Genomic DNA, 57543 nt, shown 5'->3' with positions numbered 1-57543 from the left:
AGAGGTTAAGCAGCCATTAGAGGTGGCTTTCCTTTGTTAGCTTGATGTGGTCTTTCATGGTTGTAATGCCACAACCAGTTTGTTGCATAATCTTGTACTTCATCCAAAGTATCAAATAAATGCTTGCTCAGCCAACTATAACGTATGGTCCGATTATAGCGTTCAATATACGCATTCTGCTGTGGCTTACCCGGTTGAATATATTCAATACGAATACCATGCTCAGTAGCCCAGCGCACAAATTCGTGACTGATAAATTCGGGACCATTATCGCATCGGATCACTAACGGTTTTTCTCTCCACTCCAGCAATTGATTCAACGTACGAATAACCCTGATTGTGGGCAATGAGAACCCTGCTTCAATGGCTAGGCCTTCGCGGCGGTAATCATCAATCACATTCAATAATCGAAACTTGCGACCATCGGAAAGCTGATCATGCATAAAATCTAATGACCAAACCTGATTTTCTCGGATTGGTTCTTTCAATGGTTCAGGCGCATGCCGTTTTAGTCTTCTTCTCGGTTTAATACGCAGATTCAGTGCCAACTCACAGTAAATGCGGTAAACCCGCTTGTGATTCCAGCAGCAACTCTCAACATGCCGTAAATACGAGAAGCACAAACCAAAGCCCCAATCGGAATTTTCCTCAGTGAGTTCAATGAGCTGTTCAGCAATGAGTGCATTGTCATCGCTGAGTTTGGCTTGATAGCGGTAGCAGGTTTCACTAATGCCAAATGCTTTACAAGCCAAACGAATACTAATGGCATGCTGGGCAACTGCCTGTTGTGCCATCTTACGCTGGCAAGATGGCTTTACCACTTTTTTGCCATCGCTTCCTGGATGATTTCGGCCTTTAATCGCTCTTCCGCATACATCTTTTTAAGTCTGGTATTTTCGGCTTCTAGCTCTTTCAGTCGAGCCATTAATGATGTATCCATACCACCATATTTGGCACGCCATTTATAAAAGGTAGCATTACTCATGCCGTGTACACGGCAAAGGGTCGCTACAGGTGTGCCAGATTCTGCCTGTTTCAAGATGGACATGATCTGACTATCAGTAAATTTAGATGTTTTCATGCAGAATCTCCTGCTCGTATCTTAAGAGAAAATTCTACTTTTAGATCCTATTATTTTTAGGGGGGATTACCGTATCTTTCACATTCGTCACAGTACCTTGACCTAAGGTTGCCTTGGTCAGTTGTTCTGTTTCTTGCCCGCTGCTATTGATACCAATGGTCGTTGAACCTTTTGGAGCTGTAGAAGCTTCTTTAGTTCCCTTTTGTGGAATACCAATACTGGTCGATACATTAATTTCAAAAATTAAAATCCTTTAACGTCTTTCCTTTTTCATCCAATAATTTATATACAAAATCAGGTTCAATTTTTAAAAATAACTCAATAACATCATGAATTTTCCAACCATGTATTTCTGGATGATCAATGATTGAAATTAAATGTTCTTTTAAAAATGGAATATATTCTTTGAAGTCCTCATCGATTATTAAACCAAATAAAGAATCTATTCCAAAAGGTTGAGTATTAGCAAGCTCTATTATTTTGACAATATATGGAAACAATTTTTTTCTTGTTAAGGTACCTAGACCATGGTCAGATTTATCAGCCCAATAACGAATAAATGCTCTAAGAACATGTTGCAATGTATCATCATAACCATTTAGCCTATGATCAATAAAACCATTTAATTTATTGTTTTCAAATAATGCAGTTAAAGCATTAAAACCATAATCATCTCCCCAAAATGTCAACAATTTAGCAGCTTGGAATACAATATAGTCATCCGAATTTGTTAATAATTCTCTTAACTGTTCTATACGGCTAACTGAAATATCTTCAGCATCTAAGTCCTCTGCTATATCTGTATAATTGACACTATCAGGAATCTCATTTAATAAGTCTATAATCTTCTGTTCCAACTCTATACTCCTTACAAACTATTTCTTTATGTATTCTGATGGAACACAACCTTTGATTAAGCATTCCCCATCTCTAATAGCATGATTCAAATCTTTATTTGCATCTCTTAATTTATCTCGATTTTTTTTACTAGGATTACGATCATATTTCGCCTGAGCTGCATCGACTTTAGATTGTAATTCCTTTCTAACTTCGGTATGTGTCACAATCTGACTACCAGAAATCTTACCTGCATCAATATCTTCCTGCAATCGCTTCGTATCAATCTTAATTTGCTCACCACCATAATTTTTAGAATCAATAGCTATTGCTGGATCACTTGTTGAAATGTATGGTGTATTCTCAGAATTACCACCTCTAATATGAGATTGAACAGATCCTGTTCCTTCAGGGTTTGCAGCAACCAAATCACCTTTGTCATTTATGTAAGCTTTTGGTTTACCTTTATAATTTTCTGTAGCAGAAAAATCATGATCATTACGAGTAACATAATCAGGAACAGTAGGTTTTACTGATATTTCATCACTATTTTTAGCTTTTCCTTTCCCTGAAATTAGTGTCTCAGCAGCTATACCAACAATAAAAGTAGCACCTAGCTTTGCATTTTGCAGTGATTCCGCATAATTAAGACTTCGTTGAAAATCATCATCGCTTAGTCCAAGCTGTTTCAACTCACTAATTTTTTCAGACCGACTCCAATCATCATATAGACCATCTGAAAGTCCGTAGAGTGATTTTACTAAATGATCTGATACCGCATTTGTAGCATAATCAATATATTCTCCACTAAATTGATTAACTATATATCCTGCTGTTGCTTTTACAGGCCCTCCTAACAACACGCTAGCAGCAAGTTGTATTTTTTCAATGTCAACACCACTATCTACAGAAATTTTTTCTATATTTTTACTAATTTCTGCTGCCGCATGTAAAAATTTAAAACCTAGTAAATCCGTTTCTTTTACAGCAAGAGAACTATCTGTATTTTCAGCTAATATACTAATTAAGGAGTTTGAGTTGACTATTGGTTGCTCTTTAGAGAGCTCAGAATTAAGAATCTGTTCAATGCCACTACCATTCTGACTCAAAATATCTAATTGTTCTTGGACAGCAGATAATTTTTGAATTGCATACCAATAATTATCTGTATCTATAATCTTTTCGACCTCTTTAATTTCAAGACCATTTTTCAATAGCTCCCCTGCAACTTGCTGCCCATATTCCTCTAAACCCTCAAAATCTGCTGGTAAACTATAAAGTTTTGCTTGTATATTATTTAAACTTTGTAAAGCCTTCTCTTTATATTCTCCCTCAGGCATTTGCTTCACAATATTTTCAGCACTTTGACGGAAATTTTCAGGTAATTCCTTCTGCTCTTGAATAATCTCCGCCCGTCCACTCTTACTCAGTAAACGCTGATCAACCGTCACAGAACCATCCAGCATGCCCGTCACTTGGTCACGAGTAATTTCTTGCGTATTATTAATGTCCCGATTGGTGCTGTCTGAGGCATTTGCAACAGTCCCTTGACCCATCGTTGCCTTAGTCAATTGTTCTGTTTCTTGTCCACTGCTGTTAAGGCCAATGGTGGTTGAACCGTTTGGATATTTGGATTTTTCTCCATCTTTGTTGTTCGTGGTTTTGCCTATCGTCGTTGATACATTAAAACCACTGCTACTGTTGTAGTTATGATCTTCTATGTCTTTCAGCGCAAGTTCGCCTGAATAGTTCAGCTTACCGTGATCCGTTAATGTGCCGTCTTCATTCTTCGTCGCATTGGCAATCACACCACCAATACTGGTAATATTTTTAACACCCATCGCATCTAGATCAGCATCGTTCTGCGCATTGCCAATCAGCAGCTTACTAGTGTCATTTACCCATGCACTGTCAATGCTGCCCTTACTTTGGTTATAGCCAGCGCTGATATTGCTGGCTTTACCGTTAGAACCAAAACCTAAGCCAATATTTCCGCCTTTGCTGCTATTACTGCTAGTCTCTGTATCCTGCAAGCTTTCTACATGGATCTGATTTACTTGTAGATTACCTCGGTCAGCGATAGAAACCTCACCGCCCTGAATATTCAGTTTGTCTATTGCACCTTCAGTACGATTCAGCACAACTTCACTATTTACGTGGGTGAGGCTTTCGTTTTGTGATTGGCTGGTTTGCTTGCCTATTGAAGCACTGCCGCCACCGCCATAGGTATAGCTCACACTTTGGCTATTGGTTTTACTATTGCTGTCCTGTTTACTATGCTCGACGCCTGCAGTCACATTGAGGTCTTTGCTGCCATCAAAGGTCGTGGTGCCTGTTGCATTCACTCGGCTGCCTTGGATATTGATGTCTTGGCCTTCTGATTTAAGCTGAAGGTTATTTAAATCTAAGTTGCTACCTTGCCATTGGCTTTGTTCTGTATTCGTGGTCGTCGTAGTTTCAATCCTTTCACCATTGGCACCAATAGTAAAGCCATAGGTTGCACTGCTTGCAGCCGCAGATGCGGCTGCTGCCCCTACAGCAATCTGTGCACTTGCCACATTGGCCGTTGCCATTGCGACATTGGCTTTGCTGTCATCTAAGGCTCCTTTGGTAATTCGACCCGCTGCATAGTCACGTTGTGCTTGGCTATAATCATCTTTAGCTTTAGATAAGGCTTTAGTTGCATCTGCAACAGCTTCTACCGCTAAGATTGCATCTAAATAGGCATTGCGAATGCCGACTTCTGTACTGATGGTTTCAGTATGAGTCTTTTCTTCTGTGGTGGTTTTATTTTCATAACCGCCTATGTTAAGATTTCCTCGACCATGATCAATGATCGTATCACCTGTCGCTGTGATATTTTGGCCGAGGATATCTACACCTTCTGCACCTTGAATTGTTAAATTTTCAGTATTGATATTGCCTGACTTATGCGTTGTGGCTGTAGTTTTAACGGTATTCTCTGCGTCTTCAAGTACAAAGCCGCCCACTCGAATGCTGTCTTTATTCAGCTTAACCCCAAGACCTTGTACCGTTTCTTTGCTGTTTGACGTAACAGTTTTGTGTTGTTCTTCTGCTGCATCGAGCGTGACTTTTTTGCCCGCTAAGACCGTGTTCTGTGCATCAATGTTGCTACTGGTCAGTGTCGTTTGACCTGCTGAACCCACATAGACATTATTGGCACCAAGATCGGTCCCTGTTTGTGTTCTTTGCTCAGTCCGTGTGCTCGATGATTCTCCGATCGTGATCTTCGGTGCTTTTAATCCCGGAGCTAAAGCCTCAATACCCGCTAAGCCAACAGCAGTCACTTTCATTAAGTCTTTGGCAATGCCACGATAACCTTTTTGGGTTTCATCCCATTGCTGATCATTGGTTTCTAATGTCGTCAGACTGACATTTTCGGGCAGGGCATTACCATCTTTGGATTTTAAACTGCCATCCGCTTGGCGTTCGAATTGTTTATTGCCAATATAAATATTGTCTTGAGCTTGTATATCATTGGCTTGCAGCTCGATATTTTTACCGGCATTGATATCAACATTTTTGCCAGCTTTGAGCTGTGTTTGTGCAACATCTTCGTCGATATATCCTGATTGACGGTTTTTAAATTGAATTGTATTTTTCTTGGCTGTTTCCGTGCTCTTTATATCAGTATCAATATCTGACAAAAGTTTTACATTGCCTTGGTTTGCCGTAATTTGAATGCTGTCTTTCGCACCAGCTTGCAGGTGCGTGGCTTGAATATCTCCTGTTTGGCTATTGATCAGGATATTGCCACCCGATTGGATGTCGGTTGCAATCGATTGACTGGTCGAAGATTGGATTTTTTTATCTGTTGTAGAGAAGCCACCTTTTTCTTGGGCTGCAAGCTGAGAACTGCGTTCATCTCGTCCATTTTCGATCAAGACATTTTGTCCAGCATCAATCACTACATTGCCCGACGTACTGTTCAAGGTGCTGGCTTTAATCTGAGTATTGGCACCACTTTGCAGGGAAATATTTCCTTTCGCCTGAATCTGCGTCCCTACATCTCGACTCGAAGCATTCAGAATCTGATCCTTGTCACCTGCTGAGCTTAAATCACTGCGACTGACATTCACCGTAGAAAGATTCAGGTCTTGTCCCGCTTGGATCGCAATGCTACCTTGGCTTTGTAGATCTGATGCAGTCAGATTGATATTATTCTTGGCATTGGCAACCAGCTGACCATCCGCATCTTGTACATACAGCCCAGCAACACGGCCAATGTTTTCAGCGCTAAATTCACTTAAACCGTGCTTATTTTCAGTTTTAATCGTCGTGGTGATGTTGTTAATGTCTCGGCCCGCATCAAGGGCAAGGATTTGATTGGCGGTCATTGTCCCACCAATATTATTGATATCGGTGTGTGCTGTCGCAAAGACATCTCGACCTTGTATTAAGCCACCCACGTTATTAATGTTATTGGCTTCAAGACTCACCAATTGGCGTCCAGCAATACTGCCTTGGTTGTTTAAATCCCCACTCAGTTTTAAATTGACCGTCTCGCCTGCAATCAAGGCACCTTTGTTGTTTAAGTCCCCCGACTGTACCGCAACATACACTTTCGGTACCAAGACTTGGATTTTTTCGCCATCAACGGTAATGGTTTCTGTCACCAGCCACACCATATCACTGGTCAATCGAGCAATCTGTGCTTCTGAGAGCTTCACTCCAACACTTAAATTAAGATCTTTGGCAGCACTTACCCCAGAATCCATCAAGGCTTTGAATTGATCCTCGAAGTTCGTATAACCATCTAAATAAACTTGACCCGTCAGTTGTGCAATTTGGTCATTGACCAGTTTTTGCTCGTAATAACCATCCCCTAAACGTTTTTGCATATTTTGTGGGTTGGTCGCGAACATTTGCAGCATGTAATCACTGCCTAACCAATTTTTATAATTGGTAAAGGCATCGCTGCTTTCAATCAAAGGGCGGTTATTATTTTCTTTATTAACGCTGTATAAGGATTGCAGCGGTAAGCTGAGTTCTGAGGTATCACCATTTAATGTGCCTTGGTGAGCACCATCATATTTCACCACATCAAGTTTTATTGGCGTTACGATATCAGCTGGATTATAGGGTTTAACACTGTTCCACTTACTTCGTTTACTTGTACCTAATGTATTCCAACCTACATAGTGATACTGTGATGTCCCCGTTTTAATCACACGATGCTCACCCTCAGCATCAATATTATTCACTTCATTTTGTTCAATATTAATGCCTTTCGTCGCTAGAATTTGGCTCTTGTCATTGGTCAGGCTTTGGCCTTTTAGCGTCAGTGTGCCACCTGAAATAATCTCCGCTGGTGCACTGGAATCCACATAGTGTTGGGTTTCGTACTGGTTGTAGATATATCGGGTATAGTCTTCATATTTTTGACCATCCAGATAAATGCTGTCATAACTGCCACGACCTGTAATATGCGATGAATCAAGAATTTCAGCGCTTCCAGCACCTTGATAAGCGGTCACATCTTTGCGGGTTTCTGGTATTTCTTTGACACTTGAACTGAAATGCAAATTTCGGTTGGTCAAAATATCCACGCCTAAGTACATATCACCCACGGATTGAATACGTGCACTGGCATTGTCTAATAATGCGGCAGAGCCTTCTGCCATATGGTTTGCATTGAGTTGTCCACCAACAGTCAGCGCACCTTCGCTGGCAATTAAGGCTTGTTCTCGGTTTTCAATTTTTCCGCCTGCAATATCTAAGCGTTGACGTGCCGCAATCGTGCCTGCTTTGACATCGCCATTGGTTTGCTGTTCTGCATTGAGAAGATGCGCGGCTTGCAGGGCAATATGGTCACCATAGATTTGACCTGTACCCACGTTTTGGATGCCTTGACTGGCATCAATACGAGTTAAACCTTGGCTATTAATGAGGCCGGTATTGTTGACGTTTTCAGCCTGAATGCGTTGATCGCCTAGACTTAATATCTTGCCATTATTGTTTAAATCTTTTGCTTGAAGATTTAAACTCGCTGGGGTGCTATCGACTTTATTTTCTGCAACTACTGCACCGCTATTTTGCAGCTCGCCATTGGCACTGATTTTAATATGCCCGGCTGAAGCAAACACTTGCCCTGCATTGTTAATCCCAACCCCTTGTTCGGTACTGATTAAACTGATTTTGCCCGCATACATTCCGCCTAAGTGACTGGTATCAATGGCAAACTGTGGCACAGTGCCTGCCAACCCCGAAGCCGCCTGTATCGCACCAGCCTGCGGATTAACTTCAATATCATTTTGTCCAGCAACCACCGTCAATTCTTTAGCCCAAATCCCCGCATTGATCTGTGCAGCACGGCTGAGTAACTGGGTATAGTCGGCTTTACTGGCATCCAAGCCCTGACCTGTGATGTTAATCACCCCGTCACGGACTTGATAACCTGTCACTTGTCCATTTTGAATATTCGGATTGGCGGTACTTAAAGTCACCCCACCTGCATTGATAAAACCGCCACCATCGACATTAATCCCAGCTTGGTTGGCAATGATCACATCTGCTTTACGTCCACCGACCTCTACATAGCCATTTAAGTGACTTGGATTGCTGCCGTTCACCTGATTAACAATGACTTTGGCTTCACCGCCTGCAAGCCACGGATTGGCTTGGATATAACCCCCAAGCTGCGTTTGAGTATTTTGGCGGCTGTTATTTAAAATGACACCGTTCTGATTCACATCAAATTGCTGGTAGTGATTCACCGATACCCCAGCTTTGCTTGGGGTTTGAATATTCACCTGCGTTGTGCCATTGGCACTGTTCAATATCGTTGGACGCTGATTGCCTGCCGCATTCGAGTCTGCAACAACATTGCTGTGCGATACACCAATAGATGCATTGATCAGGGCAGTGCCTGTAATCAGCATCAATGAAAATGAAAGAACTTTTAAAGCTAAACTTTTTTCAGAAGCAACGACTGGTGTTTCAAGATCAACCGCTTTATTATTCTGTGTTGAGGCTTGTCCTGCAGCTGCGACATTTTCTGCAACAGCAATCATTTCACCACGGGTTTGACTAAAAATCGTTTTATAGCAGTTCTTATTCATTTTTCAATTACCAATGTGTCTTTATTTGGGAGATTTTTTCGCTTTAATACTACGAGCTCATTTTTTAGTTTGTACTTTTCTTTAGATCAGAATGAATAACTGGCACTAAAACCATAATTCAAATCATAATTTTGGAAATATTCAGGCTTCTTGATTGGTTTACCGATAAATATATCGTAGTAAAAAGTGCCACCCACCTTAAATTGACCACGTAGCCCCATCGCACCACCCACAAGGGTTTTACCTAAAAGCCATTGGGCAGATTGACCATCAACATGCCCAGCATCCAAGGCCATATAGAATTGATGTGCGGGAAAAATAGACATGGCTAAATCATTGCGCCAGTAGAAGCCACGGTCTGCTGCTAGGGTTAGGTCACCATCAAAACCGCGTACTGTATACCTTCCACCAATGGAAAGCCGGTCTTGGATGGTCAGCGGGGTGTCATTGTATTGCGCTCTAAAGGCACTTGAGTAGCTATATTGCTGGTTCTCAAATTGGAACGGAACATTCAGATTGGCATCTAGCGTCCAGATCTTCATCCGTGATGTACCTTCGTTCAGCGCTTCCTCAACTGCTGGTAATGAATCGAATGCACCTGTGCCTCGCTTATACCCTAGACTCAAATCCAGCACTGCAAATTGAATATATTCACGATGATCAAGGTTTAACTGCCAACCCGCAACATCTCTGCGCTGTATGGTCAGTTCGGCATCATCAATATAGCTTTTAGATTCTCGATGCCAGCCTTTCAAGGTCGCTGAGGTTTTACGCTTGGCATCCCGATAAAGCAATCGGGTCAAGCCTAAGTCTTGAGTCTGACTTTCTCCATTATAGTTATAGACATTATTGGTGCCTGCAACAGCTTGGTCATAATTGTATCGACTCGCATTGGCGCTGATCAGCCAGTTTTTATAAGGGACTGAATAATGAAGGGCATAGTTATGGGTTCCGCTCTTCACAGTGGTTCCATTTTGATCCGTAATCTCTTGCTGATCTGCTAAGTTACGGCCCATGGTGACGTAAAATAAGTCACTTCTAAATAAAGGGTTATCGACTGAAACGGTGATGTTACCTTGGTATTTACCGGTTTGACGACTACCGGCATCATCAGCACTTAAGGTCACGCGAATTGGAATTTTTCGCTGTTTCCATTTGACGATAACATCACTTTGATTGGGCGCATCTGCAGGAATAATTTGAATATCAGCTTCCGCTGTAGGCAGTCTTTTTAAGTTTTCTAAGCCTTGCTCTAAGTCACGTAAATTGAGAATATCGCCACTCTTCATTGGAAAGATATTTTTGGCATATTGAATTCGGCCTGCTCGGGTATTTTCCTCATCACTTAAATCGAGTTTGATTTCTCGAACTAATCCCGGAATGACGGTGAGTTTTAATACGCCTGTACTTAAGTTTTGAGGTGCAGCCAATATTCGTGTCGTAGTAAAGCCTCGGCCAATGATGATGTTCTGCGTTTGCGTCATCAACAGATTAATTCGCTGCTCACCCATGCATAAACCTGGAGTAAAACTTAAATCTTTTAACGCTTGTTGCACATATTGATCAAAATGCTTACTCATTTCGCCATCAAGTTCAACTGTCTTGATTTCAAAACAATTCTGATCTTCAAGGTCGGTAAGTTGTACAGCTTCTTTTTTTTGGATGACATCTAAATTAACATCACGTTCTGGTTGTATAATTTTTTCTAGTTCTGCTTGGCGCTGCTGGTTTCGAATCAAACCATCTATCGCTGGATCAAATGTTTCTGCAAATGCAAAAGGAGTAACAACAAAACCACCCAAAGTAAGCAAAATACTTTTTAATACTATATTTTTTTTGAACATAAATTTATTGCATGTTAAATTTTGCGCAGAAATTAACAAATAATGACCAAATATTCAATGGTATTTTATTTTTCAATTTCTCCCATTAGATTGTACCCCTCAATAGACACTTAACTTTCATTCTGCAGGACACCTTCACTTGCCACATGTGTCGTTGATAGCCAATCTGACCATTGTTCTTGATATAACTGTACCATATGAGCACTTGGCTGTTTTTTCGTAAGCGTCCGCTGAACACACCTTATGAATTCATCCTATAAGCCTTAATTTAGTCCCCACTTAAAAACAAGTGGGGACTTAAATTTATGACGACAAATAATCAGACATCCATCGCATCTCTAGCGAAAAAACGAAGAACATACAGTGCTGAATTTAAACAGCAGATCGTTCAGGCTTGTAAAGCACCTGACGTTTCAATTGCTTCGGTCGCTTTGCAACATGGATTGAATGCAAATCTTGTATCCAAATGGATTCGCTTATTTGATGGTAAACCAAAGAATGATCGCTCACCACCACCGAATAAACCTGCATTTATTGCCTTATCCTGCTCTGCACCATTAGATCCTATTTCTACTAATATGTTAACGGTTCAAATTGCTTTACCTCACTCAAAAGCAGAAATTGGCTTTGTGATACGGGTCTGATTTTTCTTGATAAGCTGTGGCTCAAATTTACCCTCACGATCTCTAGGGGTATCTAGTTCAAACTCACCATCATCAGTCAGTAGACGCTTCGTTGTGTAACCATTGCGAGCATTTTTACCTGTTCGTGGACTATTCTTTTCGTAACCTAAATGGTCGGTGAGTTCCGCATTAAGGGCAGTTTCAACAGTCAATTTCTTTAAAGCCCGACTAAAATTATTGAGATCGAGTTCGGTTTTTAGGTTCTTGGCTAACTCTTTAGCGAGTGCCAACATTGCTTCATCTTTCATGGTAAACACCTTTTGTTTGACCCCAACAACGTTGGGGGAGTTTAAGCGTTTACATAGTTTTATTTACAGTCTCAACAAATCCGAAAACAAGGCATCACCATTGCTCATCTAAGGAGTAGACCCAGATACGATATTAGGCATATTTAGGTTTTTTGTCGTGTACAGAGTCAAAAAAGATAGAATCTGGATTTTTATTACATTTACTATCCGTATACTTCAACAGCAGCTTTGAATGTTTCACTTAACCTTAAACTTTTTTTAAAATTAAATATATTTACATATACGTTCTAAAATTTGATATAATTTATTAAAACTTTAGATTCCAAGTGTAAATAATGAGAAGCGCTAATATTCGACGTGATGGCTACTTAAAATTTCTGAATACATGGCAAGACCGTGATGTCATTAAAGTACTTTCAGGTGTGCGTCGCTCTGGAAAATCCACCTTATTGGCAATGTTTCAACAAATCCTAAAAGCACAGGGTGTACAAGCCGAAAACATCATTGCCATCAACTTCGAATTTATGGAATTTGAAGAACTCACCGATTACCGTAAACTACATGATTATGTATTGTCCAAAGTTGATAAAAGTAAAAAAAACTATGTTTTCTTAGATGAAATACAACATGTTACAAATTTTGAGAAAGTAGTCGACTCTTTATATGTTCGGGATTATATCGATTTATATATTACAGGCTCAAATGCATTCTTTCTAAGTGGAGAACTTGCGACTTTACTTACAGGACGCTATATCGAGCAACATGTTCTACCTCTGTCATTCCAAGAATTTAAACAGTGGCATATTGAAAATAATCCGATCATCCAACAATTATCAAATCGTGATTTGTATGCCATGTATACGCGCAGTAGTTTCCCTTATACGCTTGCCATGACTAGCCAGCAGGAAACTTATGATTACTTGCAAGCAGTCTATGCCAGTGTAATGTTTAAAGATGTTATTCCCCGTTTGAATACTGCCGATATTAACTCTCTCGAGCGTGTCGCAAGATATTTGGCAAGCGTGACAGGCTCACCTATTTCCATCAATAAAATTAAAAATACCTTTGTTTCAAGTGGGGTTAAAATTTCATTTGAAACAGTAAAACGCTATATTCAGGGCTTACAGGACAGTTTGTTATTTTATAGTGCCGCACAATTTAAAGTACGCGGGCGTGAGTTATTACAATCCTCTGAAAAATACTATTTAGTTGATGTCGGATTGCGCCGGATTATGTTGCCTGATGCTAATGCTGATCAAGGTCATATCTTAGAAAATGTGATTTATCTTGAGCTTGTCAGACGAGGTTATACGGTCTATGTAGGGCGGGTTGATGAATATGAAATTGATTTTGTTGCTGTCGATACTTTACAGAATTTAACTTATTATCAGGTGGCATTAGAAACGCTCAATGAGGAGACACTCAGCCGAGAGTTACGTCCATTACAGAAAATTTCTGATTCGTATCCCAAGTATTTGCTTACCTTAGACACGATAGGGACTGAAGCGAATTATAATGGTATTGTAAAAATGAGTGCTCTCGATTGGTTGCTATCTGAAAATAAGTAAAGTTGAGGGTAGACATGGATACACTTATTTATTAATTAAAACTCAAAGACTTTTCAGCATTAACCAAGAGTGTGATCAAGCATAATTTCTGCTCCATTTGTGATGGATTGATTTACCTCGACTCGATTTCTATCTGATTAAGATGTATGGTCCGCTTGCATCATGTGAGGACAGGAAAAGGCGAAACGGCTACTTTTTGCATGTGATTAGATAGTTACGGCTGTTATAATCCGTTACTTAACGGGGGATTAATATGTTTAAAAATTTATTACTGAGTTTATTTGTGGCTGTTCCACGGCTTTGTTGCATAAAGATTTTGTAAGCTTCTGATTTAAATAGGTTTGTATGAATTTCAACCTAAAAATTAATGAACAAAATCAGTTGGTTATGTATTTATGCAACAAAGCCTATGTTAGAATATTTTTTTATCGATAGTCCAACATTAAAATTTCGTCTATCTGCGGGCTCAAAGAAACGATTATTACTATCATTGACAATCACGGAACCCACATAGTTTCGATCTAATAAATTATCTAGTCGTGCATAAGTATTTACTTTCCAGTCTTTATTGACCCACAAATAGCCAACATTTGCCGCAACGACCGTATAACTTGGTGCAGTATCAGAGTTGATATCATCGACATAAATCTTGTCCATATAACGTGCTTCTAAGCCTGCCTGAAATCCCTGCTCAGGTTGCCATGCCAAGCCTACAAAAGCTTGATTCTTGGCAATACCTGGAATATATGTTCCTTTTTGTATCAGCGGTTTGGTTGTGGTCGCTGGAATATCAGCATCAAAAGTCGCATCTAAATAACTATAACTGGTTCGAATATTGAGTGCTTGCCAGAGCTGTTTTTGCCACGATAACTCTAAGCCTTCACGTAAGGTTTTTTCTGCATTACGAAATGTGCTTCGCCCGCCATTGGCATCGTCAGGCACAATGTCATTTTTAGTTTCAGTATGAAATACAGCAAAAGTAAATAACCCTAAGGTATTCTGCGATTTTAAGCCAAGTTCTACGGTATCACTGGTCGCAGGTTTTAAATTAAAGTTAATGCCTGAAGTCCCTACTGTAAGATAGGCCATCTCGGTAAAGGTTGGTGTTTCGAAGCCTTTGCCATAGCTAGCATAAGTATAAAGCTCAGGTAATATATCCCAGCCTAAAGCGACAGTTGGAAGTAACTTTTGATAATCTGTTGAACCACTGTCATCACCATTGCCTGTGGTTTAGTCATGGTGCTGAAGCTATTTCTGATGTCTTAATTCTATTACCTGCAACACAGTACATTTAAGTTGATGATGCTACTAGCAATGTTTTAACTATTGGAAAATATTACAGTAATTTAAATTATTTGGGGGAATTTTCAATAAACATAAATTTCGACACGTCACATTGTGTCGTTAGTAAGTAGGATGATTCAATCACTTCAAACTTAGCATTGGTATAACCCTGCCCTATGAGACAGCTTCATAATAAGGCTGCTTATATCTAGAATACTGTGGCAGTTTAAAGTTTTATTTTAATTTTACCTCAAACCACATTTGATAAATAATGAAGAAAACCTAGATATAACCCCCACAAACTACTGATATTTTTAATTTGCTAAAATTTTACATTGATCATATTTCATTCATGTAATTGTCATTTTTGCTTCTTATGATGAAGCTTTTTAAACATGATGCTTCAAAAAAATGAAAAAAAAACCACTAACCTTAGCTTTATTAGCTTCGACAATTTTATTAACCGCATGTACTGATGATGGGGACAATGGTCAAAATGGATTGAATAGTTTGATTCAACAGACGCCTTTAGTACTTGGAAATGATGATTGCTGGAGTGCTGGAACACGTATTGAAAGTGGTTTGGATAAAAATCAAAATGGTGAGTTGGATGCGAATGAAATCCAGCAAAGCTCCATCCAGTGTGGTCCAAACTTATTTGCCCAAGGGGTTGCATTGCCTTACCAAAACTTAACAAGCTTTAAGGCGAATGGAACAACTATTGCGAGTGCATTTACACTTCGACAGGGTGGCTTTGGCTCTGATGTTGCTGCCCATCCTACGAACAATAAACAATTTTACGCAATCACAGATCGTGGCCCAAATGCTGACTATAATGATGGCGTGAATGGTGCTGGTAAGATTTTTCCAATGCCAGACTATATACCTAAAATTGGGTTGTTTGAGGTACAAGATGATGGCTCAATCAAACTCATCAAAACGATTTTATTAAAAGATCGTGATGGAAATAATATTAGTGGATTACCGAATACTGCTGCACTAGGTGGTACAGGCGAAACACCTTACGATATTCATGGCAAGGTCATCGCTAAAGATCCATCAAAGCCTTATGACCCAATAACGAACCCTATCAAACTTGATGATTACGGTCTCGATTCTGAAGGTTTGGCAGCATTGAATGATGGTACATTCTGGGTGAGTGATGAATATGGTCCTCACATTGTGCACTATGATGCCAATGGAAAAGAAATTGGTCGTATTAATCCTTTTGTAAATGATGTGCGCAATACCTTCACTTTACCGCAAGAATTTAGTTATCGTCGTGCCAACCGTGGTATGGAAGGTTTAACTATTACACCTGACCAAAAAACATTGGTTGGGATTATGCAATCGACAATGGACTTACCGACTAAAGCTGTTAATAAATCAACCTTAACACGTATTGTGACGATCAATCTTGAAACAGGAAAAGTTGCTCAGTATCTCTATCGTCAAGAAATTGATGCTAACTCAAACTCAGCTATTATTGCGATTAATGATCATGAGTTTTTAGTACTGGAACGTGATGGCAAATTCCTTAAAGACGATCCGAATATCATGAAACATGTTTATCGTATTGATCTGAAGGATGCTACCAATTTGGAGGATATCGCAACTCAGGGCGATCTAGTGCAAGATCCTAAACTTGGTTTAACGATTGCAGGTAAAACCCTCGAGCAATATTTCATCAATAACGATAAAAAATGGGAAGCATTACAAGCACTAAATATTCAGCCAGTAAGTAAAACATTGGTATTGGATATGGGTAAACGTGTAAGTTATGCGCATGACAAAATGGAAGGTCTATGGTTGATTAACCGACAAACTCTTGGCATTGTGAATGATGATGACATGGGTCTTTGGACAACCAATGGTTTAGAGCAAAAGTATTTGGATAATGTGGGCATGCGTGTCGATACACCTACCTTATATATTGCCGATAAGTTAAATCTTTTCAACCCATAACAATGAATGAAGCCCAAAAGCTAAAACTTTTGGGCTTTTTAAATTCAACTTTTGTCTAGAGAGAAAAATGAGAATAACTCAATCGGCTTTGATAACTTTCTTGGCAATTACAGTGCTACCATCGCTGAGCTATGCATCTCCCAAAGCCACATCTCGCGAATACAAAGTACTATTAGATCCCATAAATTTTAATTATGGAAATGAAGCAAGCAGCATAAATAGCTATTTTTCAGCGGTGAAAAATGCGATTGAAAATAAAATCAGTCGTGACGTAACTGGTGCTATGATCTTTGATACACAAAGAGAAATCCGCTTTTACGATACTCAAGGAAGCTGTACTTTAAAAAATATGGGATACAGCTTCAGAGAGCGTAATGAAAATGGTACAAAAGAAGTAACTTTAAAGTATCGTGGATATGACCATTATATTGCTGACTTCAAAGATTTGACTAGCAATGTATCAGGCGCAAAAACTAAGCTAGAAGATGACATTACTCGTAAAGATAACTTGAGTTTCCTTGTAGTTGCAAGCAAGTCAACAACCGTACCAACCTCGCGAACCATTAACGATTTTGAGGATATCAATATTCTATTTACTGGCTTCAAAAATGACTATAATTTTAATAATAGTCTAGCCCTGAATCAAGTTGGTGGTCTAACTATCTATGAACGAAAATATAGTGGTGCAACGATTGATTTAGGTGAATTCGATGCAGATTTAGAGTTAAGTTTATGGTATACCCTATTGCCTTACGGTAGTCTAAAACCTGTTTTAGCAGAAATTTCGTTTAAATATTCAGATCCCAATGCGAATTTCACAAGAAAAGTAGTTGATCGTGCTGCTTTAAGCTTCAGTGCTTTAAAAGGTTTAACCCAATATAATGCACCAACTTCGACAGCAACAAAGACTCAGTTTGTGTACCAATATCAATCAAATTTCTGCAATTAGCCTTCATACACATCTAGAAAATTTAACCTGATAGAAACAATAAAAAATGGGTAACTGTCAGATCAGGTTTGAGATACAAGTTATCCTTCTCTGCCCCAATTTCAAGCCCAATATTTAAAGCTTGGGCTGTTCTAAACACATTAATCACACAGCCTAAACCGAGTGAATAAATCGGCTGTCTTAATAGAACAACAACAGCACCTAGAATATGCTCAACTTCAGCCACAGTTTCAGGCTCGTATAGGTATTTTCCGTTCGCTTCTACGTGATTGTCAGTTTAGGACGCAAACTGGGGCTCATCCCGCCTGCACGTCCAACGCACAGCTTGGGGTATGAAGAATCACTCTATTGGTTCAGAGTATTGGCCTTCTTCGATGGCAAACGCAGCCGCATGTCGAAAAGGCCCATCAGGCGAAAATAGCAAGCCCCCCATTTGATCACTTACCGTGGCAGTTGGGACAATGGGGCAACACTTGATATGCCGAGCTTAAGAGGGTGAATAAGAGGGATGTGAACCGCCCCAAGGAATGGGGCAATTGGGGATGCGGTAACAACTCCTAACCGCATCAAGAATACCAAACTTGCAAAAGTCCCAAATTGGGACTAATATCTATTTATGAGAATTATCGCACTATCAACCTTAAAAACATTTTGGGAAGACAGCTCAGAATACATTGACGCTAAAGAGCCAACGTTAGCTTGGTATAGGCATGCATTAAACGCTGATTGGGGAGCACCGGCGGATGTGAAACAGGACTTTAGAAATGCCAGCATCCTCAAAGATGGGCGTGTCGTGTTTAACATTGCCGGTAATAAATACCGGTTAGTTGCTTGGATCAATTATGCGTACAAAGTGGTTTACATACGGTTTATCGGCAGCCATGCGCAATACGATAAAATTGATGTACAAACGATTTGAAGCCAAAAGGTAGTAACAAGAGGTAAATATAATGGACATCAGACCTATTAAAACAGATGCCGACTACCGCGCGGCATTAAACGACATCGAAAACCTAATGATGGCGGAGCCTGATACCGTCGAAGGCGAAAAGCTGGACATTTTGGTTACGTTAGTCGAGGCCTACGAAGCAAAGCATTTTCCAATGGATTTGCCAGACCCTGTTGAGGCAATAAAGTTTGAGATGGAGCGCAAAGGCTTAACCGTTAAAGATCTTGAACCCATGATAGGTAAAAGCAATCGTGTTTATGAAATCCTAAACCATAAGCGATCACTCACGCTAAAAATGATTTGGAAACTTCATGAAGGGTTAGGTATTCCAGCAGAGTCGCTGATCAAGCCACCGCAAGTTCGCGCTTTATAGTGCTGCGAATCAAAATTAGTTTGTTATGAATGACGCTCGCTACCCAAACATTTCTGCTATTGATAACAGGCTAGCTGAGCTTGAAAATGAAAAGCAGCAGCTTCTCGCATTAAGAGAGGCTTTGCGTAGCGCTCAAATCGAGCGTTCAGTACAGACATTCACGCCAGAACAAAAGGTCGCCTTATTCAGACAACGATTTCGTGGAAGAGAGGATATCTTTGCCAATCGTTGGCAAAATCAACAGGGGCGCAGTGGCTATTCCGTAGCCTGTGATAATGAGTGGGTAAGCGGGCTATGCAACAAACCCCGCATTAAATGCCAAGACTGTTCACACCGAAAGTTTAGCGAATTAAACGAGCACATTATTTACAGGCACCTTGCCGGTCATCAAGTGGTAGGTCTGTATCCACTACTTAAAGATAATTCGTGCTATTTGTTGGCAGCCGATTTTGACAAAGGCTGTTGGCAAGAAGAAGTCAAAGCAATGTCTAAAGTGTGCCAAGCGTTTGATATTCCGCACGCGATAGAAATCTCGCGTTCTGGCAACGGGGCTCACTTATGGATATTTTTTGAAACCAATATCCCAGCGAACCATGCTCGGGCACTGGGTTTCGCTTTGCTTGATAAAGCCATGGAAATATTTCCAAATCTATCGTTTGACTCCTATGACAGGCTCTTTCCTAACCAAGATGTACTTCCTGAAGGCGGGTTTGGCAATCTCATTGCGTTACCACTTCAAAAGGAGGCTCGCCTTTCAGGTCGTAGTTGCTTTGTTGACAGTGACCTGAATGCCATCGATGATCAATGGCGGTACCTTGCTGAGCTTAAAACGCTCACTCAGTCGAGTATTGACCAACTCATAACAACTATTTCACCCAACACCCTATTACTGTCCGAGCAAGGGCTAACAGACAACCGCCCTCCTTGGGAAATCACAGCCAAAGCCGCACCAATAAAATTAGAGTCTTTGCCGAAAAACGTGACCATTACCTTGGCCAACCATATCTACTTTTTGATGAGCGAGTTACCTGGGCCATTACTGGCCGGACTAAAGCGATTAGCTAGTTTTTCTAATCCTGTGTTTTTTAAAACACAAGCGTTGCGCTTTTCAACCCATGGCATTCCGAGGTTTATTTCCTGTGCTCGTATTGAAAACGGTTATCTAGCACTACCGCGAGGCTGCCTCGATGATGCGATTGCTTTGCTACAAGAGCAAAACATTTCGCCACTATTTGACGATAAGCGTGAAATTGGTAAACCATTATTAAAGCTTACCCCTGAGTTCACTTTGCGAAAGAACCAGCGTGACGCAGTGGCCGCAATATCTAAACATGACTTCGGTATTTTGCATGCGCCAACTGCATTTGGAAAAACGGTTACTGCCATTGCTATGATCGTAAAACGCAAAGTAAATACCCTCATACTGGTTCATAGCCGACAACTGCTCGACAATGGCAAGAGCGCTTACGCACGTTCCTACCCGAAGTAACCATTGGCAGTATAGGCGGAGGTAAAAGAAAGCCGAGTGGCATTATCGACATAGCCACCTACCAAAGTTTGGTTAATAAAAAAGACAATTCCATCACTCCTCTCATTCAAGACTACGGCCATATTATTGTTGACGAATGCCACCACCTATCTGCACCAAGGTTTGAAATGGTACTCAACGAGGTAAGAGCAAAATATGTATTGGGCCTTACAGCAACACCAGAGCGACAAGATGGTCATCAAAAGATCATTTTTATGGCGGCAGGGCCTATTCGCTACAAAGTGAAACAAAGCCCTGATGAGCAATTTACTCAAACCGTGATGATTCATCAGCTCTACGATGTACCAGCAGCAGAGCTTATAAAAACAGATGAGCGCCCCAAAATAAGCGATGCCTACCGCTGGCTCGTCAATAATGAGCAGCGCACTTCAAAAATCGTCTCAGACGCCTACGAGTGTGTTCAAAATGGCGGACACCCGTTAGTCCTTACAGAGCGTAGAGAGCACGCAGAATCCATACACTCACGACTTACCGAAATGGGTATAAGCACTGTCGTACTTAAAGGCGCCATGAAAGCTGCGGAACGCAAGAACGCTGACAATCATCTGCAATCGGCTCAAGTCGTCGTCGCAACAGGAAAATATGTAGGCGAAGGGTTTGACCTACCAAGACTGGATACGTTGTTTTTGGCCATGCCCATCTCATGGAAAGGAACATTGGCTCAATATGCCGGTCGTATTCATCGTGAATCGGAAGGCAAAACACAAGTCACTATTCACGACTATGTGGACTGCACTCTCCCTATGCTGCAACGCATGTTTAAAAAACGCGAGAAAAGCTACAAGGCTATGAGGTACGCCCTTGAGTACATTGATGACAACAGTAACAAGCAACCTTCATTGAAATTAGAAAACATCCCTTCACCAAATACCAAGCCAAAATAAACAGCAGCACTTCATTAAACACTTCCCCATGCCTTTACCCCCATACGCCAAAACTGAGCTAAATCAGCTGTGGTTTGTGCTCCACAATTGGAAATAAATTCAGCAATCTCTAAGTAGCTGGCACCTTGAGATTGTTCACCATCATAGTATTGAAGCTGTGTCATGGCCGACGAAAAATGCAGCCGCTTGTCACCGTCGCGGTCAAACCGTTTTGTTAAGAAGGTATGGTGCTGTGACGAAAATTGCCTCATCTCACTTGGAAACATGTCAACACCTGCCGCTAACGCCAATTCATAACAGACCATCTCCCACGCGCCCACATCATGGGTATCGTTTAAATTGGGAAACTTAGCAATCCACAAGTGGTCTTGTTCATCTGTGACACAAGCTTTGGGCCTTGCACCACCTAATGATGAGCCTGGAGAAATCAGCATTTTCAACCAGCGGTAATACTCGTCACTGTCGATGTTATCGTCTTTTTCAATCTGCATTGCTGCATGCTCTAGCTCTCGCAAAGAAGCCATTGGCGGCGCAGCAAATTCAGAATTGTCGTCCAAAAAAGCATTCGAGCCTGTTCGCTTAAATCGAATACCACCCATCCGGTAAGAGTCATTTACGCCCAGCAGGTAATCCAATTCGTTTAATCGACTTGTTGCTCGAATGCCTTTGCGCGCCTCAATCGCCGCACGCCGCTGCATTAAAATACGCCCCCATCTATCAGGCGATGAATCAAGAAATGCGCGGAAGCTTTTATCGACTTCATCGTTTTAGAGTACACCGGAGTGGAGGGTCAGGATGGGATCAATTTGCAAGCGATAGGCTGAGGTTAAAAATGCTTTATCGTAGGCAAAACTAAACACGCCACCTCGGCTTGAATCGCTGTAAGAAAGCAGCCCTATTAGCAAAGGTGCTTCAATTGGCTGCCAGTCGGCATAGACTTCAACGATTTCACGGCTCATCTTGAACCTTCCAGCAATTTTATGTTTTGCAGCTTGATACCCACTTCATCATGGGCGGCCATTTCTGCAAAGTTGCTTTCCATGCCAAGAACGGCCATCACCTTTAAGTAAGTGCCTATGGCAACGCCCGGATCACCGGCTAAGACTTAATTCACGGTTTTATGATCAAAACCAGTACGTTCACACAGTAGCTTTTTGGTAAAACCACGTCTTTTCATCGCCAACAGCAAGTCTTCACCAAACTGCGTCAGGATTTTACGCTGCTTTGGAAACAATATATTGTGTAAGTCACGCTTAGCCATATCACCAACCAAAGGGACTATATTCCCACTTTACTCAATATAATTGGATTTATATCCTACTTTTAGGTTTAGCTTGCGCGTTGGCCAAGGCGATGATGTGAATCCCTGAATGCCAAAGGTCATCAAATTACACTTTTATGCGCATAAAAATGTAAAATTCCGCACTTTTCTGCGCGTAAAAGTGTAGGCTGAGTTATACTACAGGCAGTTAACAGTCTTAATTGGCGGGAAATGACAATGCAGCGCAACTTACTAAACGCCCTAATAACATGGAAAAATCAACCGGTGCGCAAGCCATTATTGATCGATGGTGCAAGACAAACAGGTAAAACCTATCTGCTACAAGAGTTATTTGGGAATACCTTTGCCAACATCCTTCGTATCGACTTCCTTGAAAACCCTGCCTACAAAGAAGCGTTCGATGGCTCTCTGTCACCTGACGAGCTAGTAATGAATATTGAGTTGTTAACCAACCAAGCGTTCAACCCAGAAACCGATCTGCTGATATTAGATGAAATTGGCGAATGTGAACGTGCCGTTACCTCACTAAAGTACTTTGCTGAAAAAGCACCGTCCTATTTTGTCGCTGCCAGCGGCTCGAATATTGGTTTGCTCAACACCTTCCCTGTGGGCAAGGTAGAACAATACAATTTACGACCACTGACCTTCCAAGAATTTATTTACGCATCCAACGAGCAAGCGCTGATCAAAGCGTTTGATAGTCAAGCAAGCACACCGGCAGTACACACCAAATTGATGGACAAACTCACTGACTACTTTTTTACTGGTGGTATGCCGGAAGCCGTTTCTGCTTGGTATCAGTATAAGGATTCAAGCATTCTAGAGCGTGTTGAAAAAGTCACAAAAATTCATGCCGATTTAGTGGAAGGTTATCGCCGCGATTTTGGTAAGTACGCGGGCAAGGTCGACACCACACTGATTGAATCGGTATTTAATAGCATTCCAGCCCAGCTATCACTTGTCAGCGATGAGTCGGTTAAACGCTTTAAATTTAAGCATGTGCATGAGCGTAAATCTCGTTATAGCGATTTTGAAACCGCGATCCATTGGCTTAACTGCTGCCGCCTAGCTTTGCCAAACTACCCTATTGAAGGATTGCCGAAATCTCCGTTAGCGGCCTATAAAAAAGAAAATATGGTGAAACTGTTTTTGTTTGATGTGGGTCTGCTTAATCATATGCTCGGCAGCAGTTATAAAGAAATTAAGCAACAAAACTATGAATACAAAGGTTATGTGGCTGAAAACTTTGTGCAACAAGAGCTCACTGCCATTGGCGTTGACCCAAGCTATTCATGGAATGACGCCCGTGCCGAAATCGAATTTATTTTGGCGACCGATGAAGGCGATATCGTCCCTGTGGAGGTCAAAAGTGGTAAACGTACAAGAGCAAAATCGTTGGCATCCTACGTTGAAAAATGTACTCCAAGTAAAACCTTTAAGTTAACGGGTACACAAGGCTCATCCGCATTAGAGCAAACCAATATCGTGATGCCTTTGTATTTCACGCAGTATTTACCACAGAGATGGTAAAAGCGCGTTACTTAGACCCCGAGGTCTACACAAAGTGACTTCATAGGTAACAATTTGTAGACCTTTGGTGGGCTTACAACCTTTCAACCAACCCTCAATCGGTTTTTTGCTAACGTCATTTGGCCAGCCTATCGCCTCATCGTTTAAAGCAAATCACTCAAGCGATTTAACAGTGCTTTACGGCTATTATTCGCCACAACAAAGCGCTTAAAACGTTGTTCAAACGCCGCTTCATCAGCTTTGAACTGATAGGCCTCAAACAGCTGATGCAGATAGCGTGATGCCGCATCGTAACCACTGGCGCAAGTTCGATCCGCTTGCTCTTGTGATTGCTGCCAGTAGTGCTCACGTTGATTGTAGATATACGTCAACGCTTTTTCTTTTTCCGCTTTTTCGATAGCTAATTTTTTTGCGAGTGCTGCGGCTTGCTCTTGCTGTAATTGACTTTGCGCTTGCTCAATGAAAGGAGAAATGACGGCGGAAGTTAACCAGTATTGATAGATCTCGTCTGTGTTGACAGGTTCTTTTCGCGTCAGCGCTAAGGCTTGGTGACGGGTTAGCTGGCCTTGCTCAAACAACGTGCGTAATAGCGTGTCTTTCTCTGCTTGCGAGAGATTATGGATCCACGCATCAAGCGTAAGCTGAGTTTGTTTGGCTTGGTGACTGGGTTGTTCGCTCAGCACCATGGCGAGCGCCTTAACCAATGCTAAGGGAATATCATACAGCGCAGCAAACGACTGCTCCTCTTCCCTGAGGTGCTCAAAATCGAATTGAATTAACGGCACTCGCTCAACGCCATCATTAAAATCAAACGCTTTGAGCCACATTAAGTACACAAGGCGCCAATCCCCTTGCATTAACCCGCCGCGTAAAGCGGCTAAATGCTGGAAAAAGTCGTCAGCATGCTCATCGTCAAAATACTCATCACACTCCTCAAGGGAAAAAATCAGCAACTGCCACTCATCGTTTTCGTGAACATGAAGTCCATCACTTGAAAAGCCAAGTAACGCATCTGGAAGCGTTCCTGCTGGTAGCTTGATGTATACATCGATTGAGCCCCAATCGGCATAGTAAAAACCGATATCAAAGTATTTTAACATCAGCTCAAAAGGCTCGGCCTTTAGATCACTGTAGGTGTAATACACCTGAAAGGCCGTAGCGCTGATCTCGGCACGGCTTGAAATGGCTCTGAGTGCTTGACGTGCTTTAGCATCTAAATACCCATCCAGACGCTCAAATTTATAGTATTGAAATTCGCTCACGGTGACCTTGCTATTTATTTATTGTGAATTGAAAAGTTTGTTTTAACAAAGGCTGTACCTGAATCACTCTGGCGACTTGTTCAGCGTTTATATAACGTCTTGGGTCAATCGTTACAAATCCCCAAAACTGCAAAAATCGCTCAATAAATCGTGATTCGATGAGCATACTTAAGTTTCTTTCTGGCGAGAAGTAATCATCCGTAGGGAATACCAGCAATAGATTAGGGAAAGCTGTCATCACCTCTTTCACAAGCTGCTCCACACTGTTGTGGCTTTGAATACGCCACAGCATAAACAACCAAAAAGTGCGCAAGTCGACATCGTATTCGAAACTGTCCAAATAACCCCAGTTATATTTGCTGATAGCGGCCTCTAACATAGGTTTGAAAAAGGCCTGTATGCCTAGCGCTTGATACTGCTTTTGCGCTGATTTTTTTACATGGTAGCGGCCACTGCGCCGATAAATAATACCGCTAATTTCGGCAAGCACTCGGGTGTAGTGCAAGGCATTAAATTTGTCTTCATTGCTGCCCGAAAACTCGCTGATGCTTATACTACGTTCTAATTGAGCAACGGCAAACTCAGGCAATAACTCACTGGCCTGTTTAACCAACTTAGCCGGTAAGTTGCCTTTACTCGTGGCTTTGAAGGAGCCTTCTTGCGCCATGGCCTCATCAAGAATGAGGGCTAGATAACGCATTATTGGGCTGGCAGAAAGAGAGTCGGGAGTGCAAATTGTCACCCACTTTAATTCATCAAAAGGCGCATAAAGCCAATTGGCCATTTGCGTTGGCGTTACGCCACAAAAATCGGGATGAGGTTGATGATTGCGTTCTTGCACTTTGTGCTGCAAAGCGGCATTGAGTTCATCAAGACTCAAATTTGGGTTCATTGCCAGCATGGTTTCAACATCATCGAAGACTTGGGCATGTTGCTTGGAAACGCTGCTCATACAACAACGTTTAAATTTTTTACCACTGCCACAATGGCAAGGATCGTTTCGGCCGAGCTTCATTACTGTCCCTTCTTATTGTTATAGAAAAAGCGCTGCATTTTCTTGTTTACGCTGCTCCAATGTCTTAGCAATCACGGACATTGTTGTTTTACTGATCCCTTGTTGCTTGGCAAGATACGTAAATTGGCTGATGGCTTCTGCGACTTCTTCAATAACTTGCTTTGCATCATTCCAATTCGCAAAGCCAGCACTAGTAGCAAGTTTTTGCATCACCTTAAGCGATGGCGCTTTGCCATAACCGCCGAAAGCAGTGGCGTGTTCGTTGAATGGATGTGGGCTGTAGGTAACATCGTAAAAAGGTGCAGGGTTCCATTGACCGTCATCCGCTTGCAAAAACGCCCAGTTTTTACTGTGGTCGTCTTGGTTAGACGACAGCAGGTTAAAAACGGCACGGCGAAATTGCAGCTGCCCAGCAGCAGGAGATTTACACAACTGACGGCTGGCTTTGATCAAGTCAATATAATCTAAACTTGGCGTTCGAAAGTCTGCATCCAGCAGCCCGCAAGCGCTGTGCATATGCAAGCGACCTGAACTGCGATTACCGCTTAAACGGGCCTGCTCCGTGACATAATCAAAACGCTTAAGCGCCAACCAGGCAGACGCACCGCTTGTAGTTGGTGCTTCAATGAGTTGCCAGACTGGTGGTTGGCACTTGGCAAGCTCGGCCATTTGCAAATAAACCGCTTCACACAACCCTTCTTCATGCCCGAGCGCGAGATTTTTCGAGGTAAACTTAATCAGCCAAGCCTCATCTCCAGGCTGAGCAAAGGTTCGACAATGCTGAGTTTCCCCTGCAGGCATATAAATCTGCGCCTTAGGCCTTGCTCCACCCGAACTACCACCGGCGACTAATGCGGCCAACACCTGTTGCGTATGCCCATCTAACTCATCGTGATTATCATCCATATAATCTGACATTGAAGCATCGAACAGCGTTTGTGCTTCTAAGCCCAAGGTTGCTAAATCAATGTCCGCGTATGTCGTGGCTGAAAACTCAGACACCGGAGCAAAAGACAGCGCTCCCATGCCTTTATCACCGACAAAGGCCAGTCTATCCATCGCCGTTAATTGATTAGGTAGGATGCCCTTTTGCCGGAAAATACGATCTTGTAACAACATGCCCCAGCCATCGGGCAAACAATCCCCAAATACGCCATGTACACCTTGGTGCGGCGCTTTAGGTGCGGCTTGAACTAGCGTATTCGCTTGCAAGGTAAACGGTGATAAATTGCCAAACTGCTGCAAATAGTCGTCAGTATACTGAAAAAAAACGCCTTGCCGATTCTGCGCCAAGACTCCAACAGATATCTGCTCACCTGAGCTTAGCGTACGAGTAACATTAAGCTTCTGAATCGGTTTAAAACTCATCTTTTAGCACCTCATCAATACTCATGGGTATAGCAGCGCGTTCTTTGCTAAGTTGCGTGAGCTGATAAAGCCTATCTAGCGAATCAAGTGTCTGCCATAGCAACAGCAATTGACGAAATGAAATTTGCCCGGTCAGCTCAAATTTCTTAATGGTGGCCGCAGGTACGCAGCTTCGCTCAGCCAATGCAGCGCGCGACAGCTTTGCCTGCTTGCGTAACTCACGTAAATAAGCCGCATAAGCTTGGCTTACATCGGTATCATCAAGTAAGGTAAAATTCATCCGCAAAGACCAAATGGATACAGTTATATCCATTATAGCGAAATAAAACATAAAGTGGATACTATGATATCCATAATTGCGTAGAGTGTTGAAAAAATCACTCGATAAAGCCCTTCAAAACTGCTATTTTTAGACCCTAACAGCAGCATAAGATTAACCCGTTAGGTCAGGTGGCCTAACTTAAATAAAAAAGTCTCCGACAAACCCGGTACGGTTCAGCCATATATAACTCCATCAACCTGATTTTTTACCATTCGGTTTACCTAATTAATCATCACAAAATTATGTTGGTGATTATTTGGTAAATTTTTAAAAACTTATGTGACCAAAATTAAACGATCTTAATAAACATTAATTCCAATAAAAATATTTTAAAACGTAAGTTATTGATGTTATTGTACTTATATACACAGCAATTTATACAATTTAATGTAAATTATGTTGGTGACTATTGCCAAGGTTGGGGTTTCTGCAATACTTGAAATACGTTGTGCTAGATCTTGATCTAGCCGGTATTTATTAGGCAAACGTATTTGTTTTTCTATCCCCAAACTAGGTTCATAACTATTGGCTTGTTTTCGCTCTAGTTGTGTATCCGTCTTACGTACTTGCATACCGGCTGTAACAGTCCACGGATTTTGCCCTACTTTTAATCCTTGTCGGGCAAAGTCTGCATAATCTTGCTCTGATATTGCAGCACGCACATTCGGATGTTCTACTAGACTCTGTTGTACTGCTTCAAGTGGTGGCAAAGCAGCTTCAAGTTGAGGTTTTGCAATTGCTGTCGAAGCCACTGTAAAACAATAGCCCAACCCAAACAGATACCAAATTTGGCCTAGAAGTGTTGATTTAAATTTGATATTTAATGTCATTAGTCAAGTGCTCCTTGGCTCATATAACCAGAAATTAATGTAGGTATGACCCAATAAAAACAATCACTTGATTTAAATTTTTGCTGAATATGCGCCAAAACCAATGATACAGATTCGTGTTGTACAATCAGCAATATAAGATTCCGTTCAGTTGCTCCGCGAATTTTTTCCTGAACATTACGATAATGTTGGCGATTACCAAACCCTTGTGCGTTGACACAAGTACACCCTGAAATCAACTCAGGAATTAACCACAAATGCTCCATAAGTTCTTCAGCAATATCAGAGGACACGTTAATAGAGAGTTGGCATATTTCAGACATGATGATCTCGCGCTAAACCAAATTTTTTAAACAAGTTAGGAAGTAAAATCAGAGTCAGCAAAGTACAAGAAATAAGCCCTCCAATCACAACTATCGCCAATGGACGTTGAATCTCGGCACCAGGGCCAGTAGTAAATAACAATGGGATCAAACCTAAAGCTGCAATACTCGCGGTCATCATGACTGGACGTAAACGGCGCATAGCACCTTCACGAACAACTTCCTCAATTGCAACACCACGAGAAATCAGTTGATTAAAATAACTAATCATCACTAAACCATTCAGTACAGCAATCCCCATCAAGGCAATAAAACCAACTGATGCAGGAACAGATAAATACTCACCTGTTAATGCTAATGCAAATACTCCACCGACTAACGCAAAGGGAATATTGACGAAAACCAATACGGCTTGACGCACCGAACCCAAAGTCGTAAATAGTAAAAAGAAGATCATTGTTAATGCAGCAGGTACAACAAGCATTAAGCGAGCAGCCGCACGTTGTTGGTTTTCAAATTGCCCCCCCCATTTGAGTGAGTAGCCGGTTGGTAACTTGACTTTCTCTGCAACCAATTGTTTTGCTTCATCTACAAAACTAACTAAATCACGATCACGTACGTTGGCACGTACCACTGACATTCGTGATGCATTTTCACGATCAATTTTTACGACACCCTCAGTCTTAACCACTTCTGCTAAAGATAACAATGGCACTGCAGCTGCATTCTCAATTGGCAAGGCAATATTGGAAAATTCAAAACTCGACTCTCCCAAACGTGGATCCCCTTTCATCATTAATGGAACAGGGCGCCCCTGTTCAATAATGGAACCTATTTCTTTGCCTTCCACGAGCATCTTGAGTTGGGCTTGAACATTTTGACTGTCCAATTGATTTCGTATAGCCATATCACGATGGATTCGCAGCTCTTGATACTGTACTCCCGAATTTTCGAGTGTCATGACATCTTCATTGCCTTCAATGCCTTGTAGAACTATTGCAATTTGCTTTGATAAATCATTAAGCTGGTCTAAATCACTTCCAAAAATTTTGACAGCCAAATCTCCTCGTACTCCAGACAACATTTCTGAAGTGCGCATCTCTATGGGTTGACTAAATGTTAAGTTCACGCCAGGAACATCTTGAAGTACAAGACGAATTTTTTCTAAAATTTGCTCTTTATTTTTGACTTGCCATTGCGTTTGTGGTTTTAGCACAATGAAACTATCTGTTTCATTTAACCCCATAGGGTCTAATCCCAATTCATCAGAACCTGTACGTGCCACAATTCTTTCAACTTCAGGCACTTGTTCCAAAATACGTTTTTGAATATCCAGATCTAATGCAATTGAGTTTTGTAAGCTAATCGAAGGGATTTTTTCTAACTGTAAAATAGTATCTCCCTCATCCATGGTTGGCATAAATGACTTTCCAATGAATGGGAAAATCAATGCAGCCAGAAGTAAGGTACCACCTGCTAAGACATAAATCTGTTTAGGATGGGCTAAACTCAGATTCAAAAGTTTTCGGTAACCAGTTTCTAATTTAGCTACTAAAAAGGGTGTGTGATGTGCTTTCGGTTTTAGAAAGAATGAACACAGTACAGGAATCACTGTCAAAGAAAAAATTAGTGAACTTGATAAAGCAAATACAATTGTTAAAGCCACAGGTGAAAAGAGCTTCCCTTCCAATCCTTCAAGCGTGACCAATGGAATAAACACTAACATAATAATGATCATGCCTGCTGTGACTGGTACTGCAACCTCAGACACTGCGCGGTAAATCATATTTAATGGCGGTAAAAAAGAACGTTGCGGTGACTCTTTTGCTTCAGCAAGTTGCATTTCAATATTTTCAACCACTACAACTGCAGCATCCACTAATAAACCAATCGCAATCGTCAAACCACCTAAAGACATTAAATTGGCACTTAAACCAAAATGGTGCATCATCAAAAAAGTACTTAGTGCAGATAATGGTAAAACTGCCGCAACCACTAAAGCAGACCTTAGGTTTCCTAAGAACAATAAAAGTAAAATCAAGACTAAGACAATAGCTTCTAATAACGTTTTACTTACGGTATGAATGGCTCGGTTTACCAACTCACCACGATCATAAAATGGTTCAATCGTTGTACCCTGTGGCAGAGTTTTTTCAATGTCGGACAAATGCTCACGAACATGTTGAACGACTTGACGTGCATTCGCACCTTTTAAAGTTAATACAATACCTTGGACAGCCTCACCTTGGCCATTTTCAGTCACTGCACCATAGCGTGTGAGTGCTCCAGTATGTACCTGTGCAACATCTTTAACCCGCACCAATGTTCCTTGATGGCTAGAAACAATAATATCGCCTAACTCTTCAAGGTTTCTGACGCGGCTATCGCTTCGGATCAGTAATGACTCTCCATTTTCATTAAGCCGCCCAGCACCATCACTGGCATTATTTAGCTCGATTGCCTGTTGTAGCTGTGTTAAAGATAAGCCTCGTGCCGCCAGGGCCTCTAAATTAGGGGTCACTTCAAATGTACGAACAAGTCCCCCCAAAGCGTTAACATCGGCGACCCCTTCAATTTTACGAAGTTGTGGACGAACCACCCGATCAAGTAGAGTTCGTTTTTCCATATCACTGAGTGGCCCATGTAAGGTAAACATAAAAGATTCACCTAATGGGGTCGTCATGGGTGCAATTCCACCTGACGTACTACTTGGTAATGCAGACATCACATTACTTAAACGTTCATTCACCTGTTGTCTAGCCCAATAAGGGTCAGTGCCTTCAGCAAAGTCTAATGTGATAATCGCAATCGCGTATTTAGATTGCGAACGCATTACTGTCTGATGAGATATTCCCAACATTTCTTGTTCAATGGGTACAACAATACGGCTTTCCACCTCTTCGGGCGTCATGCCGGGCGATTTCATCACAATTTGTACTTGCGTACTTGACACATCAGGAAAAGCATCAATTGGTAGTTTCGTAAAAGCAATGTAGCCTGCCACACTGATCGCCAATGTGAGCAATAATATTAAAATGCGCTGACTAAGTGAAAAGGCGATAAGACGTTTTAACATATGTCTCACCTCAACGTTCTGTAGTGCTAATAGGTGCTTGCTCTGCACCAAAGCCAGACCACACCGCCTTGAGACGCTCTACACCACTGATAGCAAGTTGCATTTTGGGTTTTAATTTTTCAGCTGTAATATAACTTTGCTGCTGATCAGCTGATAGAACTTCAACCGTTACAGCTTCAAACCCCTTCTGATTTTTAACAAAAATAATGTGTTTACCATCTTGTGAGGTTATGGCAGTACTTGGTACTGGCCATGCTGCAATTACTGTTGGCTGCTTACTTTGAACATGAACTTTGACAAATTGTTGCACCCGCAAACAATTATGTTTGGTATCCATTTGTACGATGATATTTTGAGTTTGTGTATTCCCTACAAGTGCTGGAGCGATATTTTGTATATGCCCTGTAATATCACAACCTTCAACCTGAACAACATCCCCAATATGCACATATTTACTGTCAGCTAAATTAGCTTGTAATAACAATTGTAACGGTGAATCAGCGTTTACAAGTTGACCTAATACTGTACCAGCCTCAACATACTGACCTGTAGAAACCTGTAAGTTTTCTATATAACCACTTGTTGGGCTTTTAACATAGACAATGGAATTTAGACTATTTACCTGCCCTCCTCCCATAAATTGCAGCATTCGCTGTTTTGCACCTAAGTTAATATTAAGACGCTGTACTTGATTCTGTGCCTCTTGCACACGCTTCTCGGCAATAATGCCTTCAGCATATAAGCTACGTTCACGTGTTAAATTTTGCTGGGCTAATTGTTGTTGAGCACGAAGCTGCAATATTTCATTTTGAATCTGAATTAAATCTGGACTATGTACAGCAAGTACATGATGATTCCGGGTAACTTCTGCCAAGGGTTGTACCAAAACTTGCTGCACCATTCCTGAAACAGGACTAGTCAGTACAACTTTGCTTTCTGGTGACCACTGTACTTGCCCTTGTAAAATAATTTGTTTTTGTATGTTAGTAGAAGAAGCACCTAATGTGTGTAATTTGATCCCAACTTGCTCAATTTGTTTTGAAGAAATTAAGATTTGTTGCTCTGAGACTTCAGGACTCCTCTCAGCCTCTGAAACCTGTCTCTCTACTTTAGCCTCTATATTTTTATTCGAGAGCAGCTTACTTCCCCACCATAGCCCAAGGCTAATCAAGATCAAGACGCTCATTAGATATAATAGTTTTTTAAAATTTAGTACATCTACTCGCTGATCCACTCGTTTCATCCTTCAAGAGATTTTCTCTACAAAGCTAAGATTAAGTTCTTAAGATCAGATTAAGTTTATAAACCTATTTCAGACTGCATAGGCCCAAGTGAACCGTATTGGGTTTGTGGGAGACTTTTATTTAACTGATGTTACGTAGTAAGTGCATTTTGAGCATCTTCGCTACTACATGTTGTAGTCGATTTATAAATTATTAATAATCATTATATTAAACTATATATTGTTATTATTTCTCACGAAAATCAGCATCAAAACATAGGTGACTTTTATAAACTAAAATGTCTAAAATGAAGTGACCAAAACCACATTAAATGATCTAAATTGATCAAAATTTTACTCCACCAAAAACTATATACCAGTAATCAAATCATATACTTATAATTAAGGTCATTTAATGGAATAAATCTCGGTGACCTTGCCAAGGTTGGGGTATTTTTATGATCTAACTTTTACTACTTTGTAGCAGGAATCACAGCCATACAATCAATCAATCCCAACCTCGGTAATAGCTTAAAAATATTACTAATAAAAATAGAACCAAATTAAATTATGCACACCAAAACTATAAATTGTGTCTACTTTTCTACACTTACACAATAAATACCGTTAGATTACTTGAAAAGTAAACAGTTAAATAGTAGAAATGTATCATAGTTATATTTTAATAATCTAAATATGTGCCGTGGAACGCGTAAACAAGTAACTTCTGAATGTTCATTTAATTTTGATAACCCCAAAATTATCTTCAAGCGAGATCTTTCTAAACTCGCATTAAACACTCATCCAGATTTTGCTGGCATTCATCACTGCTATCACATGGCCTTTCGAGCTCTACGATTAACTTCTCATTTTCGTTTAGCATCAAACAAACTCAATGTTTGGTCTATAGCAGGAATATCCAATTTCTGGATCGCTGATAATTTTGATTTGTACCTGCATCACATGAAGCTTCCGCCTTCACCTCAGGAATTACATGTATATACGTTCCCACCTGATGCCAACTTACAACAACAACTCAAACACTATGCAAGCTTTGAATTCTTAAGTTTTTTGCAAGCAAATACTTTTGATATACACAATTTAAATCCGCAGCATCTTCAGCAAGCGATCAACCGATATATTTCGACTGAAGTTTTACTCGACTTTAATCGCTTACATTCATTCAAAGCACATAAAACGCTCAGTCTTGAGGGGCTTGGTAAGTTACTCAATTTTAGCCATACACAACTCCACAATAGAAACAGAAAAATCCATGCACGTCGCCAGCATCTACTTGACGAAGTCAGCAAGCAATCAAAAGTCGTCGATCATTATTTAAATCAAAATGATTTTTCACCAAATCCAACAGATTTTTGGAATTGTTCATATGCACGAAAGTGAAACTAAGCCCCTTCCTCAACCCAAAATTTTATTATCAGACTTATTAAAAAAGCTTTTTAATGCAGAGGATTTGTGTCTTCATGCACATATTAACTTTATCGCAGATCTATTGGTTTACCATGACTGCTCAGATTATCTTAAGGGGCTTGTTCTCAGTGAGATTGAATCTGATATTTCTACAAGTTCACCACCTCGCATTCCCGCTACTCTCCAAGCGTCTAGAAAATCTAAAATTGGTGATTCCCCAATCACGTATTACATCAACAGTATTGCCAGCATTTATCATGCGCACACGGAACTACTCACCTGGAATGTGCTCGTCCTTAAAGCAGCACTATATTTATTAGCATTGCCGCAGATCAAACCAGATTTATTTGAAAAACAACATACAGAGCATCTCAATACGATTAAGCGCTTATTTCAGCGTTTCCGCGTTGCAAACAAGTCTTTTTTTGCAAAAAAAAAAGATGCTCACGCATTAGATTATCAAGCATTCTTAACTCTTAAATTCCCTGCTTTATTTCTATCATTAGAGCAATTTGTAGAGTCTGCTCTTCAACCTGAAGCAGATCAAGAACTAAATGATTTTCAGAAAAATTTCTGTGATGAATTACGTATTGCATTCAATTATGTACTAAAAAGCCGTCCAAAAATTGCCAAATCAAGTGTAGATAGTAAACTGCAATATCGTACATGGGATACCGATGGAACTATTAACGAAATCATTGAGACTAAAAAAAGTAATAGAGGTTTAGCTAATGAGCAAGCCCTTGACGAGCAAGAAGACCCCTCTGTTATTGTTCAAGCAGATCAGATTACACCACTTGCCAGACATTCTAAAAATGCCCAACGTATGGCACTTTCGTTAATTCCAAAACATATGCAACGACAAGATCATTTGCTCACTGCAAGTTGTTTACTCCCAAGTGTTTATACTATTTCTGACCTAATTACATACCTGTATCATGATGATAAAAAACATAATGATAAAAGCGTGCTCGTTGTATTACTTTGCTTAATCACAGGCGTTGGCTTTAAAGACTGGTTAAATTTTCAAAAAAGGCGTGTAAAAAGATTAAATCATCGCCAAGTCATTAAATTGCAAAGTGACCAATACTATCTCTCAACCAAATTCAGCATTTTTGAAGATGCAACGTTTGAATATCCGGAGTCACTGATCAATAACACCGTTCATTTAGATATCCCTATCCCAAATCACTTTATTGATCGTATCAAAGCAGAACCAATCATCACTGAAGATGAGCTAAAGAAAAAAATTAGAATAATAAAAGATGAAGTCAAAATTCCTCAGCTGAACTTATCAAAAACTAGCTCATTACTGCATCATGTTATTTTGCAAAAAACAGGCAATAGGCAACTTGCTGACATCATCACTGGTGTAGATGCAAGTCACTCTTCTTCAAGCTCTTACTGCCATTACAATGTAAATAAATTACAAAAAAATTATGTCAAAGTTTTATCTGAACTATGTACACAGCTCGCTGAAAATGACTACGGTGATATTGTCTATAGTGATCAGTCCATCTGCTTTGGTAGCCAAAAAGCACCAAGTAAAAATGTCATAAAGGACATCCTTTTCTATCTTTACACCAAAATTTATACGACTTCAGATAACGACTGGGTAGAAAGTTTTAATGCTTATAGCATTTGGATGTGGCATATCCTACTTTTGTTTACCGCTGCACGACCTGTTCGGGACTTTCCAGGTTTTTTGAATAATATAAGTTTTCAGCAACAGACAATTATGCTGTCTGACAAAGAGGTCGGTGGTAGACGTGGCTTTGGACGCTTGATTCCACTTTGTGCATTTCTCATCGGTGAATTAAAGAAATATCTTCGTTTCCTCGAACATATCCAACAACATTACATGGCGATTAACCGCGAAATCTCAGCCCAAATTGATGCCATATTTAATAATGAACAGCCTCTGTTAAATCTTTTACAAAATGGCACACTCACTCCGCTTACACCTTCCAATGTGCGTGACTTTCATCCTGAAGTTGGGTTAGCACATCCCAACTGGCACCGCCATACAACACGTGCCTTTCTCACCAACAAACAAATCCCCGAGCCTTTAATACTTGCACTTTTTGGACATGAAGCCTTCCAACAGGAAGCCGCACATCCATTTTCTAGTTTGTCTCTGAACCAATATCGCGCGCTCGCAACACATTTAAATGAAATGCAGGAATATTTTGAAATTATTGGAGTGAATTTAAATGTCCTCATCGCTTAAAAAAGCAGATCAACTGTTTGCCGAAAAGAAACGAGAACTTACTCGACAATTAAATGAACAAAAAATTCAAAATGAAGTTCATGCTTCACTCCGCAAATATTTTTCAGAACAGCAGTTTGATCAGAATCCACATTTGCTAGGTGATTACGGCGAGGTTTATAGCCACATCAAGAAAAACTCTACGAGTAAAAAGTGGATCAAGTTTGCATATGATTTTTTTGAAGATTACATCAAAGAGTTAAATGCTCAGCATCGCTTGGATTTAGAGCTGCCTCATGCTGTTTTAGATATTAAAAGAGATAAGCCTATCGTGACCATGAGCTGGAATGCCGATGGTCATGAAATAAATGACCTCGTACAACAGCTTTATAATTATTGGGAATTGGCTGAAAGCTGTGACTCATTCTCAAATGAGGAAATCGTGGGCAATATTATATTGTCTGCCATTCTATTTGGTGGCTTAAATGAAAAAGCTGAACTTAATGCCTTGCTTGAACACCTCAGAAATCCAGTAAAAGTACGCCATTATAAAGACCTTAATATTCTTTTTTTAGAATCCCATTCTAATCATTATGGCGATATTTTTATTGATGAATATACTGTTCGAAAATCTAGAAATTTTATTCCAGACCCCGTCACACGTCTGTGGCTAATACATTTTAATCTGAGAGATATTCGACATGTTCATCTTCCCGTAGAGGGCTATCTTGAGTATATCTTTCGAAAAATAAAGAAAAAGTTTAAAAAAAATAGCTTATCGCATTTACTTCAGCATGCTCGCTACAACTGGTTACAGCTTCCCAACGTAGATATAGATCCGGCGCTCTCTGAATGCCTCATCGGGAATTTACTCAGTTGTGGTTTACCCGAACAAGAGTTTGAGCGTTTTGTGCAACCAAAATTTAAATATAAGCATGAGCTCACTACTGAAGTCATTCATCAGTCTAAGAATTTACCTCCACAAACTGTTTATTTGCATCATGAGCAAGATGCACTAAAAGATGTACTAAAAATTCATAAAGACTTATTAAAAATTATTCGTCTTCGCCAAACAGATGCCCCAATCTATCAACTCATGATCGATTATTGTATGGAGAATGCAAAACTCTTTAATGAATACAGTAAACGAATCACCCTGTGGTTAATTAGTCTCTTTAAACCACCTCAAGAAGATATAGATCTGCTAGCTCAGAGATTTGATTTTTGCGCTACAATTTTTGCTAAAATCATTTCCAACAATAGCCAGTTAGCCAAAAGCTCAATTTACACATACTACACTCGAATTGGTGAGCCTTGGCTAATCTATTCTTTACAATATCAATTTTCTGAGGACGATGAAGAAACACGCCTGCAAAAAATATATGCACAGATTTATCAAAATAACTGTATTGCTGAAAGTCTGCTCGAAGATACTGTTAAAAAATCGGCTGCTCAAATTGTAAAAACACTCAAACGTTTTCATCAATTTCAAGAACAACTATTCGATGCCCCAGCATTCACTTTAGAGACGCTGGATCAACAAACCAGACCACGCACACGTATTATCAGCCCAGTCACATTTCAACTGTTAATCAAAAAACTTCAACAAGCACATCTACAAAATATCATCTCTCAACATGACTATGAAAATCTTAGTCTTATTTATACGCTTGCTTACAGAACTGGGATGCGAATTAATGAAATGATTGGTTTACGTATCAAAGATACTGAAGGATTAAACAGAATATCATTATTGGTCAAGCCATATGGGTCAGAAAAAATAGGCAATGAACACAGATTAAAGACTGACAGCGCGCAACGTAGCGTGCCCGTGTATTGCTTACTCAAAGCATCTGAGTATCAACAATTTCATCAATATGTTGTCAAACAGCGGTTAACAAAAAAACCGAATGATTATTTATTCAGTCAGTTCAATGAGAATAAGAAACTCAGCCAGCACATGCTGACTGCACCCTTTAAAAATTTTATGGATCAGTTATTCAAGCAACATCACTATACATTTCATTCATTTAGACATTCTGCAGCAAATCATTTAGCATTAATTTTTAAATGTGATTATCATTTTTTGTCTGATAGCCTCACAGACTATACGGAAGTTGAATATAATCAGCTCAGGGCTGAGTTATTACGTAATTCAATTGATCAAAATCATTGGATTATCATCGCACATCTTTTGGGGCATCTCGAACCCATCGAGACCTTTAAAAGTTATATTCATGTAGCTTACTTTATTGCAGGTTATCAATTTTCCAAATATCGCCCATTACTAAGCAATGGTTTGGTTAAGAAAATGCTGGGGATAAGCAATTCAACACAAGAGTTACATTTTCTAAAATCGCTCAATGATCAGTCTGAATTCAATTTTGAAATGCATGCTACAACGCTCTGTAAACTCCTTCTAAACAATCAAGAAAAATGGATAGCGAGCAATGCTCACACACTACATGCAGAATTAGAGGTAAATCAAACGCAAGAACATTGTATTTTTGACTATTTTGTCGCGACTCCAGAATCTAAAATCGATCTTGATCTATTTTATAAGGCACTCTGCTTATTAGAGTTATACAAATATGATACGGAGCGCGTAGCACAAGAACTTTGCCTATCTCATGAGCTCATCAAGTATTGGTATGACAATGCAATCCAACTCAAACAACTTAAATCTAGAAAAAACAATCCAAGACTTTTTCATATAACCGAACTGCAATACATCAAACCGTCAATGATTGATACTAATGAGGACCTTTTATTGGTCACACATTTTTTTAACTATCTACAAGCCTGCTATCAAAAGTCACCTGAAAATATTAGGTATGTCTTAGAATTCTTTATTAATCACGTAACTGCTTCACATACAGGTTTACATTCAACGCGGAAAAATATTCAGAATCTGGAAAAATTCTACTATGCGGCCAAAGATCTGTTTCCTGCCAACATGTGGCATTTACTTGGAATAGATATGGTTAATTTTTTAAACAAAGAAATTACGCCGAATCTACTCAAACTTGCCAAGGCAAATCAGAAACTAGAAGGTTACCCAACAACAAAAGAAAATAATGCACGCTTACAGCTATATTCCTTAAAACAAGGCAAAGCACTACCGGCTTTTAAATTTTGTTTACATCTGGCTTGCATTGGTAGGCCTGCTCAATTGCAGTTAGAAATAAAATGACTTCAATAAATCATCGTAACGGATACTGCTTAACTCTCGTGCTACACCTAAGTTTTAATGGTGAGTGTCTGTTTTAATTTTTTTTGGGGGTTATACAGTTAATTAATGCTGATAAAAGCCTAGGCTGGCCATATATAATTCCATCAACCTGATTTTTTACCATTCGGTTTACCTAATTAATCATCACAAAATTATGTTGGTGATAATTTGGTAAATTTTTAAAAACTTATGTGACCACAATTAAACGATCTTAATAAAAATTAATTCCAATAAAAAATATTTGAAAACGTAAGTTGTTTATTTCATTGTACTTATATACACAGCAATTTATACAATTTAATGTATATTATGTTGGTGACTATTGCCAATATCGGGCTTTGGATTTTGATGCTGTATTGATTGAATTTAATGGGGAGGATGATCATGTTCATTTATTAATTAATTACCCACCAAAAGTTGCTATTTCAAATTTAGTGAATAGCTTAAAAGGTCTATCTAGTCGCCACCTTAGAAAAGACTTTCCTGAAATTAAAAACAAACTTTGGGGTGATTCTTTATGGTCGCCAAGTTACTTTGCTTCAAGTTGCGGTGGTGCGCCATTAGAAATTATTAAACAATACATCGAGCAACAACAATCACCTCATTAGAATTAAAAATCGAGCCTTATATCACCTCCATAAATGAGGGTGTTTTACGGCTCATTGGATAAATAAACATAAACGTCGACTACTCCCAGATCATTTAGCAACCGTACGTATTGAGCATGAATCTGCATCAACGCAATACATCTGTGGGTGCACACTGCGTCGTATCGGCGAATATCAGTGAAAAATTGAATTTCAGACCAGCGCAGTTCTATAAAGAACAGCATGTGCGTGGTAAATGGGTTTGTGATCAATGTGACACCCTGACTCAGCAAACGATGCCTGCCTATGTGATCGATAAATGTATTGCGACACTTGAGTTACTTAGCCATGTGCTGGTATCCAAATATGCTGATCACTTACCGCTGTATCGTCAGCGACAGATCTTTCTGCGCGCAGGTGTAGATCTATCTAGATCCACCCTGTCAGATTGGATTGGTCGCTGTGGTGTAGACACTTGAACCTCTGGTCAATGCCTTAAAACAGGTGGTGCTGCAGCAAGGGGGTGATCTATGACTTTCAAGAAACCGTTCAGGTCTGCATGCAGAAGAATTCCTGAATGGCTGGCAGGGACATCTGGTCTGTGATGATTACAGTGGTTATAAAGCACATTTCAAATCAGGTCAGATCATTGAAGTAGGTTGCATGGCACATGCATGTCGTAAATTCCATGAACTGCATATCACTGGGAAAAGTCAGATTGCTGAACAGGCACTGGTGCTGATTCAGAAATTGTATGCGATAGAAGCAGAGTTAAGGCACAAGACCGACGGTACAGCGCAACAACGCTGCGAATACCGGCAACGGCATAGTCAACCAGTGATGCAACAACTATATGAATTGCTCAACCAACATCATCTGATGGTGCCATCAAGTTCTACCACCGCTAAGGCAATCAATTACACTCTAAAGCGCTGGCAAGCCTTAAGCCGCTATTCAGATGATGGTAATCTATCTATTTACAATGATTTGGTGGAGAACCAAATGCACCCTTGGGCTTTAAGTCGTAAGAACTGGTTGTATGTTGGATCACTGCGCAGTGGTCAGCGAGTTGCTAACATCATGACATTGATCCAGTCAGCAAAGTTGAATGGTCTAGATCTGTATGCCTATTTAAATGGTGTACTGCAAAAGTTGCCGACATACAAAGTGATCCAAATTAAAAGATTGGCATAGAGTTTAGAGGATACTTACAAATCAATGGTATCGCCAAGTTGATCGTCATCATCTTTAGCTAAAACGGTCTTTAGCTTATCATTTGTGGCTAGACGCAACAGCATCAAATATCTAGCTTAAGAAGCATCTCAGAGTAAATTTTTACAACAAAGCTAATAAGCTTAGGCTATTTTAATAGTTTTCATGATCCGCTGCTTTATACAAAGGCTATAAAAATATTTAGTAATTTTTTATCTAAATTACTCTATATACTTAAAACTTGGTTGATCTCCCTATCTTAACCACACCATTTTTTGAGCACTGAAAAACTTTTTTCTGCAAAAATATATGAGGAACAACAAAAGTGTAAAATCTAAAAATAATATCTATTCTTTTAACTATTTTTCATTCAGCTATACACACAGATATTTTGTATCCAATTTTCTTAGTACTTGAATTCTTCAGTGATACATTAAAAAATGTGTAGCAAGTTGCTACACTTTTCCTTAGACAAGCTCTTTACCAAAAATATCATTCAGCCTATCACGAATACTTTGTACAAATTCCGGATTATTTTTTAGTTTATGCTTCATATTACGTTTAAAGTCATTCAAGCTCATACCAACTTCAGCAAAATCCATTTGGAATAAAGTGTCATTAATAACAATATTTGCTTGAGAGTCAGTGAGACAACCAATTTTTTTAAACCACTTCTTGAACTGCGAATACTTTTCATCATTATTAAAAATGTACCAGGAACGTACATTCGTATCGAATTTTGCCCCCAATTCTTTTACTAATGCATTCTCTTCAAATGGAACATCAAGATAAATTTTTTCAATTACAGCAGTTTCATTTAGTGTTTTATCAGTAATACGCTGATGCAGTTTAAAATTCACCCCCACAATTGGGCGCCCTTTTTTTATGGTTTCATACTCTAGTTGTAGATCTGTATTTTCGTTAATTTCTGCAACTATTTTATCTAATACATAGCGTCTAAAATCTACCCAGCGATCATATTTAGTTTCATTAATATCAATCAGAGCTTTCAAGTTTTCTAAAAGCATTGGGACTTCATAACTCTTTTGGCTTGCGTACTTGAATTCATTTTTAATGAAATACGTATAAAGACTCATACTAGCAACAGAATCCAAGGCAAACAGATGTTTCAATTGATAGGTGGTGAAATTCCCCCCAGCCAACTGCGTGAAATACGGTAACACCTCACTGGTAAAACGAATCTGAATGGCATTTTTAGAATCATCTTCCCATCTTAACTCACGGATAATAGGAACGACAGAATGTACTTTTTTAGTCTTTCTCTTACCATCATCAGTAGGTTCCTCAATAATAAAATGAGCCACCCTAGATGAAAGTTCTTTATAAATCCGGTCTATTGCAACATTAATCGAATTGCGTTTATTCAATCCTAGTAAATCTGCCAAATCATCCTTATACAGATAAATATAGGTTTGTTCTGTGATTTCACCATTTACCCTATTTTTCTCACTATAATTTGCAACAGCCATTGCATATAGGAGCGCCTTATATTCATTGGCTGATAACTCAATTGGGCGAATTAAGCGGTTACTAGTGCTAACAACGCCATTATGACGAATATTGCCTATACAGTAAGGAATATGATTCAATTCTTCTTGCAATGATTCTGATTCTGTCATAACCGTGATATTTATATATTTAATTCTATTTTTATATACAAAAGTGGAAAAACTTTCAAGACTTTCACCACAAGAATCTAAGAGTGGAAGGCTTGTCATCAGAAATATGCATTTTTGACGATTTATTGTCCTTAAAGTGGAATGAAATATATTATTTCCACCATATAGTGACAGACCTTCCACCTTTAGCTCTAAACTAACAGTTCAAAATACCCATTTTCACTTATTTCTTCCAAATTTAGGTATGCTATGTCAGATAGAAACCTAGATGTGACAAGGCTTCCACCTTTCATTAGATTTGAAAGGTATAAATGAATAGATAATCATCAGGAAATATCCAATAAAAAAAATTTATCCACAGGGTGCTAACACATAGTGACAAACCTTCCACCCTTAAAGATTGTTTAGCCAACTTTATCAACAAATTAAGTATTTATTTTTGCAAGAGTTTTTTAAAAAATATAACCTTTTTAAAAATAGTAGTGACAAACCTTCCACTCTTGTGACAAACTTTCCACTTTACGGTGACAGACCTTCCACCTTTGAGTGACAGACCTTCCACCTTTGAGTGACAGACCTTCCACCTTTGAGTGACAAACCTTCCACTTTACGGTGACAAGCCCTCCACTTTTAAACTTATAAGCATTTGTTTTATATAGCAAAAAAACAGTCTTAATTATTAATTAGCTAAATAAATAATTATACTAATTATTAATTAAGCTAGCTTATTTAAAAATTAGTTTTTTAAGTTGTTTTACACCTAAATAAATAAGATTTATAAATTTAAAAACTATAGTATGATGAGTGAAAGTTATTTATATTGTTAAACATTCAAATACGGAAGCATCTGACACGTATGTCTGCAAAAATTATTACGGTTGCTAACCACAAAGGTGGATGTGGCAAAACAACGACCGTTGTACATCTAGCCTCTGAACTTGCAAATCTTGGCAATAAAGTTTTAGTCATTGATTTAGATCCTCAAGCAAACGCAAGTTTACACATTGGGATCCAACATCCAAGCGAAATTGTTGTTACTTCAGCAGAATTACTCGTTGGTGATATTTCATTATTAGCTGATGCATTACAAGAAGAAACAAACTTTGAAAAAGTATCATTAATTTATGGCTCATTAAATTTAGGAAAAACTGAAGACCAGCTTAAAGAAGAAGCTCCTCGTCCTTCAGAAGAATTAAGCATCAAGCTAGAACTGTTAAAAGATCTTTACGACTTCATATTAATTGATTGCCCACCTAGTCTTAAACTATTAACCAGTAATGCCTTAGCATCATCAACACATGTCATTATCCCTATCGAATCTGGATCACAATATGGACTGTATGGGGTAACAGATCTTTTAAACCATCTTGAAAAGATAAAACGTATTAATCCAGATTTAGAGCTTTTAGGCGCTTTACTGATTAAACATGATGAACGTCAGAATGTTTGTAAATTGATTCGGGATGAAGCTTTAAAACAGGTTGGAAAAATTTTACAAACTACCATTCCTCAAAGTACTAAAGTTAATCAAGCAGCAATTCTGCAACAGCCACTTTTGAAAGTAGAAAAAAATTCAAAAGTACGTAAGGCTTTTGAAAGCCTTGCTTATGAAATTGTAGCGAAAGTTTAAACCTGAGAGTATTATGGCAAGCACTAAAGAGCTTTTAGCTCAAAAATTGAAACAAAATACAGAAAAACATCAGCAAGCACAGAAAGACAATATTAAAGAGCTAAAAGAATTTAGACGTAATGTTCCTATTGAGGATATCAGTCGCAGTCCCAACCAACCGCGTAAAGTATTTGAAGATTCTCAATTAAAAGAACTGGCGGATTCTATTAATGAAATCGGCCTTTTGCAGCCCATTACAGTGCGTAAACTTGATAATCTGAAATATGAACTGATTGCAGGCGAGCGACGCTTACGGGCGCATCAATTACTCGGCAAGTCGGTGATTGAAGCCATTATCATTGATGCTAATGATGAAGAAGCATCTTTGTTAACCCTAGCTGAAAATTTAAAGCGTCAAGATCTGACAGATTATGAAATTTTTATTGGTTTGAACTCACTTGATGAAAAGTTGAAGAAGAACAAGCAACGTTTAGCTAATTCATTGGGTTTAAATCGCGAAGATATGTACAAATATCTATCGTATGAAAAGCTGCCTAAAGCAATGTTGAATGACCTGGATTTGGAGCCAGGTCTAGTCGGTCGTACTGCTGCAACAGCGTTCAAGAAATTTTTATCGGATCATATAGAGCAACTTTCGGAGGCGGAAACAGCTTTACTCGGTGCTTGGGAGAAATTAAAAGAAAAAAAACTGGAGCAAAGCAAAGTTACTTCTTATGCTGAAAAACTATTGAGTCAAGATCCAGAAAAAGTAACCACGACATCAGTGGTAAGAAAAATCGAATATGATGGTAAGGTTGCTGGAAATATCAAACTGAATCAAAAACAGCTCAATATCTCTCTTAAAATTTCAGAAATTGATGAAGCTAGTCTTTTACAACTAGAAGATTTTTTAAAACAGCTTATTCAGAAAAGTGAAAAAGTGTAGCAACTTGCTACACTTTTCAGTTTGCTCATAAAACTCTCACACTTACGTGAGAATTTTTTATAATTATCACATGCGAAAAATTATACCACCCAAACTGAAATTGATATGGTTACGCTAGAAGAGTTTATTCCTAAAAATTATCTTATACGTAAAATAGACAAAGCGATTGATCTCAATATCATTCATGAACGTGTCGCGCATCTATATTGTCCCGATAAGGAGACTGTTGAACGAATTTTGCCGTTGCAAAATAATTACAGGGTCTCTGTTATGCAAGTAACGCAGCAATGTTTACTGTCAGTTACAGCACAAAACTTGAAGAAAATCGCCTTGCACTTATCGAAGTTAATTTTTATTGTATTTTTTAGCCATCAATACGCTTAAAAATAAATCACTATGAATAAGCGATAGAAGTTTAGAAAATACCCCCACTTTAACGATCGCTAAAGTGGGGTTTGTGATTAGTCTGAAAAGTGTAGCAACTTGCTACACTTTTTTAATACTTAAATTGTACGACAAGAAATGACGTATCAATACTTACACACGAGCGTATTATTGGGTACTATTGGTTTAACTAAAACTAGATAACCTATTCATTGCAGGACAATTCCATGGCACGTACTCCAAAGCAAACCAAACAAGAACCCATTGAGGTCATTCTTTGGAAAGCTGCAGACAAACTTCGTAAGAACATTGATGCTGCTGAGTACAAGCATGTAGTCCTTGGTTTGATCTTCCTCAAGTACATCTCTGACTCATTTGAAGCTCACTACAACCTATTGGTTGAAGGTGAGGGAGAGTTTGCAGGAGCTGATCCTGAAGATCGTGATGAATACACTGCATACAACGTCTTCTTCGTTCCTGAGATCGCACGTTGGTCATACCTGTTAAACCAAGCAAAGCAAGTCACCATTGGTAAGATTGTAGACGATGCAATGGAAGCCATTGAGAATGAGAACCCTCAGCTCAAAGGTGTACTACCTAAAGTCTATGCACGTCAAAATCTCGATCCTACGAGCCTAGGTGAGCTGATAGACCTCATTGGTAACATTGCCCTAGGTGATGCAAAAGATCGCTCTGCCGACGTTTTAGGACACGTATTCGAGTACTTCCTAGGTGAGTTCGCTTTAGCTGAAGGTAAGCAAGGTGGGCAGTTCTACACGCCTAAATCCATCGTGAGCTTATTGGTTGAAATGCTAGAGCCATACAAAGGACGTGTATTCGATCCTTGCTGTGGTTCAGGTGGTATGTTCGTACAGTCTGAGAAATTCGTAGAATCGCATCAGGGTTTAGTGGACGACATCTCCATCTATGGTCAAGAAAGTAACCAGACAACTTGGCGTTTGGCCAAGATGAACTTAGCCATTCGTGGCATTAACTCAGAGCATGTGAAATGGAACTCTGAGGGTTCATTCCTGAATGATGCACACAAAGACCTGAAAGCGGATTACATCATTGCTAATCCACCATTCAACGTCTCTGATTGGAGCGGTGAGCAGTTAGTGGGTGATGCTCGTTGGTCTCTAGGTACACCACCTGCAGGCAATGCGAACTTCGCATGGATGCAACACTTCTTGTATCACATGAGTCCTAAAGGTCAGGCAGGCGTTGTGCTTGCTAAAGGTGCATTAACCTCTAAGACCAGTGGTGAAGGTGAGATTCGTAAAGCCTTGGTTTCAGAAGCCAATGTCATCGACTGTATTGTGAACCTACCTGCCAAGCTGTTCCTGAACACACAGATTCCTGCTGCTTTATGGTTTATGCGTCGTGACCGTGTTAACTCAAGCCAATACCAAGATCGTAGCAATGAGATTCTGTTCATTGATGCTCGTAACCTAGGTCATCTGATTAACCGCAGAACCAAAGTCTTGTCTGATGAAGATATTAAGCTCATCACAGACACTTACCACAATTGGCGTAACAAGGGTGGTGAGTATGAGGATGTTGCAGGCTTCTGTGCATCTGTACCACTTGAGAAAGTCGCTGAGCTTGATTATGTACTGACGCCAGGTCGTTATGTTGGTTTAGCTGATGATGAAGATGAGTTCGACTTCAAGGTACGCTTTACAAGCTTAAAGGCAGAGTTTGAAGCACAGCTTGCTGAGGAAGCCAAGCTAAACCAAGCCATTGCTGAGAACTTAGCAAAGGTGGTTGTATGAGTGAGTGGCAGGTTGGGCGATTAGATAGCTTCTTTACCCTAAAACGTGGTTATGACTTACCAAAGCAATCTCGTGTTTCTGGTAGTGTTCCCATCATTGCTTCTTCAGGTTTTGCTGATTTTCATAATGAAGCCAAAGTAAATGAATCAGGTGTTGTGACGGGCCGATATGGAACCATTGGTTCAGTTTTTTTCAGTGATGTACCATTTTGGCCATTAAACACATCTCTTTATGTAAACGACTTTAAGGGGAATGACAAAAAGTTCATCTACTACTTTTTGCAAACATTGGATTGGGAAAAATTTAGTGACAAAAGTGCGGTGCCTGGAGTTAACCGTAATGATGTTCATCAAGAAGAGATATGCTTTCCGTCTCTCCCTGAACAAAAAGCCATAGCCTCAATCCTTTCATCATTAGATGACAAGATCGACTTACTGCACTGTCAGAACAAGACTTTGGAAGCCATGGCTGAAACACTGTTTCGTCAATGGTTTATTGAGGAAGCGAAAGAGGATTGGGATGATTTACTAGTAAGTGATATAGCTACTCATATCAAAGACAATGTGAACCCATCAAAAGATCCTCTTAAGACATACTATCATTTTAGTTTGCCTGCTTTTGATTCAGGAGAAAAGCCTACTATTGAATTGGGTGCGGAAATTCTGAGTAATAAGTACAGAGTATGTGAGAACTCAATTTTAGTCTCAAAGCTGAATCCAAGAGTGCCTCGTATATGGTTATTAACTGATGTCAAAGATAATTATGTATGTTCAACAGAGTTTCAGAATTTGAAGCCTAAAGTAGGATCTCATTTAATGTTCTTGTATAGCTTATTCAATTCAAGAGATGTTATTGATGAATTAGCAATGAGTGCTTCGGGAACCAGTGGCAGTCATCAAAGGGTTAAGCCAGAAGATATGTTAAATATCTCTTTTAAGACTCCAAGTTTAGACTACCTTGAAGAGTATTCGCTGTTGATTACTCCTTCGATGCAAAAGGTTTCATCTAACAAGAAGCAAATCCAAACACTTGAACAACTACGAGATACCTTGCTTCCTAAGCTGATGAGCGGCGAAGTCAGAGTCCAATACCAAACAGAAGAAGTTGCATAACATTTGAGGTGAAGTCATTTGATGGCTTCACCTTTTTTACATTCAGGGGGCTGAATTGAATAAAAAAATTATAGGGGCAATCATTGCCTTAGTCGTAGTGATCTGTGGCTACTTGTATGCTTCGCCATACATTGCCATCAATAACATCAAGAATGCTGCACAAGTAGGTGATAGCGAAAAGGTGTCCAAGTACATCGACTATCCAAGTGTGCGTCAGAGCTTCAAAGATCAAATGAATGCCATGATGATGAAAGAGATGGCAACCCATAAAGATGATGGTTTCGCAGCACTAGGTGCCATGCTTGCATCTACCATGGTAGACAAGATGATTGATGGTTTTGTCACACCTGAAGGGATGACCATGATGATGCAAGGCAAAGACCTTAAAGATGCAGCACATTCATCACAGGGAGCATCAACAACAGAAACCAAAGAAGAAGATCAAGCAGAGTACAAAACTCGCTATACCTCATTCAGTGACTTTGAGGTTGTGATCCAACATCCAAATGATTCCAAAGCCGTCACTGTCAAAATGGTTCGTGATGGTTTGAGTTGGAAAGTGAATAAGATCGCTGTGCCGATGGATTAAGTAAAAGAGAACAAAGAGGAAAAACAGAATGATAAAGCGCATGATTCAAATGGGATTTGGCTTGATTGCTGTAGTTAGCTTTGCTGCAACCGTTCAAGCAGCACCGGCTAAATTCAATCATAGCGGCATACAAAAAGGTAAAGTCATAGAAACCTGTTATCACTCTCCTTGTTCAGTCGCCAAGTTTGTCTCTTACAAACAACTGAATAAGACAGCGACTGAATCCAAGATTCAAGTCACCTTGCTGGGCGGTAGTCGTGAGTGGGAAGCCAAGAAAATTGACTGGAATAGATCGCCACATAAAGTCACTGTGAATTGCTCATACCAACGACCAACAGTTCAGATTGGTTCACAAAAGACTCTGATTCCACTCAATGATGGTTTAGGTGTTCCTGGAGTACTGATGGTAGATGCTGAACTCTATCTATATGTTTGCCATAAGTTTGAGGGCGCTATTGAGAATGCTGTGCAGAAGTATGGCTATAACGTGCAGGACGATGAATAAGGTTTCTTAGCTTTACATCATATAAAAAATTAATGAGTCCAGGTTATATGGATAAGTTTAGGGGGAAATAATCAAGTGACTAAGATGACCGAATCAGACATTGAGCTGATGGCGATAGAGCAACTAGAGGGATTGGGCTATACCTATGTGTATGGACCTGAGATTGAATCGAAGGGCACTAACCCTCTACGAAGCTATAAGCAGGTCATCTTGGAAGACAAAGTGCTTGATGCATTACAACGCTTAAATCCTCATTTAAGCCAAGACAAATGTACTGAAGCACTAAAGCAAGTCACCAATATTCAATCCCCTGATCTACTCAGTAATAACCAAGCATTCCACCGACTGCTCACTGAGGGCATTAACATTGAGGTGAGCAAAGAGGGTAACACTCAAGGTGAGTATGCTTGGTTGATTGACTTTGAGAATCCAACCAATAACGAATTCCTTGTCGTCAATCAAGTAACCATCAAAGAAGATCGCTGGACAAGACGACCAGACATTATCTTGTATGTGAATGGCTTACCCTTGGTGGTCATTGAACTCAAGAATGCAACAGACGAGAATGCCACTGTAGAAGGCGCATACAAGCAAATACAGACCTATCAAAGCCAAATCCCTAGCTTGTTTACCTACAATGCTTTCAACGTCATCTCTGATGGTTTAGAGGCGAAAGCAGGTACTGTCTCAGCAGACTACAGTCGCTACATGGCGTGGAAGACAAACAATGGTCAAACCAAAGCCAAGAAGACACAAGCACAGCTAGAAGTCCTGATTCATGGTTTACTGAATCCAGTCACACTACTCGACATGATTCGACACTTCATTGTCTATGAATCAACGAAGCACGAGGATACCAATGGCTTAATCACCATTAAGACCATCAAGAAGATGGCTGCATATCATCAGTACTATGCAGTGAATGCAGCAGTCCTCTCGACTATTCGTGCGTCTGCAGTGAACTCGGACTCGAAATCAGCAGAAGTTGCCATGCAACATCAAGGTAGAAGTAAGCTCGAATTGGTACAGCAACAAGCAGTCGGTGACAAGAAAGCCGGTGTGGTATGGCATACCCAAGGCTCAGGTAAGTCTTTGTCTATGGTTTTCTACACAGGCAAGATTGTCTTGGCTTTGGATAATCCAACAGTCGTTGTGATCACAGATCGTAATGATCTAGATGATCAGCTCTTTGGTACATTCGCTGCATCAAGCCAACTCCTTAGACAAACACCACGACAAGCAGACAGCCGAGAAGAACTCAAAGAGTTACTCAAGGTGGGTTCAGGTGGCGTGATCTTCACCACCATCCAAAAGTTCCAACCGGATGATGGCACTAGCGTCTACGAGCAACTGTCAGACCGAACCAACATTGTCGTGATTGCAGATGAAGCACATCGTTCTCAGTATGGCTTTAATGCCAAGGAAGTCGATGTCAAAGATGAAGATGGCAAGGTTGTCGGTAAACGTACTGTCTATGGTTTTGCCAAGTACATGCGTGATGCACTTCCTAATGCTACTTACCTTGGTTTCACAGGAACACCAATTGAGAAGACGGATGTAAACACACCTGCAGTCTTCGGGAACTATGTAGATATCTATGACATCTCGCAAGCAGTGGAGGATGGTGCAACTGTTCGTATCTTCTATGAAAGCCGCCTAGCTAAGATTGCCATCAGTGAGGAAGGCAAAGAGCTGATTGAAGACTTTGATGACCAGTTTACTGAAGATGACTTAAACCAAACTCAAAAAGAACGTGCGAAGTGGGCAAGAGTCGAAGGTTTGATCGGCAGTAAAGAACGTATCAAAGCCATTGCAAAGGACATCGTAGAACACTTTGAGCAGCGTCTTAAAGCCAATGCAAACCAAGGCAAAGGCATGATCGTCAGCATGTCTCGCAGGATCGCTGTAGACCTTTACAACGAGATTGTAAAGATCAAACCAGAGTGGCACAGTGATGATCTGAATGATGGTGTAATCAAAGTTGTGATGACTGCCTCAGCTTCAGATGGTGAGGTGATTGCTAAACATCACACTACCAAGCAACAGCGCCAACGCTTAGCAGATCGTATGAAAGACAATGATGATAAGCTCAAACTCGTTATTGTTCGTGATATGTGGCTGACTGGTTTCGATGCCCCAAGTATGCACACCCTTTACATCGACAAACCAATGAAAGGTCACAACCTCATGCAAGCGATTGCACGAGTCAACCGTGTCTACAAAGACAAGGCTGGTGGCTTGGTTGTGGACTATCTTGGTATCGCATCTGACTTGAAAGAAGCCTTATCGTTTTACTCAGAAGCAGGTGGTAAAGGTGATCCTGCATTGGTGCAGGATGAAGCTGCAACGATCCTGCAAGAAAAGCTAGAAGTGCTTGATGGCATTTTGCATGGCTTCAACTACCAAGAGTACTTCACTGCAGATACTTCTCGTAAGCTCAACATCATTTTAGAAGCGGAAGAGCATATCCTTGGTGTAGATCAAGGAGAAGGGAAGACTCGCTTCCTGACAGCAGTCACAGCGATGTCACAGGCATTCGCATTAGCTGTACCTCATCCACATGCTATGGAAGCTGCACCAGTGGTGGCATTCTTCCAAGCAGTCAAAGCACGTCTTGCTAAGTTTAGTGATGGTACAGGCAAGATTTCTGGCTTAAGTAATGCTGAGCTTGAAGCCAAGGTAAAGCAAACCATTGACCAAGCTCTAGTCACAGAGCAAGTGGTAGATATCTTCGATGCTGCAGGGATTCAGAAACCAGATATCTCGATTCTCTCTGATGAGTTTATGCAGGAGATGAAAGACTATAAGCATAAGAACATTGCGCTTGAAACACTTAAGAAGTTACTTGGTGATGAGATTAAGGTACGAGAGCAACGCAGTGTCACCCAAGGTAAGAAGCTCATGGATATGTTGAGTTCAGCAATTAAGGGTTATCAGAACAAGGTACTTACTGCAGCAGAAGTCATTGATGAACTGATCAAGTTAGCTAAGACAATTCAGGAGTCAGACAAACTGGCTGAAGAACTCAACCTGACTGAATACGAATATGCGTTCTACTCAGCAGTAGCAGACAATGACAGTGCTCGAGAATTGATGCAGAAAGACATATTGAGAGAACTTGCAGTCGTACTCACTGATTCTATTCGTAAGAATGTGACTTTGGATTGGACGATCAAGGAAGCTGCTAGAGCAAAGTTAAGAGTCATCGTGAAGAGATTGCTGAAGAAGTATGGCTATCCACCTGATATGGCTTTATTGGCTACAGAAACTGTATTGGAACAGGCTGAGCAGTTGGCTGAAGAGCTTTCCAGTTCAAAAGAATAGGGTACAGATAGTGTTCAAAAAGACCGCTATATTAACCATAACCAAGGGGGCATTTTTACACTGCTGCTAACAAGGACAACCCTTCACTTATACTAGCTCAAAACTGATCTGACAGTTCCCCGTTTTTTATTGTGCCTGTCAGGTTAAATTTGGGCTAAATTCTTATCAGCCCAAATTCGTTTTCCATTAAGTAAAGTTTCAAATGGGCTTCCTGTTTGACATCTTTTGGGAATAGTTTCGGATATTTTGTTGTTCTAACTTTTCATGATGCTGTTGAATTTAGTCCAGATCTCATAAAACATTGTATAACTGAAACGCTGGAAAACCTATTTAGCAAATTTGGGGTGTAGTTTCCACTTGAAATAATTCAATTAAAAATAAATGTATGTATTTTATTTATTTTTTGATATATTTCAGTTTAACCTAAAAACGACTAGTGATAGTTATAAAAAGTTGTGCTTAGAAGAATCTTTATTATTTTCAGAGGTTTACTTATGAAAAAGTTAGTAATCTTATTATCAATGTCGACGGTTTTTTTATCAGCTTGTGGTAATAAACATGACAAAATGGTTGGCTACTGGCAATTAGAAAATGTGCAAGGAAAGCGCATTATGCAAATTTTTAAAGAGGGTAAAGATAGTTATATTCTTAAAGAAAATGTGGTTGCTCGTAGTAATGTGGTGAATGGTAAAGAGGGAAGTTCTCTCGTATTGGAAAAAAAAGATGATACTTTAGCGGTTAATAATGGTTTAGCTGCTATGCCCTTACATTTATCTGATGATGGTCAAACATTACGTATTTCTAAAAATCAGTACAAAAAAGTAGATGAAAATTTTGTCAATAAAACAATAGAAAATATTAAAGTGTGTCATGAAATTGAAACAGAATATCGGACTAAAGTTAAAGAACTACCTATTTTTACTCGTGACCCTGCAATTCAAGAGCAACGTAAAACGTTGGCTGAGTCAACTACTAAAAAAATGCAAGCCATTGAAGATTGTAAATTTGGTATCTACTGATAATTACACTATTTAATGAGGGTGTAAATAATTCTGTGTAAATGTGGTTTTAAAAATACTTGGTTACACGTTCATCAAACATGATACTAAAACGATTCATGGCAGCTTTCCAATTCTGAATGGGCATCGTCCATTTTTTGCTTGCTGCCATAATCGCTAAATATACCACTTTTTTCACAGATTCATCGGTTGGGAAGATTTTTCTTTTCTTGGTGGCATGGCGAATGACACTGTTCAAGGATTCAATTGCATTGGTGGTATAAATCGCCTTGCGAATGTCCATTGGATAGGCAAAGAACGTGTTGAGATTCGACCAGTTGGCAAGCCATGATTTACTGATTTGAGGATATTTATCGTCTCACTTTTGACCAAATTCATCCAGGGATGACATACAATCGATACAGCGCATCATTATTATTGAAAATGGTGCCATGATGAATAGGGTATTTGATTGGTATATGCAGTTGCCTCTTGAGTGGCAGTCGAGCCTGTTTGTCTATCGTGGGCATGGGGCCAACATTAAAACAGTAGTTAAATTATTAGAACAAGTATCGGATAACTGCTTGTTGGCATTTTATGGTGATCTTGATCCGTATGGGATTAATATTGCCTCTCATTTTTATAAAATACGTCCTTTAGCCCTGATTGTGCCTAGTATCTGGCAGGAGATCACAGTCACTCATATCGACAACAATGTGAATAAATTCTTGAAGCAGATCGTTCAGACTAGGGATATTGCATTTGATCAAGCTGAACCTTTGATTTTAAGAGAGCTATTTCATCATGTTGATCCTAGCCAAAATAATGGACAGTACTTCCCTCTAAAGATAACGTAACGTTAACTTTGGAGATCCAAGAAATGGCCAAACGTTTTAATCCCAAATTTAAACAGCAAGCAATTGATTATGCACTTTCAAACTCACACGAGCCTACAGCTGCAATCGCCCAGAAATTAGGTGTGGGTTATTCAACTTTAGACAAATGGATTCGTGAAGCCAATCCAGTGGGTTCAAGCAAACGTCAACTTTCACCAGAACAACAGCGGATATTGGAATTAGAGAAAGAAGTCAAACAGCTTAGGGAAGTCAATGACATCTTAAAAAAAGCGCATGTGTACTTTCTGACAGATCATGCCAAGAAAAGTACACGGTAATTCAAGATCTGGATGTGAATGAAGTCACTGTATCTTCTGTCTGTAAATGCCTGGGTGTCAGCACTTCAGGCTATTATGCCTGGCGAAAGCGCCAGACCAATCTAGCGCAGAAATATAATGATTTAAAAGCCGTATATTGGCAGCATCATGCACGATTGGGTGCACCTTCATTGGTACATGACATGCATGATTTAGGTTACAGCATGAGCGAACGAACCGTTGGAAGAATGCTTAAAAAGCTTGGTTTACGTAGCAGGATTGCACGTAAATACAAGCATACGACTGATTCAAACCATCGTTTGCCTACAGCACCTAACTTGTTAGATCGTCAATTTACGGTCAATGAACCCAATAAGATCTGGACAACAGATATTACCTATATCCGTACTAAGCAAGGTTGGCTGTATTTATGTGTGATGCTGGATCTATTCAGCCGTCGTATTGTCGGTTGGCAAACCAGCTATCGAATAGACCGTCAATTGGTATGTGATGCGTTTCATTATGCAATGGCTCGTCAGGGGTATCCAATGGGTGTCATGGTACATTCGGACCAAGGCTCACAGTACTGTAGTCGTGATTTTAGGGCGCTATTATTGACGAATAACTGCGTTCAAAGTATGTCACGCAGGGGAAACTGCTGGGATAATGCAGTGACCGAAAGCTTCTTTCATACATTGAAAGTTCATGTGGTCCATGGCAGTGTATTTGCCACTCGAAAAGAAGCGAATGCTGTCTTGTTTGACTATATTGAGATTTATTACAATCGAATCAGAAGACATTCTGCAAACGGCTGTTTAAGCCCAGAAGCCTTTGAACAGAAATATTTCAAGAATTTAGAGGGATTTGTTGTCCACGATACTGTCTAGGATCAAAAACTAGATCACCTACCTGTATATCTTCGATTTTTTTCCAAATTCTCCGTGGTAAATTTAGATCCCTCTGTACACGCACTAGAGTACCCGCAATAAAACACCCAGTAAGTGCTGGTATTTCTTTCAATTTATCACCCATAAAAAATGTCCCCTATTATTTGTTAATGATAATGTATGACTGTTAATTTTTTATCGTTCAAATTCTATTCTATTTAACATAATGGGCGTTATACGAAATTTTCAAAAAAATACAATAAAAATGCGAGCTTAAGGCTCCCATTTTTGATTTTTGTGTGTTATTCACCAATTAAAATGTCTATGCGATAAACCATTTAAAATGTCCTGTTTTTAACTGCAAGAGTCAAGAACAGGATTTAAATTTCTTTGTTCATTGCTAGCTTTCTGAGCTTTACGACTCGGC

At 39.8% G+C, this 57543-nt stretch carries 37 protein-coding genes and 8 pseudogenes; 26 read left to right on the top strand and 19 right to left on the bottom strand.

What is annotated here, in order from left to right:
• Positions 1 to 5 precede the first annotated feature (5 nt).
• The 4 genes from FTV14_RS11275 to FTV14_RS11260 all read right to left on the bottom strand — a co-directional run bounded on the left by FTV14_RS11275 (position 6) and on the right by FTV14_RS11260 (position 10844).
• A protein-coding gene (locus FTV14_RS11275; RefSeq protein ID WP_179991387.1) for an IS3 family transposase occupies positions 6 to 1081 on the bottom strand; the annotation gives its coding sequence in 2 pieces (ribosomal slippage) (positions 6 to 829 and positions 829 to 1081; 1077 coding nt in all).
• A 236-nt stretch (positions 1082 to 1317) separates the two neighbouring features.
• Complete coding sequence (locus FTV14_RS11270; protein WP_154320123.1) at positions 1318 to 1938, bottom strand: hypothetical protein; 621 nt, start codon at positions 1936 to 1938, stop codon at positions 1318 to 1320.
• Positions 1939 to 1956: 18 nt separating this feature from the next.
• Complete coding sequence (locus FTV14_RS11265) at positions 1957 to 9000, bottom strand: hemagglutinin repeat-containing protein (protein WP_179989050.1); 7044 nt, start codon at positions 8998 to 9000, stop codon at positions 1957 to 1959.
• Between the two features lie 86 nt (positions 9001 to 9086).
• Positions 9087 to 10844, bottom strand: a complete 1758-nt coding sequence (locus FTV14_RS11260) for a ShlB/FhaC/HecB family hemolysin secretion/activation protein (RefSeq protein WP_154320126.1) — start codon at positions 10842 to 10844, stop codon at positions 9087 to 9089.
• Positions 10845 to 11149: 305 nt separating this feature from the next.
• On the opposite strand from FTV14_RS11260, the gene FTV14_RS11255 reads away from it, so the two are divergent.
• A complete protein-coding gene (locus tag FTV14_RS11255) occupies positions 11150 to 11488 on the top strand; it encodes a transposase (protein WP_154320127.1) in 339 nt (112 codons plus the stop codon).
• Here the strand turns inward: FTV14_RS11255 and FTV14_RS11250 are convergent.
• Positions 11473 to 11775, bottom strand: a pseudogene (locus tag FTV14_RS11250) (transposase); the annotation flags it as partial. The gene FTV14_RS11255 and the pseudogene FTV14_RS11250 sit on opposite strands and share 16 nt — an antisense overlap.
• Positions 11776 to 12110: 335 nt before the next feature.
• On the opposite strand from FTV14_RS11250, the gene FTV14_RS11245 reads away from it, so the two are divergent.
• Together FTV14_RS11245 and FTV14_RS16145 are read left to right on the top strand one after the other, a co-directional pair.
• Positions 12111 to 13343: an ATP-binding protein gene (locus FTV14_RS11245; protein ID WP_094069408.1), complete on the top strand. Its 1233-nt coding sequence runs from the start codon at positions 12111 to 12113 to the stop codon at positions 13341 to 13343.
• Positions 13344 to 13381: 38 nt separating this feature from the next.
• Positions 13382 to 13468 (top strand): annotated as a pseudogene (locus FTV14_RS16145) (HNH endonuclease); the annotation flags it as partial.
• A 268-nt stretch (positions 13469 to 13736) separates the two neighbouring features.
• Here FTV14_RS16145 and FTV14_RS11240 read toward each other — a convergent pair.
• A pseudogene (locus tag FTV14_RS11240) lies at positions 13737 to 14564 on the bottom strand (TonB-dependent receptor domain-containing protein); the annotation flags it as partial.
• A gap of 474 nt (positions 14565 to 15038) precedes the next feature.
• On the opposite strand from FTV14_RS11240, the gene FTV14_RS11235 reads away from it, so the two are divergent.
• Both FTV14_RS11235 and FTV14_RS11230 read left to right on the top strand, forming a co-directional pair.
• Complete coding sequence (locus FTV14_RS11235) at positions 15039 to 16592, top strand: esterase-like activity of phytase family protein (RefSeq protein WP_167846514.1); 1554 nt, start codon at positions 15039 to 15041, stop codon at positions 16590 to 16592.
• 67 nt (positions 16593 to 16659) lie between these two features.
• Positions 16660 to 17541: a hypothetical protein gene (locus FTV14_RS11230; protein WP_179989051.1), complete on the top strand. Its 882-nt coding sequence runs from the start codon at positions 16660 to 16662 to the stop codon at positions 17539 to 17541.
• A gap of 22 nt (positions 17542 to 17563) precedes the next feature.
• On the opposite strand, the gene FTV14_RS11225 is transcribed toward FTV14_RS11230, so the two are convergent.
• Positions 17564 to 17767: a hypothetical protein gene (locus FTV14_RS11225; protein ID WP_094069354.1), complete on the bottom strand. Its 204-nt coding sequence runs from the start codon at positions 17765 to 17767 to the stop codon at positions 17564 to 17566.
• Positions 17768 to 18157: 390 nt separating this feature from the next.
• On the opposite strand from FTV14_RS11225, the gene FTV14_RS11220 reads away from it, so the two are divergent.
• From FTV14_RS11220 to FTV14_RS16055, 4 genes and pseudogenes are all read left to right on the top strand, one after another.
• On the top strand, positions 18158 to 18460 hold the full coding sequence (locus FTV14_RS11220; RefSeq protein ID WP_154320130.1) for a type II toxin-antitoxin system HigB family toxin: 303 nt from the start codon (positions 18158 to 18160) through the stop codon (positions 18458 to 18460).
• 31 nt (positions 18461 to 18491) lie between these two features.
• The gene (locus FTV14_RS11215) at positions 18492 to 18863 is read left to right on the top strand and encodes a type II toxin-antitoxin system HigA family antitoxin (protein WP_000354814.1); all 372 of its coding nucleotides are present in this window, start codon (positions 18492 to 18494) and stop codon (positions 18861 to 18863) included.
• A 25-nt stretch (positions 18864 to 18888) separates the two neighbouring features.
• Positions 18889 to 20519: pseudogene (locus tag FTV14_RS16065) on the top strand (DEAD/DEAH box helicase family protein); the annotation flags it as partial.
• Entirely contained in the window at positions 20520 to 21296 is a 777-nt protein-coding gene (locus tag FTV14_RS16055; protein ID WP_257219781.1) for a DEAD/DEAH box helicase, read from the top strand. It abuts the pseudogene before it with no gap.
• Between the two features lie 44 nt (positions 21297 to 21340).
• On the opposite strand, the pseudogene FTV14_RS11205 reads toward FTV14_RS16055, so the two are convergent.
• Both FTV14_RS11205 and FTV14_RS16140 read right to left on the bottom strand, forming a co-directional pair.
• Positions 21341 to 22255: pseudogene (locus tag FTV14_RS11205) on the bottom strand (type II toxin-antitoxin system HipA family toxin); the annotation flags it as partial.
• Positions 22252 to 22557, bottom strand: a pseudogene (locus FTV14_RS16140) (transcriptional regulator). The pseudogenes FTV14_RS16140 and FTV14_RS11205, both read right to left, overlap by 4 nt.
• 237 nt (positions 22558 to 22794) lie before the next feature.
• On the opposite strand from FTV14_RS16140, the gene FTV14_RS11195 reads away from it, so the two are divergent.
• Positions 22795 to 24108 carry an ATP-binding protein gene (locus FTV14_RS11195; protein ID WP_070153175.1) on the top strand — a complete coding sequence of 438 codons (1314 nt, stop codon included), beginning with the start codon at positions 22795 to 22797 and terminating at the stop codon, positions 24106 to 24108.
• Positions 24109 to 24251: 143 nt separating this feature from the next.
• Here FTV14_RS11195 and FTV14_RS11190 read toward each other — a convergent pair whose 3' ends face one another.
• From FTV14_RS11190 to FTV14_RS11155, 8 genes are all read right to left on the bottom strand, one after another.
• On the bottom strand, positions 24252 to 25370 hold the full coding sequence (locus FTV14_RS11190; RefSeq protein ID WP_179989052.1) for a hypothetical protein: 1119 nt from the start codon (positions 25368 to 25370) through the stop codon (positions 24252 to 24254).
• Positions 25371 to 25380: 10 nt separating this feature from the next.
• Positions 25381 to 26385 carry a YecA family protein gene (locus tag FTV14_RS11185; RefSeq protein WP_070153169.1) on the bottom strand — a complete coding sequence of 335 codons (1005 nt, stop codon included), beginning with the start codon at positions 26383 to 26385 and terminating at the stop codon, positions 25381 to 25383.
• A gap of 18 nt (positions 26386 to 26403) precedes the next feature.
• Positions 26404 to 27753, bottom strand: a complete 1350-nt coding sequence (locus FTV14_RS11180; protein WP_154320132.1) for a type II toxin-antitoxin system HipA family toxin — start codon at positions 27751 to 27753, stop codon at positions 26404 to 26406.
• Complete coding sequence (locus FTV14_RS11175) at positions 27743 to 28033, bottom strand: helix-turn-helix transcriptional regulator (protein WP_070153163.1); 291 nt, start codon at positions 28031 to 28033, stop codon at positions 27743 to 27745. The genes FTV14_RS11180 and FTV14_RS11175 overlap by 11 nt, the downstream gene beginning before the upstream one ends.
• A gap of 401 nt (positions 28034 to 28434) precedes the next feature.
• Positions 28435 to 28905 (bottom strand): hypothetical protein, encoded by a 471-nt coding sequence (locus FTV14_RS11170; RefSeq protein ID WP_228291711.1) that lies wholly within the window; start codon positions 28903 to 28905, stop codon positions 28435 to 28437.
• Complete coding sequence (locus tag FTV14_RS11165) at positions 28905 to 29228, bottom strand: DUF3240 family protein (protein WP_004974301.1); 324 nt, start codon at positions 29226 to 29228, stop codon at positions 28905 to 28907. The genes FTV14_RS11170 and FTV14_RS11165 overlap by 1 nt, the downstream gene beginning before the upstream one ends.
• Complete coding sequence (locus tag FTV14_RS11160) at positions 29221 to 32304, bottom strand: efflux RND transporter permease subunit (protein ID WP_004974298.1); 3084 nt, start codon at positions 32302 to 32304, stop codon at positions 29221 to 29223. Before FTV14_RS11160 ends, FTV14_RS11165 begins: the two co-directional genes overlap by 8 nt.
• Positions 32305 to 32314: 10 nt before the next feature.
• On the bottom strand, positions 32315 to 33538 hold the full coding sequence (locus FTV14_RS11155) for an efflux RND transporter periplasmic adaptor subunit (protein ID WP_004974297.1): 1224 nt from the start codon (positions 33536 to 33538) through the stop codon (positions 32315 to 32317).
• A gap of 684 nt (positions 33539 to 34222) precedes the next feature.
• Between FTV14_RS11155 and FTV14_RS11150 the strand changes: the two genes are divergently transcribed.
• The 5 genes and pseudogenes from FTV14_RS11150 to FTV14_RS11130 form a co-directional block, all read left to right on the top strand.
• Complete coding sequence (locus FTV14_RS11150; protein ID WP_094069346.1) at positions 34223 to 34927, top strand: hypothetical protein; 705 nt, start codon at positions 34223 to 34225, stop codon at positions 34925 to 34927.
• A complete protein-coding gene (locus FTV14_RS11145) occupies positions 34914 to 37184 on the top strand; it encodes a hypothetical protein (protein WP_070153152.1) in 2271 nt (756 codons plus the stop codon). Before FTV14_RS11150 ends, FTV14_RS11145 begins: the two co-directional genes overlap by 14 nt.
• Complete coding sequence (locus FTV14_RS11140; RefSeq protein ID WP_154320135.1) at positions 37168 to 40356, top strand: tyrosine-type recombinase/integrase; 3189 nt, start codon at positions 37168 to 37170, stop codon at positions 40354 to 40356. The genes FTV14_RS11145 and FTV14_RS11140 overlap by 17 nt, the downstream gene beginning before the upstream one ends.
• Positions 40357 to 40685: 329 nt before the next feature.
• Positions 40686 to 41003, top strand: a complete 318-nt coding sequence (tnpA, locus tag FTV14_RS11135; protein WP_257229519.1) for an IS200/IS605 family transposase — start codon at positions 40686 to 40688, stop codon at positions 41001 to 41003.
• A gap of 61 nt (positions 41004 to 41064) precedes the next feature.
• Positions 41065 to 42176 (top strand): annotated as a pseudogene (locus FTV14_RS11130) (IS66 family transposase); the annotation flags it as partial.
• Between the two features lie 485 nt (positions 42177 to 42661).
• Here the strand turns inward: FTV14_RS11130 and FTV14_RS11125 are convergent.
• Positions 42662 to 43834 carry a replication initiation protein gene (locus FTV14_RS11125; RefSeq protein WP_094069347.1) on the bottom strand — a complete coding sequence of 391 codons (1173 nt, stop codon included), beginning with the start codon at positions 43832 to 43834 and terminating at the stop codon, positions 42662 to 42664.
• Between the two features lie 856 nt (positions 43835 to 44690).
• Between FTV14_RS11125 and FTV14_RS11120 the strand changes: the two genes are divergently transcribed.
• The 9 genes from FTV14_RS11120 to FTV14_RS11080 all read left to right on the top strand — a co-directional run bounded on the left by FTV14_RS11120 (position 44691) and on the right by FTV14_RS11080 (position 55097).
• Positions 44691 to 45464 (top strand): ParA family protein, encoded by a 774-nt coding sequence (locus tag FTV14_RS11120; protein WP_094069344.1) that lies wholly within the window; start codon positions 44691 to 44693, stop codon positions 45462 to 45464.
• Positions 45465 to 45477: 13 nt separating this feature from the next.
• Positions 45478 to 46389 (top strand): ParB/RepB/Spo0J family partition protein, encoded by a 912-nt coding sequence (locus FTV14_RS11115; protein ID WP_070153141.1) that lies wholly within the window; start codon positions 45478 to 45480, stop codon positions 46387 to 46389.
• A 105-nt stretch (positions 46390 to 46494) separates the two neighbouring features.
• Positions 46495 to 46773: a hypothetical protein gene (locus FTV14_RS11110; RefSeq protein ID WP_070153138.1), complete on the top strand. Its 279-nt coding sequence runs from the start codon at positions 46495 to 46497 to the stop codon at positions 46771 to 46773.
• A 227-nt stretch (positions 46774 to 47000) separates the two neighbouring features.
• A complete protein-coding gene (locus FTV14_RS11105; RefSeq protein WP_154320136.1) occupies positions 47001 to 48548 on the top strand; it encodes a class I SAM-dependent DNA methyltransferase in 1548 nt (515 codons plus the stop codon).
• Positions 48545 to 49660 carry a restriction endonuclease subunit S gene (locus tag FTV14_RS11100; protein WP_104915058.1) on the top strand — a complete coding sequence of 372 codons (1116 nt, stop codon included), beginning with the start codon at positions 48545 to 48547 and terminating at the stop codon, positions 49658 to 49660. Before FTV14_RS11105 ends, FTV14_RS11100 begins: the two co-directional genes overlap by 4 nt.
• A gap of 55 nt (positions 49661 to 49715) precedes the next feature.
• Positions 49716 to 50249, top strand: a complete 534-nt coding sequence (locus tag FTV14_RS11095) for a DUF2939 domain-containing protein (protein WP_167846516.1) — start codon at positions 49716 to 49718, stop codon at positions 50247 to 50249.
• Between the two features lie 40 nt (positions 50250 to 50289).
• Complete coding sequence (locus FTV14_RS11090) at positions 50290 to 50754, top strand: hypothetical protein (RefSeq protein ID WP_257218586.1); 465 nt, start codon at positions 50290 to 50292, stop codon at positions 50752 to 50754.
• A gap of 84 nt (positions 50755 to 50838) precedes the next feature.
• The gene (locus FTV14_RS11085) at positions 50839 to 54078 is read left to right on the top strand and encodes a type I restriction endonuclease subunit R (protein ID WP_218944576.1); all 3240 of its coding nucleotides are present in this window, start codon (positions 50839 to 50841) and stop codon (positions 54076 to 54078) included.
• Positions 54079 to 54572: 494 nt separating this feature from the next.
• Positions 54573 to 55097: a hypothetical protein gene (locus FTV14_RS11080; protein ID WP_154320138.1), complete on the top strand. Its 525-nt coding sequence runs from the start codon at positions 54573 to 54575 to the stop codon at positions 55095 to 55097.
• A gap of 49 nt (positions 55098 to 55146) precedes the next feature.
• Here the strand turns inward: FTV14_RS11080 and FTV14_RS11075 are convergent.
• Positions 55147 to 55455 (bottom strand): annotated as a pseudogene (locus tag FTV14_RS11075) (transposase); the annotation flags it as partial.
• A gap of 31 nt (positions 55456 to 55486) precedes the next feature.
• Between FTV14_RS11075 and FTV14_RS11070 the strand changes: the two are divergent.
• Positions 55487 to 55933 (top strand): Wadjet anti-phage system protein JetD domain-containing protein, encoded by a 447-nt coding sequence (locus tag FTV14_RS11070; RefSeq protein WP_228291712.1) that lies wholly within the window; start codon positions 55487 to 55489, stop codon positions 55931 to 55933.
• Positions 55934 to 55956: 23 nt separating this feature from the next.
• Positions 55957 to 57116, top strand: a protein-coding gene (locus FTV14_RS11065) for an IS3 family transposase (RefSeq protein WP_154320140.1) whose coding sequence is annotated in 2 segments (ribosomal slippage) — positions 55957 to 56191 and positions 56191 to 57116 — 1161 coding nt in all. Because the reading frame shifts where the segments join, the coding sequence is not laid out codon by codon here.
• The last annotated feature ends 427 nt before the right edge of the window (positions 57117 to 57543 follow it).

The sequence above is a fragment of the Acinetobacter sp. YH12236 genome (genome assembly GCF_013417645.1).
Classification (GTDB): Bacteria; Pseudomonadota; Gammaproteobacteria; order Pseudomonadales; family Moraxellaceae; genus Acinetobacter.
The sequence above is the reverse complement of the archived record's forward strand: the minus strand, read 5'-3'. Positions and strand labels throughout refer to the sequence as shown.

Bases quoted from the DNA above. Each gene is read 5' to 3' on its own strand.
- FTV14_RS11100 (WP_104915058.1), top strand. From the start codon at position 48,545: ATGAGTGAGTGGCAGGTTGGGCGATTAGATAGCTTCTTTACCCTAAAA.
- FTV14_RS11235 (WP_167846514.1), top strand. From the start codon at position 15,039: ATGAAAAAAAAACCACTAACCTTAGCTTTATTAGCTTCGACAATTTTA.
- FTV14_RS11125 (WP_094069347.1), bottom strand. From the start codon at position 43,834: ATGACAGAATCAGAATCATTGCAAGAAGAATTGAATCATATTCCTTAC.
- FTV14_RS11110 (WP_070153138.1), top strand. From the start codon at position 46,495: ATGGTTACGCTAGAAGAGTTTATTCCTAAAAATTATCTTATACGTAAA.
- FTV14_RS11220 (WP_154320130.1), top strand. From the start codon at position 18,158: ATGAGAATTATCGCACTATCAACCTTAAAAACATTTTGGGAAGACAGC.
- FTV14_RS11170 (WP_228291711.1), bottom strand. From the start codon at position 28,905: ATGACATTAAATATCAAATTTAAATCAACACTTCTAGGCCAAATTTGG.
- FTV14_RS11150 (WP_094069346.1), top strand. From the start codon at position 34,223: ATGTGCCGTGGAACGCGTAAACAAGTAACTTCTGAATGTTCATTTAAT.
- FTV14_RS11085 (WP_218944576.1), top strand. From the start codon at position 50,839: ATGACCGAATCAGACATTGAGCTGATGGCGATAGAGCAACTAGAGGGA.
- FTV14_RS16055 (WP_257219781.1), top strand. From the start codon at position 20,520: ATGGTACTCAACGAGGTAAGAGCAAAATATGTATTGGGCCTTACAGCA.
- FTV14_RS11160 (WP_004974298.1), bottom strand. From the start codon at position 32,304: ATGTTAAAACGTCTTATCGCCTTTTCACTTAGTCAGCGCATTTTAATA.
- FTV14_RS11175 (WP_070153163.1), bottom strand. From the start codon at position 28,033: ATGAATTTTACCTTACTTGATGATACCGATGTAAGCCAAGCTTATGCG.
- FTV14_RS11165 (WP_004974301.1), bottom strand. From the start codon at position 29,228: ATGTCTGAAATATGCCAACTCTCTATTAACGTGTCCTCTGATATTGCT.
- FTV14_RS11140 (WP_154320135.1), top strand. From the start codon at position 37,168: ATGTCCTCATCGCTTAAAAAAGCAGATCAACTGTTTGCCGAAAAGAAA.
- FTV14_RS11080 (WP_154320138.1), top strand. From the start codon at position 54,573: ATGAAAAAGTTAGTAATCTTATTATCAATGTCGACGGTTTTTTTATCA.
- FTV14_RS11090 (WP_257218586.1), top strand. From the start codon at position 50,290: ATGATTCAAATGGGATTTGGCTTGATTGCTGTAGTTAGCTTTGCTGCA.
- FTV14_RS11230 (WP_179989051.1), top strand. From the start codon at position 16,660: ATGAGAATAACTCAATCGGCTTTGATAACTTTCTTGGCAATTACAGTG.
- FTV14_RS11255 (WP_154320127.1), top strand. From the start codon at position 11,150: ATGACGACAAATAATCAGACATCCATCGCATCTCTAGCGAAAAAACGA.
- FTV14_RS11180 (WP_154320132.1), bottom strand. From the start codon at position 27,753: ATGAGTTTTAAACCGATTCAGAAGCTTAATGTTACTCGTACGCTAAGC.
- FTV14_RS11115 (WP_070153141.1), top strand. From the start codon at position 45,478: ATGGCAAGCACTAAAGAGCTTTTAGCTCAAAAATTGAAACAAAATACA.
- FTV14_RS11195 (WP_070153175.1), top strand. From the start codon at position 22,795: ATGCAGCGCAACTTACTAAACGCCCTAATAACATGGAAAAATCAACCG.
- FTV14_RS11145 (WP_070153152.1), top strand. From the start codon at position 34,914: ATGCACGAAAGTGAAACTAAGCCCCTTCCTCAACCCAAAATTTTATTA.
- FTV14_RS11185 (WP_070153169.1), bottom strand. From the start codon at position 26,385: ATGAAGCTCGGCCGAAACGATCCTTGCCATTGTGGCAGTGGTAAAAAA.
- FTV14_RS11215 (WP_000354814.1), top strand. From the start codon at position 18,492: ATGGACATCAGACCTATTAAAACAGATGCCGACTACCGCGCGGCATTA.
- FTV14_RS11245 (WP_094069408.1), top strand. From the start codon at position 12,111: ATGAGAAGCGCTAATATTCGACGTGATGGCTACTTAAAATTTCTGAAT.
- FTV14_RS11105 (WP_154320136.1), top strand. From the start codon at position 47,001: ATGGCACGTACTCCAAAGCAAACCAAACAAGAACCCATTGAGGTCATT.
- FTV14_RS11120 (WP_094069344.1), top strand. From the start codon at position 44,691: ATGTCTGCAAAAATTATTACGGTTGCTAACCACAAAGGTGGATGTGGC.
- FTV14_RS11260 (WP_154320126.1), bottom strand. From the start codon at position 10,844: ATGTTCAAAAAAAATATAGTATTAAAAAGTATTTTGCTTACTTTGGGT.
- FTV14_RS11265 (WP_179989050.1), bottom strand. From the start codon at position 9,000: ATGAATAAGAACTGCTATAAAACGATTTTTAGTCAAACCCGTGGTGAA.